Source organism: Amycolatopsis orientalis DSM 43388, from assembly GCF_000411975.1.
Lineage (GTDB): Bacteria > Actinomycetota > Actinomycetes > Mycobacteriales > Pseudonocardiaceae > Amycolatopsis > Amycolatopsis orientalis_D.
The window spans coordinates 1-55,388 of record NZ_ASXG01000026.1; the positions used below are offsets into that span (position 1 = coordinate 1).

At 71.4% G+C, this 55,388-nt stretch carries 61 protein-coding genes (1 of these 61 running past the window's edge); 34 read left to right on the top strand and 27 right to left on the bottom strand.

From position 1 onward, the window contains the following. Positions 1-275: 275 nt before the first annotated feature. On the bottom strand, positions 276-845 hold the full coding sequence (locus L942_RS04165; RefSeq protein WP_037355279.1) for a sigma-70 family RNA polymerase sigma factor: 570 nt from the start codon (positions 843-845) through the stop codon (positions 276-278). 100 nt (positions 846-945) lie between these two features. Here L942_RS04165 and L942_RS04170 point away from each other — a divergent pair, with 100 nt between their 5' ends. Beyond that, positions 946-1,683, top strand: a complete 738-nt coding sequence (locus L942_RS04170) for a zf-HC2 domain-containing protein (RefSeq protein ID WP_051165706.1) — start codon at positions 946-948, stop codon at positions 1,681-1,683. 840 nt (positions 1,684-2,523) lie between these two features. On the opposite strand, the gene L942_RS04175 is transcribed toward L942_RS04170, so the two are convergent. Both L942_RS04175 and L942_RS04180 read right to left on the bottom strand, forming a co-directional pair. Beyond that, positions 2,524-3,132 (bottom strand): DUF5134 domain-containing protein, encoded by a 609-nt coding sequence (locus L942_RS04175; protein ID WP_037355130.1) that lies wholly within the window; start codon positions 3,130-3,132, stop codon positions 2,524-2,526. After that, complete coding sequence (locus L942_RS04180; protein ID WP_051165707.1) at positions 3,129-4,781, bottom strand: PepSY-associated TM helix domain-containing protein; 1,653 nt, start codon at positions 4,779-4,781, stop codon at positions 3,129-3,131. The genes L942_RS04175 and L942_RS04180 overlap by 4 nt, the downstream gene beginning before the upstream one ends. 190 nt (positions 4,782-4,971) lie before the next feature. On the opposite strand from L942_RS04180, the gene mftA reads away from it, so the two are divergent. From mftA to mftD, 7 genes are read left to right on the top strand one after another with little or no spacing between them, the layout of a single operon-like run. Next, the gene (mftA, locus tag L942_RS04185; protein ID WP_037355132.1) at positions 4,972-5,076 is read left to right on the top strand and encodes a mycofactocin precursor MftA; all 105 of its coding nucleotides are present in this window, start codon (positions 4,972-4,974) and stop codon (positions 5,074-5,076) included. After that, positions 5,066-5,359, top strand: coding sequence for a mycofactocin biosynthesis chaperone MftB (mftB, locus tag L942_RS04190; RefSeq protein WP_037355134.1), 294 nt, complete (start codon positions 5,066-5,068; stop codon positions 5,357-5,359). The genes mftA and mftB overlap by 11 nt, the downstream gene beginning before the upstream one ends. Further along, on the top strand, positions 5,359-6,531 hold the full coding sequence (mftC, locus tag L942_RS04195; protein ID WP_037355136.1) for a mycofactocin radical SAM maturase: 1,173 nt from the start codon (positions 5,359-5,361) through the stop codon (positions 6,529-6,531). Before mftB ends, mftC begins: the two co-directional genes overlap by 1 nt. A 1-nt stretch (position 6,532) precedes the next feature. Then, entirely contained in the window at positions 6,533-7,222 is a 690-nt protein-coding gene (gene mftE / locus L942_RS04200; RefSeq protein WP_037355138.1) for a mycofactocin biosynthesis peptidyl-dipeptidase MftE, read from the top strand. After that, a complete protein-coding gene (locus L942_RS04205; protein ID WP_037355141.1) occupies positions 7,219-8,007 on the top strand; it encodes a mycofactocin-coupled SDR family oxidoreductase in 789 nt (262 codons plus the stop codon). The genes mftE and L942_RS04205 overlap by 4 nt, the downstream gene beginning before the upstream one ends. Next, complete coding sequence (mftF, locus tag L942_RS04210; RefSeq protein WP_037355143.1) at positions 8,004-9,431, top strand: mycofactocin biosynthesis glycosyltransferase MftF; 1,428 nt, start codon at positions 8,004-8,006, stop codon at positions 9,429-9,431. Before L942_RS04205 ends, mftF begins: the two co-directional genes overlap by 4 nt. Continuing rightward, positions 9,428-10,600, top strand: a complete 1,173-nt coding sequence (mftD, locus tag L942_RS04215) for a pre-mycofactocin synthase MftD (RefSeq protein ID WP_037355144.1) — start codon at positions 9,428-9,430, stop codon at positions 10,598-10,600. Before mftF ends, mftD begins: the two co-directional genes overlap by 4 nt. Positions 10,601-10,665: 65 nt before the next feature. On the opposite strand, the gene L942_RS04220 is transcribed toward mftD, so the two are convergent. After that, positions 10,666-12,120, bottom strand: coding sequence for an aldehyde dehydrogenase family protein (locus tag L942_RS04220; protein WP_037355146.1), 1,455 nt, complete (start codon positions 12,118-12,120; stop codon positions 10,666-10,668). Between the two features lie 40 nt (positions 12,121-12,160). Continuing rightward, positions 12,161-13,279 carry an NDMA-dependent alcohol dehydrogenase gene (locus L942_RS04225; RefSeq protein WP_037355147.1) on the bottom strand — a complete coding sequence of 373 codons (1,119 nt, stop codon included), beginning with the start codon at positions 13,277-13,279 and terminating at the stop codon, positions 12,161-12,163. A 76-nt stretch (positions 13,280-13,355) separates the two neighbouring features. On the opposite strand from L942_RS04225, the gene L942_RS04230 reads away from it, so the two are divergent. After that, positions 13,356-14,144 (top strand): N-acyl homoserine lactonase family protein, encoded by a 789-nt coding sequence (locus L942_RS04230; RefSeq protein WP_051165708.1) that lies wholly within the window; start codon positions 13,356-13,358, stop codon positions 14,142-14,144. On the opposite strand, the gene L942_RS04235 is transcribed toward L942_RS04230, so the two are convergent. The 6 genes from L942_RS04235 to L942_RS04260 form a co-directional block, all read right to left on the bottom strand. Beyond that, positions 14,141-14,893, bottom strand: a complete 753-nt coding sequence (locus tag L942_RS04235) for an alpha/beta fold hydrolase (RefSeq protein WP_037355149.1) — start codon at positions 14,891-14,893, stop codon at positions 14,141-14,143. The genes L942_RS04230 and L942_RS04235 overlap by 4 nt on opposite strands. A 27-nt stretch (positions 14,894-14,920) precedes the next feature. Beyond that, positions 14,921-15,670 (bottom strand): hypothetical protein, encoded by a 750-nt coding sequence (locus tag L942_RS04240; protein WP_037355152.1) that lies wholly within the window; start codon positions 15,668-15,670, stop codon positions 14,921-14,923. 68 nt (positions 15,671-15,738) lie between these two features. After that, entirely contained in the window at positions 15,739-17,073 is a 1,335-nt protein-coding gene (locus tag L942_RS04245) for a HAMP domain-containing sensor histidine kinase (protein WP_037355154.1), read from the bottom strand. Continuing rightward, positions 17,070-17,756, bottom strand: coding sequence for a response regulator transcription factor (locus tag L942_RS04250; protein ID WP_037355157.1), 687 nt, complete (start codon positions 17,754-17,756; stop codon positions 17,070-17,072). The genes L942_RS04245 and L942_RS04250 overlap by 4 nt, the downstream gene beginning before the upstream one ends. A 30-nt stretch (positions 17,757-17,786) precedes the next feature. Further along, positions 17,787-18,371, bottom strand: a complete 585-nt coding sequence (locus L942_RS04255; RefSeq protein WP_037355161.1) for a hypothetical protein — start codon at positions 18,369-18,371, stop codon at positions 17,787-17,789. A 64-nt stretch (positions 18,372-18,435) separates the two neighbouring features. Further along, positions 18,436-19,128, bottom strand: coding sequence for a helix-turn-helix transcriptional regulator (locus tag L942_RS04260; protein WP_037355164.1), 693 nt, complete (start codon positions 19,126-19,128; stop codon positions 18,436-18,438). A gap of 269 nt (positions 19,129-19,397) precedes the next feature. Between L942_RS04260 and L942_RS04265 the strand changes: the two genes are divergently transcribed. The 3 genes from L942_RS04265 to L942_RS04275 all read left to right on the top strand — a co-directional run bounded on the left by L942_RS04265 (position 19,398) and on the right by L942_RS04275 (position 21,622). Then, positions 19,398-20,225 carry a MerR family transcriptional regulator gene (locus L942_RS04265; RefSeq protein ID WP_037355166.1) on the top strand — a complete coding sequence of 276 codons (828 nt, stop codon included), beginning with the start codon at positions 19,398-19,400 and terminating at the stop codon, positions 20,223-20,225. A gap of 82 nt (positions 20,226-20,307) precedes the next feature. Further along, entirely contained in the window at positions 20,308-21,237 is a 930-nt protein-coding gene (locus tag L942_RS04270) for a hypothetical protein (RefSeq protein ID WP_037355170.1), read from the top strand. 7 nt (positions 21,238-21,244) lie between these two features. Continuing rightward, a complete protein-coding gene (locus L942_RS04275; protein WP_200862693.1) occupies positions 21,245-21,622 on the top strand; it encodes an RNA-binding S4 domain-containing protein in 378 nt (125 codons plus the stop codon). Here L942_RS04275 and ctaD read toward each other — a convergent pair whose 3' ends face one another. The 4 genes from ctaD to L942_RS04295 all read right to left on the bottom strand — a co-directional run bounded on the left by ctaD (position 21,623) and on the right by L942_RS04295 (position 24,903). After that, positions 21,623-23,329, bottom strand: coding sequence for an aa3-type cytochrome oxidase subunit I (gene ctaD, locus L942_RS04280; protein ID WP_037355173.1), 1,707 nt, complete (start codon positions 23,327-23,329; stop codon positions 21,623-21,625). A gap of 102 nt (positions 23,330-23,431) precedes the next feature. Further along, the gene (locus L942_RS04285; protein ID WP_037355175.1) at positions 23,432-23,683 is read right to left on the bottom strand and encodes a hypothetical protein; all 252 of its coding nucleotides are present in this window, start codon (positions 23,681-23,683) and stop codon (positions 23,432-23,434) included. A gap of 5 nt (positions 23,684-23,688) precedes the next feature. Further along, entirely contained in the window at positions 23,689-24,114 is a 426-nt protein-coding gene (locus L942_RS04290; protein WP_051165709.1) for an SPW repeat domain-containing protein, read from the bottom strand. Positions 24,115-24,138: 24 nt separating this feature from the next. Next, positions 24,139-24,903, bottom strand: a complete 765-nt coding sequence (locus L942_RS04295; protein ID WP_037355176.1) for an acetate uptake transporter family protein — start codon at positions 24,901-24,903, stop codon at positions 24,139-24,141. A gap of 197 nt (positions 24,904-25,100) precedes the next feature. Here L942_RS04295 and L942_RS04300 point away from each other — a divergent pair, with 197 nt between their 5' ends. From L942_RS04300 to L942_RS04310, 4 genes are all read left to right on the top strand, one after another. Further along, positions 25,101-26,195, top strand: a complete 1,095-nt coding sequence (locus tag L942_RS04300) for a calcium:proton antiporter (protein ID WP_037355178.1) — start codon at positions 25,101-25,103, stop codon at positions 26,193-26,195. A gap of 228 nt (positions 26,196-26,423) precedes the next feature. Next, on the top strand, positions 26,424-26,606 hold the full coding sequence (locus L942_RS44120; RefSeq protein WP_158684415.1) for a hypothetical protein: 183 nt from the start codon (positions 26,424-26,426) through the stop codon (positions 26,604-26,606). Then, entirely contained in the window at positions 26,603-28,045 is a 1,443-nt protein-coding gene (locus tag L942_RS04305) for an MDR family MFS transporter (RefSeq protein ID WP_037355180.1), read from the top strand. Before L942_RS44120 ends, L942_RS04305 begins: the two co-directional genes overlap by 4 nt. A 5-nt stretch (positions 28,046-28,050) precedes the next feature. Continuing rightward, entirely contained in the window at positions 28,051-28,455 is a 405-nt protein-coding gene (locus L942_RS04310) for a hypothetical protein (RefSeq protein WP_037355184.1), read from the top strand. A 490-nt stretch (positions 28,456-28,945) separates the two neighbouring features. Here the strand turns inward: L942_RS04310 and L942_RS44835 are convergent, their stop codons facing one another. From L942_RS44835 to L942_RS04325, 3 genes are all read right to left on the bottom strand, one after another. Next, a complete protein-coding gene (locus L942_RS44835) occupies positions 28,946-29,821 on the bottom strand; it encodes an FUSC family protein (protein ID WP_200862694.1) in 876 nt (291 codons plus the stop codon). Positions 29,822-29,829: 8 nt separating this feature from the next. Then, entirely contained in the window at positions 29,830-30,492 is a 663-nt protein-coding gene (locus tag L942_RS44840; protein ID WP_200862695.1) for a hypothetical protein, read from the bottom strand. Between the two features lie 711 nt (positions 30,493-31,203). Beyond that, positions 31,204-31,392 (bottom strand): hypothetical protein, encoded by a 189-nt coding sequence (locus tag L942_RS04325; RefSeq protein ID WP_037355188.1) that lies wholly within the window; start codon positions 31,390-31,392, stop codon positions 31,204-31,206. A 353-nt stretch (positions 31,393-31,745) separates the two neighbouring features. Here L942_RS04325 and L942_RS04330 point away from each other — a divergent pair, with 353 nt between their 5' ends. The 3 genes from L942_RS04330 (at position 31,746) to L942_RS04340 (ending at position 33,892) form a co-directional block, all read left to right on the top strand. Next, positions 31,746-32,705 carry a hypothetical protein gene (locus tag L942_RS04330; RefSeq protein WP_106964798.1) on the top strand — a complete coding sequence of 320 codons (960 nt, stop codon included), beginning with the start codon at positions 31,746-31,748 and terminating at the stop codon, positions 32,703-32,705. Positions 32,706-32,984: 279 nt separating this feature from the next. After that, the gene (shbA, locus tag L942_RS04335; protein WP_037355190.1) at positions 32,985-33,635 is read left to right on the top strand and encodes an RNA polymerase sigma factor ShbA; all 651 of its coding nucleotides are present in this window, start codon (positions 32,985-32,987) and stop codon (positions 33,633-33,635) included. Next, positions 33,632-33,892, top strand: a complete 261-nt coding sequence (locus tag L942_RS04340) for a hypothetical protein (protein ID WP_037355192.1) — start codon at positions 33,632-33,634, stop codon at positions 33,890-33,892. Before shbA ends, L942_RS04340 begins: the two co-directional genes overlap by 4 nt. A 115-nt stretch (positions 33,893-34,007) precedes the next feature. On the opposite strand, the gene L942_RS04345 is transcribed toward L942_RS04340, so the two are convergent. Then, positions 34,008-34,424, bottom strand: a complete 417-nt coding sequence (locus L942_RS04345) for an STAS domain-containing protein (protein ID WP_037355195.1) — start codon at positions 34,422-34,424, stop codon at positions 34,008-34,010. 260 nt (positions 34,425-34,684) lie between these two features. On the opposite strand from L942_RS04345, the gene L942_RS04350 reads away from it, so the two are divergent. Beyond that, on the top strand, positions 34,685-35,392 hold the full coding sequence (locus tag L942_RS04350; RefSeq protein WP_037355196.1) for a S1 family peptidase: 708 nt from the start codon (positions 34,685-34,687) through the stop codon (positions 35,390-35,392). Between the two features lie 48 nt (positions 35,393-35,440). Here L942_RS04350 and L942_RS45805 read toward each other — a convergent pair whose 3' ends face one another. The 3 genes from L942_RS45805 to L942_RS04360 form a co-directional block, all read right to left on the bottom strand. Beyond that, positions 35,441-35,572 carry a hypothetical protein gene (locus L942_RS45805; protein WP_268745706.1) on the bottom strand — a complete coding sequence of 44 codons (132 nt, stop codon included), beginning with the start codon at positions 35,570-35,572 and terminating at the stop codon, positions 35,441-35,443. Between the two features lie 477 nt (positions 35,573-36,049). Further along, on the bottom strand, positions 36,050-36,955 hold the full coding sequence (locus tag L942_RS04355; RefSeq protein ID WP_037355198.1) for a serine hydrolase: 906 nt from the start codon (positions 36,953-36,955) through the stop codon (positions 36,050-36,052). Beyond that, positions 36,945-37,838, bottom strand: coding sequence for a LysR family transcriptional regulator (locus tag L942_RS04360; protein ID WP_037355200.1), 894 nt, complete (start codon positions 37,836-37,838; stop codon positions 36,945-36,947). Before L942_RS04360 ends, L942_RS04355 begins: the two co-directional genes overlap by 11 nt. Before the next feature lie 112 nt (positions 37,839-37,950). Here L942_RS04360 and bla point away from each other — a divergent pair, with 112 nt between their 5' ends. The 7 genes from bla (at position 37,951) to L942_RS04395 (ending at position 42,802) form a co-directional block, all read left to right on the top strand. Next, the gene (gene bla / locus L942_RS04365) at positions 37,951-38,847 is read left to right on the top strand and encodes a class A beta-lactamase (RefSeq protein ID WP_037355202.1); all 897 of its coding nucleotides are present in this window, start codon (positions 37,951-37,953) and stop codon (positions 38,845-38,847) included. Next, complete coding sequence (locus L942_RS04370) at positions 38,844-39,365, top strand: D-alanyl-D-alanine carboxypeptidase family protein (protein ID WP_037355204.1); 522 nt, start codon at positions 38,844-38,846, stop codon at positions 39,363-39,365. Before bla ends, L942_RS04370 begins: the two co-directional genes overlap by 4 nt. 137 nt (positions 39,366-39,502) lie before the next feature. Then, a complete protein-coding gene (locus tag L942_RS04375; protein WP_037355206.1) occupies positions 39,503-40,249 on the top strand; it encodes a hypothetical protein in 747 nt (248 codons plus the stop codon). Between the two features lie 156 nt (positions 40,250-40,405). Continuing rightward, the gene (locus L942_RS04380) at positions 40,406-41,131 is read left to right on the top strand and encodes a hypothetical protein (protein WP_051165710.1); all 726 of its coding nucleotides are present in this window, start codon (positions 40,406-40,408) and stop codon (positions 41,129-41,131) included. A gap of 40 nt (positions 41,132-41,171) precedes the next feature. After that, positions 41,172-41,897 carry a maleate cis-trans isomerase family protein gene (locus L942_RS04385; protein ID WP_037355208.1) on the top strand — a complete coding sequence of 242 codons (726 nt, stop codon included), beginning with the start codon at positions 41,172-41,174 and terminating at the stop codon, positions 41,895-41,897. Between the two features lie 65 nt (positions 41,898-41,962). Further along, positions 41,963-42,325, top strand: coding sequence for a VOC family protein (locus tag L942_RS04390; protein WP_081654933.1), 363 nt, complete (start codon positions 41,963-41,965; stop codon positions 42,323-42,325). A 21-nt stretch (positions 42,326-42,346) separates the two neighbouring features. Continuing rightward, positions 42,347-42,802, top strand: coding sequence for a MarR family winged helix-turn-helix transcriptional regulator (locus L942_RS04395; protein WP_037355211.1), 456 nt, complete (start codon positions 42,347-42,349; stop codon positions 42,800-42,802). On the opposite strand, the gene L942_RS41900 is transcribed toward L942_RS04395, so the two are convergent. After that, positions 42,803-43,453, bottom strand: coding sequence for a hypothetical protein (locus tag L942_RS41900; protein WP_051165711.1), 651 nt, complete (start codon positions 43,451-43,453; stop codon positions 42,803-42,805). It lies immediately after the preceding gene. A 116-nt stretch (positions 43,454-43,569) separates the two neighbouring features. Between L942_RS41900 and lexA the strand changes: the two genes are divergently transcribed. Further along, on the top strand, positions 43,570-44,223 hold the full coding sequence (lexA, locus tag L942_RS04405) for a transcriptional repressor LexA (protein WP_037355214.1): 654 nt from the start codon (positions 43,570-43,572) through the stop codon (positions 44,221-44,223). A 53-nt stretch (positions 44,224-44,276) separates the two neighbouring features. On the opposite strand, the gene L942_RS04410 is transcribed toward lexA, so the two are convergent. Continuing rightward, positions 44,277-45,536, bottom strand: coding sequence for a Bcr/CflA family multidrug efflux MFS transporter (locus L942_RS04410; protein ID WP_037355216.1), 1,260 nt, complete (start codon positions 45,534-45,536; stop codon positions 44,277-44,279). A gap of 105 nt (positions 45,537-45,641) precedes the next feature. Beyond that, a complete protein-coding gene (locus tag L942_RS04415; RefSeq protein WP_235078893.1) occupies positions 45,642-48,788 on the bottom strand; it encodes a GH92 family glycosyl hydrolase in 3,147 nt (1,048 codons plus the stop codon). A 213-nt stretch (positions 48,789-49,001) separates the two neighbouring features. Between L942_RS04415 and L942_RS04420 the strand changes: the two genes are divergently transcribed. The 4 genes from L942_RS04420 (at position 49,002) to L942_RS04435 (ending at position 52,162) form a co-directional block, all read left to right on the top strand. Next, the gene (locus tag L942_RS04420; protein WP_037355220.1) at positions 49,002-49,310 is read left to right on the top strand and encodes a cupin domain-containing protein; all 309 of its coding nucleotides are present in this window, start codon (positions 49,002-49,004) and stop codon (positions 49,308-49,310) included. A gap of 79 nt (positions 49,311-49,389) precedes the next feature. Then, positions 49,390-50,217 (top strand): peptidoglycan-binding domain-containing protein, encoded by an 828-nt coding sequence (locus L942_RS04425; RefSeq protein ID WP_037355222.1) that lies wholly within the window; start codon positions 49,390-49,392, stop codon positions 50,215-50,217. 57 nt (positions 50,218-50,274) lie between these two features. Beyond that, the gene (locus L942_RS04430; RefSeq protein ID WP_037355224.1) at positions 50,275-51,093 is read left to right on the top strand and encodes an LLM class flavin-dependent oxidoreductase; all 819 of its coding nucleotides are present in this window, start codon (positions 50,275-50,277) and stop codon (positions 51,091-51,093) included. Positions 51,094-51,139: 46 nt separating this feature from the next. After that, positions 51,140-52,162, top strand: coding sequence for an NADPH:quinone reductase (locus L942_RS04435; protein WP_037355227.1), 1,023 nt, complete (start codon positions 51,140-51,142; stop codon positions 52,160-52,162). On the opposite strand, the gene L942_RS04440 is transcribed toward L942_RS04435, so the two are convergent. Beyond that, complete coding sequence (locus L942_RS04440) at positions 52,155-53,009, bottom strand: SDR family NAD(P)-dependent oxidoreductase (RefSeq protein WP_037355228.1); 855 nt, start codon at positions 53,007-53,009, stop codon at positions 52,155-52,157. The genes L942_RS04435 and L942_RS04440 overlap by 8 nt on opposite strands. 67 nt (positions 53,010-53,076) lie before the next feature. Here L942_RS04440 and L942_RS04445 point away from each other — a divergent pair, with 67 nt between their 5' ends. Further along, the gene (locus L942_RS04445) at positions 53,077-53,655 is read left to right on the top strand and encodes a TetR/AcrR family transcriptional regulator (protein WP_037355230.1); all 579 of its coding nucleotides are present in this window, start codon (positions 53,077-53,079) and stop codon (positions 53,653-53,655) included. A 511-nt stretch (positions 53,656-54,166) separates the two neighbouring features. Next, positions 54,167-54,595: a DoxX family protein gene (locus L942_RS04450; RefSeq protein ID WP_037355233.1), complete on the top strand. Its 429-nt coding sequence runs from the start codon at positions 54,167-54,169 to the stop codon at positions 54,593-54,595. A 12-nt stretch (positions 54,596-54,607) separates the two neighbouring features. On the opposite strand, the gene L942_RS04455 is transcribed toward L942_RS04450, so the two are convergent. Beyond that, positions 54,608-55,388, bottom strand: the 3' portion of a protein-coding gene (locus L942_RS04455) for a LacI family DNA-binding transcriptional regulator (protein WP_037355235.1). The gene runs 245 nt beyond the window's last position; only the last 781 of its 1,026 coding nucleotides appear in the window; its start codon lies off the right edge, out of view; the stop codon is at positions 54,608-54,610.

Genomic DNA, 55,388 nt, shown 5'->3' on the forward strand with positions numbered 1-55,388 from the left:
CGGCTTCGGCTTCGGCTTCGGCTTCGGCTTCGGCTTCGGCTTCGGCTTCGGCTTCGGCTTCGGAAGGGAGCAAACCACCCGACCCGGCAATCCGTCACGGCCCGCCCCAAGCGATCACCGTCGAGCGACCGGCCAGCCGCCGTCGTCCGACGATGCCACCATCCCGACCTCCCGGCGCCAACCTGACTCGAGCAGCGGCCAGCCGACCGATCCCACGACACGGAACGACCCCGAGCCAGCGGCCGAGCGCCGAGAGAACCGGAACCACCCGCGCGTCACATCGCGGTGTCGTTCTCCTCCTGTGCGCGCAGCAGATCCTCGCGGGCACGGGACACCCGGGACCGCACCGTCCCGACCGGGCAGCCGCACACCTCGGCCGCCTCCGCGTACGACAGGCCCAGGAACTGGGTGAGCACCAGGGCTTCCCGGCGGTCCTCGTCGAGGGTGTCCAGCAGCAGGCCGAGTTCGATCAGGTCCTCGAAGCCCGCCGTGCGCGTCCGGGCGGACTGTTCTTCGGCCGCGCGCTGCCAGTCGGCCGTCGTGGATTCGCGGGGGCGGACCGAGCGCGCGCGGATGCGGTCCACGACGACCCGGCGGGCGATCGACAACAGCCACGTCCTCGACGACGACCGGCCCGCGAAGCGCGGCAGCGAGCCGAACGCGCGCAGGTACGTTTCCTGGGTGAGGTCGTCCGCTTCGGCCGGGCTGGTGCGGTGGGCCAGGAACCGCCACGCGTCGGCTTGCGTCGCGCGGACCCAGGCTTCCAGTGCGATCCGGTCGCCGCGGCCGGCGGCGAGGGCCAGCGCGGTGATCCGCTCGTCGTCGTTGTCGCGGCCGGTGGACACGGACGTCACGGTAGTCCATGCCCGTCCGAGCCGGTTCCCAGACCAGCCCGGAGAAAAATCGCCGTCCCCGCCGGGAACTCGCGCGGGCAGCCGAGCGACTATGACAGACGTGAGCTGTGAAATCTTCCGCGAAGCGCTGTCCGCGCGACTCGACGGCGAAGCGGGCCCGCTGCCCGAACCGCAGGTCGACCAGCATCTCGAGACCTGCGCGTCGTGCCGGAACTGGTACGAGCGGAGCGCGACGCTGCGCCGCGCCCTGCTGGTCCGCAGCGCGCCCGAGGTGCCCGACCTCACCGACCGGATCCTCGCCGAAACCCCTCCCCCGCCGCGCGAAAAATGGGGCCTGCGAGTCGCGCTCGGGCTGGTCGGCCTGGTCCAGTGCGGACTGGCGTTCGCGCAACTGCTCGGCATGGACACCGCCCACGGCGGCGGTTTCATGGAAGGCCACCTCATCAACGAAAGCTCGGCGTGGAACCTGGCGGTCGGCGTCGGACTGCTGTGGGCCGCCCTGCGCACCCGCGCCGCGGCCGGGCAGCTGCCGATGATCACCGGGTTCGTGCTCGTCCTCGCGGTGCTCACGACCAGCGATCTGATCGGCGACCGCGTCACCGTCGCACGGGTGCTGTCGCACGTGTTCCTGGTCGTCGGACTGGCGCTGCTCTACGCCGTCCACCGACAGCACCGCCTCCGGCACCAACCGGGCCCAGACCTCGCCGACACCGCCGACGACCCGAACCACACCACTGTGGCGACCCACGGCGCACTCGCCCTGGTCCGCCCCCACCCGAAGCGCAGCCGCGATTCCCAACGCCCGACCGGACGACACCGCGCCGCCTGACGCACCCCGCTCCGGAAGCCCGGCTTGGCAAGCTCACCCAGCCGGCCCAGCGGCCGCGACCTCGTGAAAACCGGCCGCGCAGTCTGACGCACGCCCTTCGAGAGCCCAGCTCGGCAACCGCACCGAGCGGCAATGCGCATCGCCAGCCACCAGGCGGAAAACCGGCCGCGCAGCCCGGGAATCGCCCCTCACCACTACTTGCCGGGCCTGGGACGCCACGCCTTGAGTCGAAGCACGAAGGGACAGGCTCCGCCGGGGACCGAGCAAACCCGCGAAGCCTTTCCCGTTCACCGCACCGACCGGGCGAGCCACCACCCGGTCGAAGACAACCGCCCCCCCCCCAAAGCCAACCCGCGAATCGCGACCGCCCGACGAGGTGCCATACGACCTCGAGCCATTGCCCGCGATCGCGAACCCGCTACCCAGCCATCCCCGGGCTCAGGTCTCCCGCCATCGCCGGAAATCCCACCCAACCCGACACACACAACCCCACCCGACTCAAACCCACCACCGCCACCAGCCTCGGCGACCCAAGCCGACGCGACGCGACCTCGCTCGACTCGAATCACCACCACCGCGAACCTCGCGCGCAGCAACCGCCGCACAGCCCGACCCGTTTCAAGCCCTCACCACAGCGGCGAACTCCCTCCGCAACCGACCACCGCACTGCCGAGCCCGGGTTCAGATCATCGCCACGATCGCGAAACCACGCCCGCGCACCCAGCCACCGCACAACGCCGGACCTCACCACCGCGAACCCCGCGTGCGATCAGCCACCGCACAGCACCGACCATCGCCCCCAATGCCGCCCGACCGGCCGCCGCGAAGTCCAGCTCGGGCTCAGATCATCGCCACCGCCATCACCGCCATTCCCAAGCTCATCACGCCTTCCATCGCCAACCCGACCTCCCGGCGTCCCGGACGGGCGACTGCCCGGGCGTGGTCGATCGCCCGGGCCAGCCACGCGATTCCCGCTGCCAGGAAGACCGTCGCCAGCACCACCGCGACCACCACCACGTGCGCCGGTACGTGTCCGGTCATGGTCATCCCGGCGTCGCCCATGTCCATTCCGGCGTGCTCGCCGCCCAGCGCGGTCCCGGACATCGTCATTCCCGCCATCGCCGACGGCATCACGAACGCCATCCACGCCATCCCGGCCATCATCAGCGCGTGGTGCGCTCCGGGCAGCCGTCCGTGGCCGAATCCCAGCGCCGCGGTCACCGCGAACCATCCGGCGGCCGCCGCGAAGAGCACGACCTGCGGTATCCGCGCGAAAGTCATCGTCGCGGGCCAAGCCATCGTGACCATTCCCGCGCACATCGCCGCGTGCAGGGCGTCCGCCACTCGTCCGGTCAAGCCGGGACGTCGCACGCATCGGTACAGGCAGAACACCCCCGCCGCCGCGAACAGCACGGTGAGGATCCATCGCAGACCCGGTTCGGTGATCATCGCGCGGCCGCCCGGCGCAGGCCCAGCAGGCAGTCCACCGCCAGGAAACCCAGCAACGACACCCCGAACACCGGCAGGAACCATCCCACTGCCGCCACTCCGACCAGCACCGGAGCCAGCACTCGCCCGGGAATTCGCCGCCAGGCGCCCCGCACCGGCATCCGTCCGAAGCGACCCCGACCGTCCGGCGACTTTCCCGAGTCGCGCAGCCGGGCACCTTCGAGCGGCATCGGGCCAGAAGCAGCGCCGCTCGTCGACAACCGACCGGACGGCAGTCCGACGCCGCCAGCCTCGCCGCCCATCAACAAGCTCTCGGCGCGTCCCTCATCACGCACCGACCCGGTGCGCTCCGGCGACCGGCCAGACTCGCTCCGCCCCCGCAAACGCACCCATCCAGCACGCCCCGCCGACCGGCCACGCCCGCCCCGCCAACGCACCCACTCCACACTCCCCGGCAACCGGCCAGACTCAGCGCGCAACCGCCCCCGGCCGCCCGACGACCGGCCAGGACGACCTCGCAGCCACCACATCCGATACCCCCACGCGACCACACCCGTCAGCGCCACCCCGAGCACCGTCAGCACGACCTGGTTCGCCACCCCGAACAGCAGCCCCATATGGGCGTCGATCCCCCACCGGCTCAGTTTCGCGGCGAGCGGGTAGTCGGCGAACCTCAGCGTCCCGGTGATCTTCCCCGTGCCGGGATCGACCGCCATCGAGTCCTGTCGGGACGGCCAGCCCCGGCCGACCTGCTGCACGACGTATCCGCCGTCCGAGGGCGGCCGGATCTCCACCGGGTCGGACAATCCGGCGCGTGCGGTCGCGTCGCGGACCGCTTGCCAGCCGACGTCGCCGGGAGAGGGAGCACCGGCCGGGACCGACGGCGTCGTCCAGTCCAAAGAGGACCGCAGGTCGGTGATGTTCGCGCCGGCGTGCAGCGACCAGGTCAGCCCGGTGGCGGAGAGAAACAGCAAACCCGCGGCGATCCACAGGCCGGTCGAGCCGTGCCAGGAGCGCAGCCGCGCGCGGCCGGGTTTTCCGGCGGACGGCAAGAGCACGGCGCGCAACCGTCGACGGCGGCCGAGCCACAACGCCGCCCCGGCGAGAGTGATCACCCACAGCCAGCTCGCCGCCAGTTCGCTGTACAGCCGGCCGAAGTCGCCGAGATGGAGATTGCGGTGCAGGGTGTCGATCCAGCCTCGGACCGGCAACGCCTGCCCGGAACCGTAGGTTTCGAGCGCGCCGCGAACCTCCCCGTCGTGCGGGTTCACGAACACGGTGTACCGATAGCTCGGCGCGAGGCCCGGACGGTCGAAGATCACCTGGGTGGTGTCGGTCGCGGACGGCGCCGGGCGCAGGCCGATGATCTTTCCGTCCGGCACTCGACCGCGCGCGACGAGCACCTGCCGGTCGAGCGGGAGCGCGCCGGCGGCGGCCGGGACGTGCAGTTCGTGCGAGTAGACAGCCTGTTCCAGCTGCGGCGTCCACACGTACGCGATCCCGGTCAGCGCAGCGACCAGAAGGAACGGTCCGACGAACACTCCCGCGTAGAAGTGCAGCCGCAGCACCAACGGGCGAATCGCCGCCCATCCGGTCGCCGGGGCCGGTCCGGTGCGCGACTCCTCGCCGATACCGATGCCGATGGCCATCCTGCTCCCTTCGCGTGGTCCGCCTCCTGAGGAGTCGGACCGGCGGGGCAGTCGGTTCCCGGCCGCCGCGAACGCCCATTCGGGTGTCCCGCATCGACGGGGCATTGCTTCTGGCACACAGTGACAGTATTGTCCCCCTCACATTCGACACCAAGTGTCAAATATCGCCGAACGAGACAAGGGAGTCACGATGAGCGAGACGACAGCCGCTGCCGAGACGAAGGCCGAAGAGGTCGTAGCCGACGAGTTGCTCGTCGAGGAGGTCTCGATCGACGGAATGTGCGGTGTCTACTGATCGCAGGGCCGCGGCGTTCGATCTGGACGGTGCTTGGGAACTGGACAGCCGGGTCTCCATCCGGCCGGAGCGGTTCGGCGCGCTGCTGTACCACTTCGGCACCCGCCGGCTGTCCTTTCTCAAGAGCCGCACCATGCTCGCCGCGGTGCAGGCGCTGACCGACCACCCCTCCGCCCGCGCGGCATGCGCGCAGGCCGGGGTCGCGCCGGCCGAACTTCCCCGCTACCGCGCCGCCCTCGCCGCCCTCGCGGCGTCGGACATGATCCATCCGAGGAGCGTGTGATGTCGCTTGTCGACGAATTCCAGTTCGGGCTCGACGCGCCGATCTGCCTCACCTGGGAACTCACCTACGCGTGCAACCTGTCGTGCGTGCACTGCCTTTCCTCGTCCGGCCGCCGCGATCCGCGCGAGCTGAGCACCGAGGAATGCAAGGCGCTGATCGACGAATTCGAGCGCATGCAGATCTTCTACGTGAACATCGGCGGCGGCGAACCGACAGTCCGGCCCGATTTCTGGGAGCTGGTCGACTACGCGACCGAGCACCACGTGGGCGTCAAATTCTCCACCAACGGCATCAAGATCACCGAGGACGTCGCGAAACGGCTCGCCGGCAGCGATTACGTCGACGTCCAGATCTCCCTCGACGGAGCCACCGAGGAGGTCAACGACCACGTCCGCGGCCCCGGCTCCTACCGCACCGCGATCCGGGCGATGGAGAACCTCGCCGCCGCCGGGTTCGCGAACTTCAAGATTTCCGTCGTGGTGACCCGGCAGAATGCGGGGCAGCTCGACGACTTCAAAGCGATCGCCGACCGCTACGGCGCCCAGCTGCGGCTCACCCGGCTCCGCCCGTCCGGACGCGGCGCGGACGTCTGGGACGAGTTGCACCCCACCGCCGCCCAGCAACGGGAACTGTACGACTGGCTGGTCAAGCACGGCGAAAACGTGCTCACCGGCGACTCGTTCTTCCACCTCGCCGGCTACGGCGACGGCGGCCTGCCCGGGCTGAACCTGTGCGGCGCGGGCCGCGTGGTGTGCCTGATCGACCCGGTGGGCGACGTCTACGCGTGCCCGTTCGCCATCCACGACACCTTCCTCGCCGGGAACACGCGCGGCGATGGCGGATTCACCCGCGTGTGGCGGGAATCCGAGCTGTTCGCCGAACTGCGCAGCCCGCAGAGCGGCGGGGCCTGCACGTCGTGCTCGGCGTTCGACGCCTGCCGCGGCGGCTGCATGGCGGCGAAGTTCTTCACCGGGCTCCCGCTCGACGGCCCGGACCCGGAATGCGTGCGCGGCCACGGCGAACGCGCGCTGGCCGGGGGCGCCGCGGGCAGCGTGCCGAAGCCGTCGCTGGACCACTCGCACCGCAAGGTGCCGGTGACCATCGGCATGCGCCGCCCGCCGGACCGGGCCTGCGACGAGAACCCGCTCGCGGGCTTCGCCCCGGGCCGCTGAAATGCGCCTGGCCGATCTGTCGTCGCCGGACGTCGCCGAACGGGCGGCGTCCGGCGCGATCCTCGCCGTGCCGCTCGGGGCCACCGAGCAGCACGGCCCGCACCTGCCGCTGAGCACGGACACCGACATCGCGACGGCGTTGTGCGACCGGCTCGCCGCGGAGCGACCGGACGTGCTGGTCGCGCCCGCGGTTCCGTACGGATCGAGCGGCGAACACGCGGGATTCGCCGGGACGCTGTCGATCGGCCAAGCCGTCACCGAACTCCTGCTCGTCGAACTGGGCCGATCGGCCGGCGAAACCTTCCGGCGTCTGCTTTTCGTGTCCGCGCACGGCGGCAACGCGGCTTCGGTGACCCGCGCGGTCGCGACCCTGCGCGCCGAATCGCGGGACGTCTCAGTGTTCGAACCGCGCTGGCAAGGCGATCCGCACGCCGGACGGCCGGAAACCGCTCTGCAGCTGGCTCTTCACCCGGACAAAGTGCGCCTGGACCAAGCAGTTCCAGGCGACACCCGGCCGCTGGGCGAGTTGCTTCCGGTTCTGCGCCGAGGCGGGGTGCGCGCGGTGACCGGAACCGGGGTTCTCGGCGATCCCACCGGAGCGACGGCGGACGAAGGCCGGGATCTTCTCGACGACCTCACGGCGCAGCTGCGCGCGCATGTGCGCGACTGGACTTCCGCGGTGACGCCATGAAAGCGGCTCTCGTGACCGGCGCGGCCCGCGGCATCGGCGCGGCCACCGCGACAAAGCTCGCTGAACAAGGCTGGGCCGTGCTCGCGGTGGACGTCGCCGAAAACGACCCCGCCCTCCCCTACCCGATGGGCACCGCGGAAGAACTGTCCACAGTGGTCGCAAGAATCCGGGAAAGTGGCGGCATCGCGGAGGAATTCCGCGCAGACGTCCGCGATCGCTCCCAACTGTCCGCAGCGGTGACCGCCGCGGAACAACGTTGGGGCGGCCTCGACGCGGCCATCGCGGCAGCCGGAGTGATCGCGGGCGGCGTACCGCTCTGGGAAATGCCGCCGGAGCAGGAAGACGCGGTCCTCGACGTCAATCTCCGCGGCGTCCTCAACCTCGCTCACGTCGCGATCCCCGCCTTGCTGCGCCGTCCGAAACCTCGCTCCGGGCGATTCCTGGCCGTCGCGTCCGCCGCCGCCACCCGCGGATTGCCGATGCTCGCCGCGTACTGCGCGGCGAAAGCCGGAGTCGCCGGCCTGATTCGCGCGCTGGGCACGGAATTGGGCGACTCCGGCGTCACTGCCAACGCGGTCAGCCCAGGATCGACCGACACCCCGATTCTCGCCGAAAGCGCCCGCCTGTACGACCTTCCCGACGCGCAAACGTTTGCCGCGCAACAGCCCCTGCGACGCCTGCTCGATCCCGCCGAAGTCGCGTCCGTCCTGGCTTTCCTCGCCAGTCCGGAAAGCAGCGCGACGACCGGGGCCGTGCTCCCGGTGGACGGAGGGCTGGCGCTGTGACCATCCCGCTGCCCGCCGGATTCCGCCTCGCCCTGGACCCGAGCGTCAAACAACTCTCCGACGGCCTCCTCTTCGGCGGCTCCCCGGCTCGCGTGCTGCGCCTGACGAAAGCCGGGCAGACGGCGTGGGAACGCTTGGCGGACGACCCCGTGACCACCTCGGCGGAAGGCGTCCTCGCCCGGCTGCTCACCGACGCCGGATTCGCCCACCCGTTGCCCCCGGCCCAACCCGCGGACGCGACCGTGGTGATCCCGGTCCGCGACCGCGCCGAACTGCTCGGCCGCTGCCTCGCCGGACTCGACGGCCGCTACCCCGCGCTGGTGGTCGACGACGGATCCGCCGACCCCGCCGCGATCGCCGCGGCAGCCTCCGCACACGGCGCGAAACTCATCCGCCGCGACGTCAACGGCGGCCCCGGCGCGGCCCGGAACACCGCGCTGGAGCACGTTTCCACCGACCTGATCGCCTTCCTGGACAGCGATTGCGTCCCGTCGCCGGACTGGATCGACCGGCTGGCCGGGCACTTCGCCGACCCGCTCGTCGCCGCCGTCGCGCCGCGCGTCCGGCCGCTCTCCTCCGACACCTGGGCCGGCCGCTACACCCGCGCCGCCAGCAGCCTCGACCTGGGCACTTCCGCCGCCCGCGTCGCGCCCGGCACCCGACTGTCCTATGTGCCCACTGCCGCGCTGCTGGTCCGCCGGAGCGCACTGGAATCCGTCGAGCGCGACGGCGCGGTCTTCGACCCGGCAATGCGCGTCGGCGAGGACGTCGACCTCGGCTGGCGGCTCCACGACGCGGGCTTCCGGATCCGCTACGACCCGTCCGCCCACGTCGACCACCACGAACCGGCGACGTGGCGAGCGTTGCTCCGCCGCCGCGCCAGCTACGGCACTTCCGCCGCGCCGCTGGCCCTCCGGCGTCCGGCCGCGATGGCCCCGCTCGTCCTGCATCCGTGGCCGGCTCTGACCGTCGCCGCACTGCTGGCTCGCCGACCGCTCCCCGCCGCCGCCGCGTTCGCGGCCGCGGTGTTCAGCATGACGCGGGTGCTGCGCCGAAGCGACGTGCCGACAACCGGCGTCACCCAAGCGATGGCCACCGCCGCAGGACAAACGTGGCTCGGATTCGGCCGCTACAGCACGCAATTCGCCACGCCCTTGCTCGCCGCGCTCCTGGTGCCCGGCGGGCGAAAACGCTGGGGACGACGGGTCGCGCTCGCGTCGCTGCTCGCCGGACCGCCGCTCACCGCATGGCTGCGGCAACGCCCCGATCTCGATCCCCTCCGCTACACCGCCGGTGCGGTCGCCGACGATCTCGCGTACGGCGCCGGGGTGTGGGCGGGCTGCCTCAACCACCGCACCGCGGCCCCGCTGCGGCCGCGCGTCTCCTGGCGCCCTCTGCGCGTCGACCCGAAGGGAAAACGATGAGCACCACCTGGTTCGAATCCGTCGCCGAAGCACAGCGCCGGGCGAAGAAACGCCTGCCCGCCTCCGTCTACTCGGCGCTGATCGCCGGTTCGGAAAAAGGGCTGACGCTGCAGGACAATCTGGCCGCGTACGACGAACTGCGGTTCGCCCCGCGCACCGCCGGACTGCCCGGCGAACGCGACCTGAGCACCAACGTCCTCGGCCGCGACGTCGCGCTGCCGGTGCTGATTTCGCCGACCGGCGTGCAGGCCGTGCACCCCGACGGCGAGGTCGCGGTCGCTCGCGCGGCCGCCGCGCGGGGGACGTCGATGGGGCTGTCGTCGTTCGCCAGCAAGCCGATCGAGGAAGTGGTGGCGGCCAACCCGAACACGTACTTCCAGGTGTACTGGACCGGCAGCCGCGACGACATCCTGCGCCGCCTGGACCGTGCCCGGTCCGCGGGCGCGGTCGGGATCATCCTGACGCTCGACTGGTCGTTCTCGCACAGCCGCGACTGGGGCAGCCCGCACATCCCGGACAAGCTGACCCTGCGCGAGCTGATCCGGTTCGCCCCCGAGGGCATGATGCATCCGCGCTGGCTGCTCGCCTACGCCCGCACCAAGAAACTGCCCGACCTCAGCGTCCCGAACATGGCCGAACCGGGCACGCCGGTGCCGTCGTTCTTCGGCGCGTACGGCCAGTGGATGCAGACCGCGCCGCCGAGCTGGGAAGACGTGAGCTGGCTGCGGAAACAGTGGGACGGGCCGTTCCTGCTGAAGGGCGTGTACCGCGTCGACGAGGCCCGCCGCGCGGTCGACGCCGGGGTCAGCGCGATCTCGGTGTCGAATCACGGCGGCAACAACCTCGACGGCACCCCCGCCACGATCCGCGCGCTGCCCGCGGTCGCGGAGGCGGTCGGGAGCGAGGTGGAAGTGTTGCTGGACGGCGGAATCCGGCGGGGCAGCGATGTCGTGAAGGCGCTCGCACTCGGCGCCCGCGCGGTGCTGATCGGGCGGGCGTACCTGTGGGGCCTCGCCGCGGGCGGGCAGTCCGGAGTGGAGAACGTGCTGGACGTGCTGCGTAACGGCATCGATTCGACGTTGCTCGCGCTGGGCCACCGCAGCGTGCACGACCTGAGCCGCGACGACCTGATCATCCCGGAGGGATTCGAGCGGCGGATCGGCGCTTGATCAGCTGTCCGTGAGGAGAACCCTGAGGGAATCTGCTTCCCTGGGGTTCCCCTCACGGACCTTGGTCACAGCGGCCACTGCACGTGCTTCACCTCGAAGAACTCCCGGAAACCCTCTTCCCCGCCTTCCCGGCCGATCCCGCTGTACCCCGGGCCGCCCCACGGCGCGTCGGTCCGGCGGCCGCCGCCTCCGTTGATCGTGACCGTTCCGGACCGGATCCGCCGCGCCACCGCCAGCGCGTCCGGAGTGGGGCCCCAGACGTTGGCGTTGAGCGCGTACCTGGTGTCGTTCGCGACCCGGATCGCCTCGTCGACTTCGCGGTACGGCAGCACGATCCCCACCGGCGCGAACAGTTCCTCCTGCGCGATCTCGGCGGTGTTCGGCGCACCGGTGATCAGCGTCGGGGCGAAGAAGAACCCTTCGTCGAGACCGGCCGGGCGCCCGCCGCCGGTCACCACCGTCGCGCCCTCGGCCACCGCTCGCTCGACGTAGCCGGAAACGTTCCGGTGGTGTTCGCCGGTGATCAGCGGGCCCACCGCGGTCTTCGGCGAAAACGGATCGCCGACCACGAGGCTGCCGAGGAATTCGGCCGAGCGCTCGACGAACTCGTCGAAATCCTTCTCCGGCACCAAAGTCCGCGTCGTCGCACCGCACGCCTGTCCCGCGTTCCGGCAGAACCGCAGCGACGAGGGAGCGACGACCGAGGCGACGTCGGCGCCCGGAAGCAGGATGTTGGGCGACTTGCCGCCGAGTTCGAGCACGACCTTCTTCAGCCCCGGCGCGGCCAGCGCCATGACCTTGCCGCCGACCGCCGGCGATCCGGTGAAGCTCACCAGGTCGACCTCGCCGGCCCGCACGACCTGCTCGGTCACCGCGGGCGGACCGAACACGAGATTGACCGCACCGGGCGGGAATCCGGCCTCCTCGACCAGTTCCACCAGCGCCGAGTTGCACAGGATCGCCTTGGGCGAGGGCACCAGCACCGTCGTGCAGCCCGCCGCGAGCGCCGGGCCGAGCTTCCACGCGCACAGCATCAGCGGGCCGTTGTACGCGGTGATCGCCGCGACGACCCCGGCGGGCTCGCGCAGCAAGGTGCTCGCGGAGGTCAGCGGATCGTGGTGCAGCGGCAAGGGTTCTTCCCAGCCGTCGCGCGGGCCGCGCCGGGCGGCCTCGGCGAACCAGCGGAAGTACGCGATCGGCCCGTCGACGTGCAGTTCGGCGTTGCCGACCGGCGAGCCGATCTCGTGCGCGGCCAGCTCGAGCAGCCGGTCCCGGTCGCGTTCCATCAGGTCCGCGAGCCGGTACAGCAAGCCGCTGCGTTCGCGCGGCCCCAGCCTGCTCCACTCGCCGTCGTCGAACGCGTGGCGCGCCGCGGCGACGGCGGCCGCGACCTGGTCCGGGCCGGCGGACGGCGTGACTGCCAGTTCGCGGCCGGTCGACGGGCTCACCGAGCGGATCTCGGGCCCCTCGCCGGTCAGCCATTTCCCGCCGACGTGCAGGGCGGCGTGCAGGTTCGTCATGAAGTCCTCCGGATGCCGGATCGGCCGGGTTCCGCGCGGCTCACCGGTACCGCACGATGCCGCGGATGTTCTTGCCCTCGTGCAGGTCGTCGTAGCCCTGGGCGATGTCCTCGAGCGAGTAGCTGCGCGTGATCATCTCGTCGAGCTTGAGCCGGCCGTCGCGGTAGAGCTGAAGCAGGTTCAGCACGTCCCAGTTCCCGTTCGTGGCCCCGAAACACGTGCCCTGCACGCGTTTCTGGGAAAGCGTCAGCTCGAACAGGTCGAGCGGCACTTCGCTCACCTCGTGCTTGCCGACCGCGGTCGTCACGACGGTGCCCGCTTTGCGCACCGAGGACAGCGCCTGCCGCAGGTACTCCGGCCGCATCACGCCGACCGTCACGATCGTCGCGTCCGCGCCCTGGCCGTTGGTGAACTGCTTCGCCAATTCCGTGGCTTCCTCGATCGACGCGACCGCGTGCGTCGCGCCGAACACCGCGGCCTGCTCCCGTTTGAACGGCACCGGATCGACCGCGATCACCTGCGAGGCCCCCGCGTGCACCGCGCCCTGCAGGGCGCTCACGCCGATCCCGCCGATGCCCATCACGATCACCGTGTCGCCCGGCTGGACCCGCGCCGAGTGCACCGCGGAACCCCAGCCGGTGCTGACGCCGCAGCCGACCAGACATGCTTTGTCCAGCGGGATGTCCTTGCCGATCTTCACCACCGAGGCGAGCGAAACCGTCGTGGTTTCGACAAAGGTCGAGATGCCGCACATCTGGCCGACCGGAGTGCCGTCGGGCGTGTGCAGCCGGTAGGTGCCGTCGGTGAACCGAGGTCCGGCGAGGATGCCCGCGGCGAGGTCGCAGAGGCTGGCGTGCCCGGTGGCGCACCAGCGGCAGTGCCCGCACGACGGGATCGCGGAGAAGATGACGTGGTCGCCCTCCTCGATGCCCTTGCTGTTCGGGCGGACCTTGGTCACCACGCCCGCGCCTTCGTGCCCGAGCGCGAACGGATAGCCGCCGACCGGGATGTCGCCGGTGACGTGGTGGTCGTCGGAATGGCACAGGCCGGACGCGACGAGCTGGACCTGCACCTCGTCCTCGTACGGGTCGTCGACCTCGAGATCGGTCACCTCGAGCCGGCCGGGCGCCTGCCGGATGACTGCTCCCCGAGTGCGCATCGCTCGAACTCCCTCGTTCGATAGATTAAACTTAATATATAAAGCAACACCCTAACGCAGAGAGCGAGGAAGCGGAATGACCGGAATCCGCCGGGCGTGGGCGCTGGACGCGCCGACGATGACCGCCGACGAGAGTTTCGTGCTCACCGGAGGCGGCACCGCCCCGGTCGTGATGCCGCTGCCCGCGTTCCTCGTCGAGCACGACCTCGGCCTGGTGCTCTTCGACGCCGGCCTCGCCCCCGAGGCGGCGGGCGACCCGGGCGCGGTCTACGGCCCGCTGGCCGAGGCGTTCCAGGCGGTGTTCCCCGAGGAGTTCCGGCTGGACCGGCAGATCGAGAACCTGGGCTTCCGCACCGAAGACGTCCGGCACGTCGTGCTGTCCCACGCCCACTTCGACCACACCGGCGGCCTGGCGCACTTCCCGCACGCGCAAGGTTTCGCCGGCGCCGGCGAACTGCGGTACGCCCAGCAGCCGGCGGCGCATCTGGCCGGGTTCTTCCGCAAGCAGGACCTCGAAGCCGCGGCGCGGATCAGCTGGAACGAACTGCCCGCGGGCTACGACCACGACCTGTTCGACGACGGCAGCGTGACCCTGCTTTCGCTGCCCGGCCACACTCCCGGGTCGCTCGGGCTGCAGCTGCGCCAGGACGGCCGGACCCTCGTGCTCAGCGGCGACGCCGCGCACGTGCAGCAGAACATCAGCCAGACCACCGGAATCCCGGTCGACGTGGATTCGGTGCGGGCGCTCGATTCGCTGCGCAAGCTGAAGCTGCTGGCCGCGCGGCCGGACGTGACGGTGTGGGTCAACCACGACCCGGACGACTGGCGGACGCACCGCGCCGGCGGGAAGCAGATCCTCGGCTAGCGCCTTCCGGCGAGGAAAAACCGCACAGCCGCGGCAGTGAACTCCGGTGCCGCCGAAGCGTCGTAATGGTCACCAGGTACTTCGGCGAATCCCGCGTTCACCAGGTGCGCGAGCGGCTCGGCGTCGGCGTGCTCGTGGTCTTCGCTGCCGACCACGACGAGCGCCGGAATCGTAAGCGCGGGGAGATCAGGCGTCGGCACGACCGAATGAAGGACGTGCAGCAACGCGCGCGGGTCGGCGCCGAGGCGGCGGATCCAGTGCGCGGTCCCGGCGTCGGACGACTCCACTGCCCGGCCTTCGGTCAACGCCGTGAGCACCCGGTGCAGCGGACCGCCTCCGCCGCCCCTCCGCATCGCGGCGAGCCCTTGCCCGCCAAGGAGGATCCGGGTCGGCCGCGCACCGCGCACGACCATGCGGAGCGCGACCCGCGCGCCGAGCGAGTACCCGCCCAGCGCGTACCCGGTCAGGCCGAGTTGCTCGACGAGCGCGAGCCCGTCGTCGACGAGCACATCCGGCGGGTAGCGGGCCGGGTCGTCCGGCTGCGGGCTCGCCCCATGCCCGCGGAAATCCGGCAGCAGCACCCGGAATCCGCGTTCGGCGAGCTGTCCGGCCAGCCCGCCGCGCAGCCACGCCTCGCCGGACGAGGTGAACCCGTGCAGCAGCACGACCGGCGTGCCCTCGCCCAGTTCGCGGCAGGCCAGTTCCAGCCCGTCGCGAGCACGGAACCGATGGACGGGCAATGCGGTCATGGGGTCCTTCCTGGCGGGCGGACCCCACTATCGCACGCGCGGCAACGGATTCTGCTGGAACTGCCCTTGCCAGCTGGCCTGCGCGCCGGAGTCGCCGATCCGCACGATGTCGTAAACCGCGGCCCCGGCGGCCAGCACCGAAAGGACGGTCAACGTCACGGTGACCGCCTTCGACGCGGGCGCGAGGAAGGTGCGACGACGGCTCGTTCCGGCGGCACCGGTATGGCCGGCTCCGCTCGTCTGGCCGGCACCGCCGTGAGCCGCACGGGTCGCGACACTTCCCGCCGCGTCAGCACGCGCTGGCGCGTCGGCCGCGGCAGCACCCGCCGCGGCCGAGTCAGCCGAACCGGCATCAGCGGAGACCCCGCGACCAGTCGCCACCGCGGCCACGTCCGCCGTTCCGGAACTCGCCGCAGCCGAACCGGAACCGGCCGCGCCAGCACCACCGCCGGCACCAGCCTCCCGCTGCCGCCACCACAGCGCCAAAGCCAGCACCGCCACCGGGATCGCCGCCCAGATCGCCGTGTCGCCGATCTCCGTGTGCGCGCGCACGAGCGGCGTCCGCGCAACGCGTCGTTCCAGCCACTCGCCCGCGTTTGTCGTAATGGGCACGAGGACAACCACCAGCACCGACAAAATCGCGTTCGCGCCGGCCAGCCTCCGCCGCACCGGAGCGAGGCACGCGGTCAGCACCAGCAGCAGCGCCGAAAGCGGCAGAAGCACGACGATCGCGTGCACGAGCAGGATATGAGCGGGCAACCCGTTGACCGTCGTCATGCAGCCTTTCCCATCCCGAACGGAAACCAGCCCTCACTCTGGCCGAGCCCCGTGAGCCCCCGGCAAGATCAAGGTGAGAATCGGGTAAGAGCGACGGTGAACCCGACCACCGCGCCGCCCCCGTCCCGCGGCCGGGCGAATACCTCGCCGCCGTGAGAGAGCGCGACCTCCCGGACGATCGACAGCCCCAGCCCCGACCCGGGCAGCGCCCGCGCGCCGTCCGCCCGGTAAAACCGGTCGAACACCCGCCCGGCGTCCTCGGCCGCGATCCCCGGCCCCCGGTCCAGCACCTCGACCCGCCCCTCCCGCACGCACAGCTCCACCGGGCCGGAGCTGAACTTCACCGCGTTCTCCAGCAGGTTCGTCATTGCCCGCTCCAGCGCTTTCGGGCGACCGGACACCGTGGTGCCGTCGGCGTCCACGGCGACCTCGCGGCCGGACCGGCGGCGCACCCGCGCGGCCGCCCGCTCCGCCGGCTCGCTCAGCTCGACCCGCCCCACCGGCTCGTCGTCGTACTGCCCGGTGGCCAGGTCGACCAGCTCCGTGACCAGATGGGTCAGCTCCCGCGTCTCGCCGTCGACGTCCGCGAGCAGCCGGTCGCGTGCGTCCGGCGACAGCTCCCCGAACCGCCGCAGGACGCTCGCGTTGGTGCGCAGGCTGGTCAGCGGCGTGCGCAGTTCGTGCGCGGCGTCCTGGACCAGCCGCTCCTGGTCTTCGCGGGCGCGGGCGAGCCGGTCGAGCATCCCGGCGAACGAGGCGGACAGCCTGCCGACCTCGTCGCGGCCGCCGTCCGGGACGCCGAGCCCGGGCCGGCTGCCCGCGCTCACCTCCTCGGTCAGCCGGGTGAGCCGGACCAGCCGCCGGGTGATCTGGCGGGCGAGGAGCCAGCCGGCCAGCGCCGCCCCGGCCAGCACGGCGAGACTGACCCAGGTCATCCGCTCGGCGAGATCGGCGAGAACGTGCCGGGTTTCGTCCACGTCGATGCCGAGCTGCAGCGCCCCGCGGCCGGAGCCGAGCGCCACGGTGAGCACGCGGTAGTCGTCCGGCCCGACGGTGGCGTCCGCGTACCGCGTGCCGGAGGTCAGCTGCCGGTCGGCCGCGGAGACCGGCAGCGCGACCGGACGGCCGCCGACGTGCCGGACGGTCCCGTCCGGCGCGATCGACTGCGCGACCATCGGCTGCGCCTCGTCGTGGTCGTCGTCCCCCGGGCCGCGGGTGAGCGGGCTCGGCGCGAGCAGCTGCACCGCGCCCGCCGACACCTGCGACGCCGTGCTCAGCAGCGACCGGTCGAGGTCCGCGCTGATCCGCTGGGAAGCCGTGTGGTACCCCAGCACGCCCACGAGGATCGCCGCGCCGCCGCCGACCGCGGCGAAGGCGATCGCCAGTTTCCCGCGCAGATTCATGCCGGGCGCACCACGTAGCCGACGCCGCGCACGGTGTGGATCAGCTCGTCCGCGCCGGCCTTCTCCAGTTTCCGGCGCAGGTAGCCGATGTAGACCGCGAGGTTCTTCGATTCCGGGCCGAATTCGTACCCCCAGATCCGCTGGTGGATCGTGCCGCGGTCGAGCACGATCCCGGCGTTGCGCACCAGCAGCTCCAGCAGGTCGAATTCGGTTTTCGACAGCACCGCCTCGGTGTCTCGCCACCACACCCGGCGCGCTCCGGTGTCCACCGCCAGCCCGCCCAGCCGCAGCACGCGCTGGGCCTGCTCGCCCGGATCGGCGCTGCGCCGCAGCAGCGCGCGCAACCGGGCGAGCAGTTCGTCCAGCTCGAACGGTTTCGGCAGGTAGTCGTCGGCCCCCGCGTCCAGTCCGGCGACCCGGTCGGCGGTCTCGACGCGCGCGGTCAGCATCAGCACCGGGGTGCGGTCGCCGCCCGCGCGCAGCACCCGGCACACGCCGAGCCCGTCGACGCCCGGCATCATCACGTCGACGATCAGCACGTCGAATTCCTCGCTCCGCGCGAGCGCGAGCGCCTCGGCGCCGTCGCCGACTTCGCTGACGCGATAGCCCTCCAGTTCGAGCGCGCGGACCAGCGACTCCCGGATAGCCCGGTCGTCGTCCGCCAGCAGAACGCGGTTCGCCATGCCGCCATCATGCCCCTCGGGCGTCCGGGGTCACGGCAGCGGACGCGTCCCGGGCACCACCCATTCCCGGTCCACCCGGCCGCCGGCCGCGACCAGCACCGCCAGCCCGCCGCGCTCCCCGTCCGACCAGGTCCCGGCGATGGTCTGGCGCACCGGGTCCAGCGCCAGCTCGCCGTGCCACGGGTGCGCGTCCTTGGCCAGCACGCGCAATTCCTCGCGGTCCAAGCCGCCTTCGCCCGGGCCGTCCGGCAGGGCCGACCGGCCGTCCGGCGACGGGATCGTCCAGTTCCGCGAGACCTTGCCGGCAGTGAGCACGCACAGGTCGGCTCCGGTGATGACCACGCCGTCGCGCCGGGTGACGTCCCAGGTGAAGGCGAGCCGGTCGGTGCCGTCGAGGACGAGAGTGCGCGGGACGAACAAGTTTCCGACCTCGCGCTGGTACTTCGCGATGAACGCCTCGGCGTCGGCCGGGCCGACCAGCGGGTCGAGGCCGGGCTTGGTGCCGGACCATTGCCGGGCGTCGGCGGTGAGCAGCCGGTGCGCGAGCGAGGCGTCCTCGTTCCACATGCGGCACCAGAGGGCGGGGATTTCTTCCGGGTTCAGTTCGTTTGCCATGCGAAAACGATCGCGGGCGCCGGCGACACCGTCCTGTCGGTGTTTTCCCGCCGCGTGGCGCAGGTCACTCGCCGAGCGGGCGGGCGGAGATCCGGGCGAGTTCGGCGTCGAGGTCGACCTCGCGGCGCTCGACGTGGTCGCCGGTCAGCGCGAGGGCGCGGATCCGGGCCAGCAGAAAGCCGCGGACCGCTTCGCGCAGGCGGCACCAGCCGAGCACGTACCAGCCCGCCGGACCCCACAACAGGCCCAGCGGCTCGACGTCGCGTTCTGTCTCCTGGCCCTTGGCGTCCGCATACGACAGCCGGAGGACGCGCCGCGCGGCCAGCGCGGTGAGGATCAGTCCGCTGTGGACAGCCGGCGGTTCGGGCTCGCCGACCCGATGCAGCCGCGCGGCGAGGTGCTGTTCGGCGTCGCGGACGTCGGCCGGGAGCCGCGCGAGCACCTTGCGCGCCGCCGATTCCGCCGCGCCCGCGAAGGGCGAGCCGGCCGCCGAGCGCAACGCGACGGTGATCGCGATGGCTTCCTCCGGCGTGAGCGTGAGCGGCGGCAGGGTCCGTTCGCGGTCGAGCCCGTAGCCGCCGGTCCGGCCGGTCTCGGTCCAGATCGGGACGCCTGCCTCCCGCAGCGCGCCCAGATCGCGCTCGATCGTGCGCACGCTGACCTCGAACCGGGACGCGAGCCACGCCGCGGTCCGGGTGCGCGGCGCGACCGCCCGGAGCTCCTCGACAAGTGCGTACAGCCGGTCCGTGCGATTCACCCGGCCAGCCTACGGACCTGCGCCTCCTCACCCGATCGGGTGGCTTTCCCGGCGACCGCCGTCACGAAGGCCGACCCGCGCTGTTCCGTTCGCGGGAGCCGCGACCGGCGCCGGTCCGTCCTGTGGAGGGCGGCGGACCGGCGTGGTCCCCTCGTTCGTCGGGGGACGAGGGGACCGCCGGGGCGGGTCGGCGCAGGGGGCCGGCCCGTTCCCGGCCCGGCGGGGACACTTGACTCTCACACCGTGTCAGAGCGTGTGCTGGGGAGGTCATGTTCACCATCGGAGAATTCGCCCGCCACGGCCGGGTGTCGGTCCGCATGCTGCGGCATTACGACGCGCTCGGCCTGCTGCGGCCCGCTGAGGTCGACCCGCACACCGGCTACCGGCGCTACACCGCCGGGCAGCTGGCCGCGCTGAACCGGATCGTCGCGCTCAAGGAGCTCGGCTTCGGGCTCGGCGAGGTCGCCGCGCTGCTGGACGAGCAGGTCACGCCCGAGCACGTGCGCGGCATGCTGACCCTGCGCCGGGCCGAGCTGGCCGAACGCGTGGCCGCCGACCGGCTCCGGCTGGCCGAGGTCGAGGCGAGACTCCGCACCCTGGAAAGCGAGCACGCCATGCCGGACACCGAAATCGTCGTCAAGGACCTCCCCGCGACCCCCGTCGTGCGGCTCACCGCGACCGTCGACAGCTTCTCCCCCGACGCGATCAGCCCGGTCCTGCGCCCGCTGTGCGCGGAGCTCGGCCGGCGGCTGGAAGGCTCCGACGCCACCCCGGCCGGACCGCTGACCTGCTACTACGAGAAGCCCGCCGGCGAGGACGACCCGGTCGTCGTGCACGCCGCGCTCCCGGTCTCCGGAACCGTCGCCGAGCCGAACGGCCTGGAACTGGCCGAACTGCCCGCCGCCCGCGCCGCGACCCTGGTCCACCACGGCCCGGCGAGCGGTTTCCTCGCCGGATACCAGCAACTCGCCCGCTGGACCGACGAGCACGGCTTCCGCGCGGACGGCTTCCCCTGCGAGGTCTATCTGCACACTTCCGACGACGAGAACGAATGGGTCGTCGAACTGCGCGAGCCCTTCGCCGAGCAGCCGCGCTGACCGGCCAAGACCCGACCTTCGGCGGTTGCGCCGCCGCCCGTTCGAGGGGCGAATGGGTGGGGACGACCCGAGGAGGACGCAGGTGTTCTCGACAGGTCCCGGCACCCAGCCGGACCGGCTCGCCGACGCATTGGCCGACGGCCCGTTCAGCCGTGCGCTGACCCTGGCCATCGACCGCAGCGGGCTCGGCCTCGACCGGCTCCGGGACCGGCTCGCCGCGGCGGGCGCGGCGGTCAGCACCACGACGCTCAGCTACTGGCGGACCGGGCGCACCGTGCCCGCCCGCGCCCGCTCGCGCGTCGCGGTGCGGATCCTCGAAGGCGTGCTCGACCTGCCGCCGGGCTCGCTCACCGGGCTGATCGAGCGCGCTCCGGAACCGCCGCCGGTCCCGGTCGTGCGCTGGGAACGGCTGTGGGGACGCCGCAACGCCGTGCTGCGGGTGCTGAACTCGTTCGAGACCGCGTACCGGACATCGCTGGTGGTCGTGAGCCTGCACGAGGCCGTGCACGTGGGCCCGGACCGGCGGCTGCACCGGCTGGAGGTGCGCGAGGTCCTCCGCGCGACCGAGGACGACACGCACATCCGGCTGGTCACCGCGCACGGCGTCGGCCCCGGCTGCCCGCCGCGGCTCGTGCGGACCCGCTACTGCTCGCCCGGGCGCACGGAAAGCCTCGCCGAGGAGGGGTTCACGGTGGCCGAACTTGTCCTCGGCCGAGGGCTGGACCGGGGCGAAACCGCGATCGCCGAGTACGAATTCGAGTTCACCGACGACCGCCCGGACTGGTCGTACGAACGCCGGTTCCGCAACGCCGTGCACGAACACCTGCTGGAACTGCACTTCGCGCCCGGCTGCGAGCCGCGGGCCTGCCACGCCTACCGGCTCGACTCCCCCGCCGGACCGGAGACGACCGTCGCCGACCTGCCGATCACCGAAGGCCTCCCCGCGCACGTCGTGTCCGCGGCGGTCACTCCGGGGATCCTCGGCCTGCGCTGGCACTGGGACGCGCCATGATGGACGCATGGAATCGACGCGGATCGACCGCTGGCTCTGGGCGGTCCGGCTGACCAAGACGCGCGCCGACGCCGCGGCCGCCTGCCGGGGCGGGCACGTGCGGGTGAACGACCGCCCGGCGAAACCGGCGACGACGGTGGTGCCGGGAGACGAGGTTCGGGCCCGGATCGGGACGACGACGCGCGTGGTCGAGGTCGTGCAGGTGATCCAGAAACGAGTCGGCGCGGCCGTCGCGGCGACCTGTCTCATCGACCGCACCCCGAAGCCGCCGCCGGAAGCCGCGATCCCGGTCGCGCGCCGCGAGCGCGGCGCGGGCCGCCCGACGAAGCGGGAACGCCGGGTGCTGGACGAATTCCGCCGCTGGCAGGGTTCGGAAGCGCCCTGATCAGGCCTCCGACTTCTCCGTCGGCCGGCGTCCCCAGTGGACGTGCTGCTCGTCCCGCATCCGCTCCACCGCCTCCGGATAGTGCAGTTCGAAAGCAGGCCGTTCGGAACGGATCCGCGGCAGTTCGGTGAAATTATGCCGCGGCGGCGGGCACGACGTGGCCCATTCCAGGGAATTGCCGAAGCCCCACGGGTCGTCCACGTTCACCCGCTCGCCGTACCGGTAGCTCTTCACCACGTTCCAGATGAACGGCAGCACCGAGGCGCCGAGAATGAACGCGCCGATGGTGGAAATCGTGTTCAACAAGGTGAAACCGTCGCTGCGCAGGTAATCCGCGTACCGCCGCGGCATCCCTTCCGCGCCGAGCCAGTGCTGCACCAGGAACGTCGTGTGGAAGCCGATGAACGTGGTCCAGAAATGCCATTTGGCGAGCGATTCGTCGAGCATCCGGCCGGTCATCTTCGGGAACCAGAAATAGATCCCGGCGAACGTGGCGAACACGATCGTGCCGAACAGCACGTAGTGGAAGTGTGCGACGACGAAATAGGTGTCGGTGATGTGGAAGTCCAGCGCGGGCGCGGCCAGCAGCACTCCGGTCAGCCCGCCGAGCAGGAACGTGACCAGGAACCCGACCGACCACAGCATCGGCGATTCGAACGACAGCGTCCCCTTCCACATCGTGCCGATCCAGTTGAAGAACTTCAGCCCGGTCGGCACCGCGATCAGGAACGTCATGATCGAGAAGAACGGCAGCAGCACCGCGCCGGTGGCGAACATGTGGTGCGCCCACACCGTCGCGGAAAGCCCGGTGATGCCGACCGTCGCGAACACCATCAGCCGGTAGCCGTAAAGCGGTTTCCGGCTGAACACCGGAATGATCTCGGTGACGATCCCGAAATACGGCAGCGCGACGATGTACACCTCGGGATGGCCGAAGAACCAGAACAGGTGCTGCCAGAGGATCGCGCCCCCGTTGGCCGGGTCGAAAACGTGCGCGCCGAGCCTCCGGTCGGCCTCCAGCGCGAACAGCGCGGCGGTGAGGATCGGGAACGCGATCAGCACCAGAATACCGGTGAAAAGGATGTTCCAGGTGAAAAGCGGCATCCGGAACATGGTCATTCCCGGCGCGCGCAGGCACAGGATCGTGGTGGTCATGTTGACCGCGCCGAGAATGGTTCCGAGACCGGACACGATGAGACCCATGATCCACAGATCGCCGCCGGTGCCGGGGCTGTGCACCGCGTCGGACAACGGAGTGTAAGCGGTCCAGCCGAAGTCCGGGGCCCCGGCCGGGGTCAGGAACGCGCTCAGCACGATCAATCCGCCGAAAAGGTACAGCCAGTAGGAAAACGCGTTCAGCCGCGGGAAGGCCACGTCCGGCGAACCGATCTGCAGCGGCAGCACGAAGTTGGCGAATCCGAACACATTCGGCGTCGCGTAGAGCAGGAGCATGATCGTGCCGTGCATGGTGAACAGCTGGTTGTACTGCTCCTGCGACAGGAATTGCAGCCCCGGCTGAGCCAGTTCGCCGCGCATCAGCAGCGCCATCGCGCCGCCGACGAGGAAGAAGGCGAACGACGTGCCGAGGTAGAGCAGCCCGATCTGCTTGTGGTCGGTGGTGCGCAGGATGCCCAGCAGCACCGAGCCCTTTTTGCCCCGGCGAGGCGCCTCGGCGATCACCACTGGCCGCGGCTTCAGCTGCGTCATGACCGACCTCCCGCGCACCCGACTGTTGCCGGGCAGCCGACAGCCGCCCGGCCTCACCCGCGCCGGGTAACCGGCCCCCGCGCGCGGCAAACTTCGGCTTTCTCAGCCGTCCCGGCGATACGGCAGCCGCCCGTTCGCCAGCGTCGCCCCGAAGACGACGGCCGCGCCGAGCACCAGCAACACCGCGCCGGCCGCGGGTGCGGACGCCCACCACACCACGCCGGACGCGGCCACCAGCCAGGCGCCGGCGAGCGCCTCCTTGCGGGCCGGCGGGGCCGCCTTGCGCGCACGCAACCCCGCGCTGCCCAAGGCGAGCACGCCGACCGCGAGGACCGCCAGCACCGGCCAGTACATCCTCCTTACTCCCGGAATTCGCCGCGGTGCCTGCGGTAGGCGACGGTCACCGAGATCACCGAGAAAATCGCCAGCAGCACGCCGACGATCAGCGAATTCGTGCGGACCGCGTCGCGATGGCCGTCGACCGGGTAGCCGAACGCGAAGGGCGCGGCGATGAGCCAGAACCCGATCGCGACGTTGACCAGCCCCAGCCAGCGCGCCCGTTCCGGCAGGCCGAACCGGACCAGCGCGACCGCCGCCACGGCGATCCCGCACGCCAGGCTGTTCCAGAAACCGGCCGTCGCGGACAGCGTGAAGGAGTAGCTGTACGCGAACGCCGCGATCACCAGCCACGCGCCGGCCAGGAACTCGGCGGTGAGCGGCAGCCTGCTCTCCCGCAGTTTCTGGTCCCGCGGCGTCAACGCGGTGAGCGTCATGCTCATCTTCATCGGTCGGTCACCTCCTCGCCGGGGCTACTGCCCGGCCTTGATTCCCGGCTCTCCGTGGTCGAACTGGATCGCCTGGTGCAACGGCACCGTCGTGGTCCGGGCGGGCCGCGGAGCGCGCAGGCCCATCGGCAGCAGCACCCGGTGATGCGCCGCTTCGAGCACCATCGCGCTGCACGCGTACCAGGCCAGCACCGCCGAGGCGAGCAGGAAGTACGCGGCGATCGTGCGCACGACGCCGACGTCGCCGATCAGGCCGATCGCCAGCAGCGTCGCCCCGGCGGCGAGGATCGCGAGCAGCGCGCAGAGCACGAGGCTTTCCGCCAGCGCGGCGAGCGCACCGGTCCAGGTGATCGCCGCGAGCCCGATGAACCAGAAGCCGATCGCGGCCGCCGCGACCGGGCTCGCCGTCGTCGAGGGCAGCCCGCCGAGGCCGACGAACAGCTGGTACACGCCGTAGCCGAGCCAGAACGCGCCCCACGCCCCGTGCACGACCGTGGCGAGCGCGTCGCGGGCCCGGTAGGACCACATCCCGGCGAGGAACTGCGCGACGCCGCCGAAGGCGAACGCGAACGGGGCGAGCAGCAGCGGCGTCGTCGTGCTGTCCCCGAACCAGCCGGCCAGGTTCGCCGCCACCATGAACGTCGACACCGCGAACCCGGCGAGCCCGAGGATCGACGGTGCGGCCACCGGGCTCAGATTGATGTGCGTGTGCTCGCGCCAGAACGAATACTCCGCGCCGTCGCCGCCTGCCGGCATCGCGCGGTCGGCCATGTTCATTTCCCGGGTCATCTTCGGCTCCTTTCCGCGCCGACCTCCCCTGTGCGCCGCGCGTACCCCGCCGCCGACCTGCGGAACCCTGCCAGCGCTACGCCGAACGAGTGAATTTCGGCCGGGGGCGCGACCGGCAGTGTCCATTTCGGACCCGACACTCCCCCGCGCGGACGGCGTCCCCGGCGCTGGCGGGTCCGATATGCCAGGGTGTGCGCATGGCGAGCGTCCGCGGTTATCTGTTGTCCTGGACCACTTTGCTGCCGTTGATCGCCCTGGTCCTGCTGGCGCTCACCTGGGGCCGCACGCTGGGCCCGGTGCCGGTCGCGCTGGTGGCGATCGCGCTGGCGGGCACGGTGCTCGCCGCGGTGCACCACGCCGAGGTCGTCGCGCACCGGGTCGGCGAACCGTACGGGTCGCTGGTGCTGGCGGTCGCGGTGACGGTGATCGAAGTGGCGCTGATCGTCACGATGATGGCCTCCGGCGGCGAAAAGGCCGAGACGCTGGCGCGCGACACGGTGTTCGCCGCGGTGATGATCACCACGAACGGCATTGTCGGGCTGTCGCTTCTCCTGGGCGCGCGCCGCTACGGGGAAACGCGGTTCCATCCCGAAGGCAGCGGCGCGGCGCTGGCCACGGTCGGCACGCTGGCGACGCTGAGCCTCGTGCTGCCGACCTTCACCACGACCACCCCCGGCCCGGCGTTTTCCGCGCCGCAGCTGGCTTTCGCCGCCGGTGCGTCCCTGATTCTCTACGCCACTTTCGTGATGACGCAGACCGTCCGGCACCGCGATTTCTTCCTCCCGGTCGACCACGACGGCGAGACGCGCGAGGAAGAACACGCGGAACCGCCGAGCCCGCAGAAGACCTTGGTGAGCCTCGTGCTGCTGCTCATCGCCCTGGTCGCCGTCGTCGGCCTGGCGAAGGTCGAATCCCCCGCGATCGAGGCCGGCGTGCGCGCGGCCGGGCTGCCGCAGTCTTTCGTGGGCGTGGTGATCGCCCTGCTGATCCTGGCCCCGGAAACGCTCGCGGCGGTCCGCGCGGCCCGGCGCGACCGGATGCAGATCAGCCTCAACCTCGCGTACGGCTCCGCGATCGCCAGCATCGGCCTGACCATCCCGGTCATCGCGCTCGCCTCGGTGTGGCTGACCGGCCCGCTGCTGCTCGGTCTCGGGCCGACGCACATCGTGCTGCTCGCGCTCACCGTGGTGGTCAGCGTGCTGACGGTGGTGCCGGGGCGCGCGACACGGCTTCAGGGCGGCGTGCATCTGGTGTTGCTGGCGGGTTTCCTGGTGCTGGCGATGAATCCGTGAGTCCCGCGGGTGCTGAGCTGGCCCGGTAGCTCCACTGTGGAGCTGCTCGTGGGCATCCTGGTCCGCGAAACGAGATTCCTCATTCGCTTATGCCTCCGGCGAGCCGCGGGCGACCGCTGGTGGAGCTGCCTTTCCGTCGCTTCCGGCCAGCGCTGAAGCATCCTCCGTCGCGAGCTGCGCGAGGAAAACGACGCCGGTTTTGTCGGTGCTGCTCCGTATCCTGGCCCGGTGAAGATCCAGCAGTCCCCGACCCCGTCCGCAGCGGCCGGTGAAGCCGCGCACAGAGCTTTCCCGGGCAGCCATCCCTCGGCCGGCGCGCGCTTCGTTCGTGCCGACGGCCCCGTGCCCGTCGCCTTCGGGCGCGCGACCCCGGAATCCGCCCTCGTCTCCGTTGGCGAGGTGCGCACATGAGCGGCGTCTCGTCGCCCGCGCCCGAGGCCCCGGCGCGGCCGCCCGCCAAGCCCGGGCTGCTGATCGGCGTGCTCGTGCTGTCGGCGTTCGTGATGATCCTCAACGAGACCATCCTGAGCATCGCGCTGCGCGACCTCACCGTCGACCTCGCCGTCCCGACCACCACGATCCAGTGGCTCACCAGCGGCTTCCTGCTGACCATGGCGGTGGTGATCCCGACGACCGGGTTCCTGCTCGAACGGTTCACGCCGCGGCAGGTGTTCGTCTTCTCGCTCGCCTCGTTCAGCCTCGGCACGCTGCTGTGCGGCGTCGCGCCCGGCTTCGGGTTGCTGATGGCGGGCCGGGTCGTGCAGGCGTGCGGCACCGCGGTGATGATCCCGCTGCTGATGACCACTGTCATGCGGCTCGTCCCGGCCGAGCGCCGCGGCGCGACGATGGGCACGATCAGCATCGTCATCGCGGTCGCGCCCGCGATCGGCCCGACGATCGGCGGCGCGGTGCTGTCGTCGCTCGGCTGGCGGTGGATGTTCTTCATCGTGCTGCCGCTGTCGCTGGCCGCGCTGGTCACCGGAATGCTGCGGCTGCGGATCGACAGCGAAACCCGCGCGGTGCCACTCGACGTCCTCTCCGTCGTCCTGTCCGCCGTCGGTTTCGGCGGAGTGCTGTACGGCCTGTCGTCGGCGGGCGAATCCGCCGAGACGGCGCTGCTGCCGCCGTGGCCGCCCATTGTCGTGGGCGTGGTTTCGCTGGCGGTGTTCGGCTGGCGGCAGCTCCGCCTGCAGCGGCGAGACCGCGCCCTGCTGGATCTGCGGCCGTTCACCCACCGCAGTTTCGCCGTCGCGCTGGGGCTGAGCGCGGTGCTGTTCATGTGCCTGATCGGCGCGGGCGCGATCCTGCTGCCGCTGTACCTGCAGACCGTCTTGCACAAGTCCACGTTCGTCAGCGGCCTGGCCGTGCTGCCCGGCGGTCTGGTGCTGGGCCTGCTCGGCCGTCCGGTCGGCGCCCTGTTCGACCGGGTCGGCGCGCGTCCGCTGGTGCTGCCCGGCGCGCTCGCGATGACGGTCTCGCTGTGGCTGTTCTCGTTGCTGGGCCCGGATTCGCCGCTGATCGCGGTGATCGGCATCCACATCGTCCTGATGGCCGGCCTCGGCCTGATGATGACGCCGCTGATGACCGAATCGCTGGCGGCGCTGCCCGACCACCTGTACTCGCACGGCAGCGCGATCCTGTCGACGCTCCAGCAGGTCGCCGGCGCGCTGGGCACCGCGGTGTTCGTCAGTGTCGCGACCGTCAGCAGCGCCGGACACGCCGCGGTCAGCCCCGATGCGGACGGCCTGCAGACGGCGTTCGTCGTCGCCGGCTGCATCGGAGCGCTCGCCCTGGCCGGTGCCTGGTTCGTCCGGGCACCCCGCCCGATGCCAGCGGAGAAGGAGGCCTGACGCCGATGGACGCAGAGCAGCTCGACGCCGTCGCCCGCGCTTACACCGCGCCGATGACCACCATCCGCGGCCGACGCGTCCACCGGCTGGTCATGCGCGGGATGGCTGGCTACGACCACGTCCTGCCAGCCACCACCGCGGACGGTGCCCCGGCATTGCTGGCCCTGTCCGCCGACGGCCGAGCCGCCTTCTGCCGCAGCGACGGCCGCGGCCCGTCCGCGGCCCTCGTCACCTGCGGCCCGACGCCCGGCGTCGCCGTGACGTCCGAGCACGACCTGACGAAGGATTCGCTGCCGGTGCTGAGCTGGACCGTCCGGCATCCCGGGCTGCTGGACGTCGCGGGCCCGCTGACGATCACCCCCGGGGAGGCGAACCAGGACGACCTTGACGCGGCCCTGCGGCCTCGGTAGCCGGGTTGGTGCTTTCGGGGCGAGCGACCGGTGTGCGGCTCCGAGCTGCTCTCTCCGATGCTCGCCAGGCGGTTCGCGAACAGCGCCGAGCTGAGTCAGCGCCAGCCGCGAGCCACTCGGCCAGCGATCAGCCGCGCGCTCCCTGGACGATCTCGACGTGCGCCGCGGCATTCCCGGGTGCCCCGCAGGAGGAGTTCACGCCAAGATCCGGCCGGAAGAGTCCCAGGCTCACCTGCCAAACGCGCGCCCCATCGTGCTGCGACTCGACCGCGCAGGAACTCGAACATGGACCCACCATCCGGCCGCGCACACTGCCCGGGCTCCCCGGCCGAAAACTCGCGCTCAGCACGGCCCGACCGACCAAGCTCACCCGTCGAACACGCGCCAGCCCTTCCCACGATCCGACCGACCAGGCACCCCGCCGAACCTGCGCCCTCGCCACAGCCCGACCGCGCTGACACGCCAAGCTCACCTCACGCGCCGCCCCGGCTCACCGGCCAAACGCACGCTCCCAGCGTTCGACGTCCCGAATCCCGCCCTCGGGCGCGGACCAGCAGGCTTGGAGCAAGTCGTAACCGTCGTGGACGAGTGCGGCGTGGGCAGGCCACCGCTGGGCGGCCCAACCGGGTTCGTTGTGCGCCGAGTCCACCCCGGCGCGGGTCGCGCCTTCCAGTTCGAACTGGAGATCCCGGCGTGCCGCCGCCCGCGGGACCGGCGCGCTGGCCAGCACTGCCCGCGCCGCGGCGCGCACGCGGGATCCGGTCCAGTCCAACGTCTTCCGGTGCGCGCGCGGTGCCACCGTGTACTGCACCGCCACCGCCACGACGACCCCGATCGCCGTCTGTGCGAAGCGGTCCGCCACCGCGGGCCACACCGGTCCGGGCAGGCTCGCCACCCCGGCGGCCAGCAGGGCGAGCGGCGTGATGACGACTGTCGCCACCGCGTAGTTCCGCGGCACCACCAGCTCCACGCAGAACTGCAGCACGGCCAGAATCAAGATCAGCACAATCCCGGACGGCGCGACCATCATCACCAATCCGAACAGCACCAGCCCCACCGCGGTACCGGCGAACCGGTGCAGCGCACGGACATTCGCCCGCCGCCGATCCAATCCCTGCTGCAACACCACCAGCGCATTGAGCACCGCCCAATGCGGCCGGCCGAAGCCGACTGCCACCGCCAGTTCTCCAGCGACCACGCACCCGACGCCCGCGCGCAACGCCGTCAACGCGGCGTGCGAACGCAACGGAACCGCCCGGCGCAACCGGTATCCGATGTTCGGCCGCGGCAACGGCAACTTCCCTGGCGGCAGTTCGACGGACTCGCCCGGCGACGCGTCCGCGAACCGCCGGTGCGCGGCAAGCAACCTCGCGATCAGATCCGGTTGCGTACCCCGGCGCGGATGTCCCGCGTCGTGCAGCGCAGTCCACGCCGCCGAGACCGCGGCACCAGCAGCGTGCCGGGTTTCCGCTCGGCCGAGACGAACGCGTCAACCGCCCGGACGGCACGTTCGACGGCCGTCCGCTCCGGTTTGGTCCGGTCGGCCAGTACCCCGGCCATCGACACCAGCACCGACGAGCCGACACCCGCCGCGGCGCACCCCAGCACGACCCACGGCCGGGCACCCGCCTCGACCGCCGCCTGCGCGCCAGCACACACGAGCGCGAAGAACAATGGCCCCGGCGGGCCAAGCCGCAACGCGTCGACGACGTACGTCGCGAGAACCGCGACCACCGAAACCACCAGCACCGACACCGGACCCGGCGGAACCACCGTCCCTACCGAAGCACCCAACGCAGCCGCCGCGAGCAACGCGGCGCCAGCAGCAGCCACGACGCCCGCCCGCACCCGGTACGGCCGCCCCTCGCCGTACAAGACCGCGAACGTCCCGAGCGTGACGAACAACGCCGAGGCCGACGCCCCCGCCAGCACCAGCGCGATCCCCGGCACCGCCACCGCGGCGGCGGCCCGCAGCCCCGCCGACCACCTCCGCCCGACCGGCGGCAGAGCGAACATCAGCGCCCGGAACCCCGCCACGCGAGGCAACTGCTCAACCGGCTCGGGCGACGATCCCATCCACCCATCCCAACACGCCGCGACCCGCCCGGAAAGCCCGGCCACACCACGCAGAGACGGCGAGCACACTCCAAGCCAGCACGCTCCCGGCGAACCAGCCCACGCGCGTCGGAGCGCCCCGGATCTCGATGCCCTGCCCGACGAAGGCGCGGCAGTCGAATCGCTCGGTCGTCTTCAACGCGCGGCCGCTGCGACTCAACCCGGCCAGCTGCGCTTCACGAACATCCGCAGCCCGTGCCATACCCGCGACATCCCCTGATCATCCCGACCTGTCACACCGTCTTCGCCGTTGTCTGTCAGGCTCCGCCCGCCGTCTCCAGCCCGATCAGGCGCTTCATCCACAAGGAATGATGCGGGACTCCTCGGCAATCGAGGCTCCCCACTCGATCAACCACGACAGAACTGGATGCGCTCGCAAGGAAGCCCGAATTGTCTCCGGGAATCTCAGTAACGGCGCACGTCCGTCGAGGTCCCGCGTTTCCGCGGTAACCAGTACAGCAAGCGCACTCGGAGTACCGAATTCGGATAAACACGATGCCGCCAGTGCGGAATTCGGGGCGGCGTGGCCGGTCTCAACTTTGCTCAGGCCCCTTGCTGCAGTGCACCCCACCGGGCCAGCCCGAATGAGGTGCGCAGCGGTGCAGTTCCACCCCGAAGGTCGCGCGCTGTCTCTTATCGCCTCCAGCATGCCGGTCCGGCATACGTCGGGCCGTGATGTCTCGGCGCGGTCCGCACCGAGACCGGCGGCGCCACCGGCTCGGGACCGCCCGGATGGCCGAGGGCGAGACCGGACACGAGCGCCACCGCGGCGAGCCACAACGCGGCCCGCACCAGCAGGGAAACCGAACAGACGACCTTCACGACCAGCTCCTTCCGAGGATTTCCGCCCCGCTCGATCGGCGGCTTGTCCCGAGAATGCGGCGTCCGGCGGCAATCGGGGAAGGAGTTTCCCGTTTCCGCCTTAATCGCGTGAACGAGAAACCGGAGCCGGAAGCCGCGGCCGACCGGCCGCGGACTAGAACAGTCGCCCGCCGTTTCGGGAAGGCGCCATCCGAGCGAATTTCCGCAGCCGATAAACCCGCCCGCACCAACCGGATGCGGGAATGGGAAATCGTTCCGGTCACAGTCCGTGCGCCGGCCCGGACGAGACTGGACATCGGCCGCCGCGTTGGGGAACAGTGACTGCCGGGCGGGGAGACGCGAGGGAGGAACGGGTGGAACCGAACGCGGCGGACTTGGTCGCGGAATTGAAAGTCCTCCGGAAGGGGCGCGGCGTATTCACGACTCCGCTCGGGATTCGGGTCGGCCCGGTCCTGCGCGAGGTGTGCGGGATTCCGGACAACGCGGAAAACGTCGAGATCCGCGACCGGCTCGCGCACGTGCTGGAGCCGCTGGCCCACACCCTCCCGGACGACCTCCGGATCGCCGTCCTCGCCGCGTTCGCGATGCACGAGCCGGCGCGCAAGCCGTTCTACCAGGAACGGGTGCACTGGGCCGCGCGCGAGCTGGACCGCGACGACCGCACGATCCGGCGGCGCATCGACGAGGGCATCGAGCACGTCGCGCACCTCGCGCTCGCCGGACCGCGCGAGAACGGACGCCGGCCCGCGCCCGACGGCAGCTGGCACACCGAGCTGCTGCGCGTCTCCCTCGCCTTGGACCAGGAGCGGCCCGAGGTGTTCGAGTTCCGGCGGATCGTCGCCGACGCCGACGAGGTCGCCGAACTGGACCTCGCGCTCACCCTCACCACCACCTCCCCGGCCGCCGGCCCGGTGCGGGAGAGCGACCTGGACGTCGACGTCTTCCACGGCGGCACGCTGGTCCGCCGCGCGATGGAGTCGAACGACCGGGTCGGGCTGGCGCTGCGGCTGGCCGAGCCGTTGCCGCGGGGGGAAAAGCACGATCTCTCCCTCCGGTTCCGCGCGGAGTTCCGGCATCCGCACTACGTGTGCGTGCCGCGGCATCCGGTCGACCAGTTCGACCTGCACGTGCGCTTCCCGGCCGCGCCGCCGGCCGAAATCGTGCGGCTGGACCGCGTGTTCCAGGACGACGCGCGCGATCCGCGCGCCCGCGGCACGGCGGTGACCCCGGACGGCTCAGGCGAGGTGCACCTCCGCTTCGACCGCCTCGCGCCCGGGTTCGCCTACGGCGTCCGGTGGAGCCCGGCCGGCTGAACCTCGCCCGGCCGGGCCCGCGCTCAATGCGTGATCATCGCGTTTCCCCTTCCCGGCCGGGATTTCTCCGACCGCACCGGGATCGGCTCCGCCCCGAGCCGCGCTACCGGCGGACGGAACCTGTCCAAGATCTGTCCAGGTCGGCGCGGATTCCGTTGCCGGGCAACGGACAGAAGCTGGACAACACCTGCGCGGGCGCAACGTCCGCACCCGGGCGCCCGACTCCCGGATCGAGCGGGCGAGACCACCGCGGCCGCCCGTACGAAAGGAACGCCCCCTATGCCCACCGCCACCGTGCCCGAACCGGTCGAAGGCTATGTCCCGCTCGCCGCGCTGCCGCGCCCGTCGGCGCTCGCGCAGCGCTTGGAAACCGTGGTCCGCGCGGCCCGCGACGGCGTCCCCGGCGCGGCTCCGGAACTGCTGGAGCTGCTGAAACCGGTCATCGCGCGCTACTGTCGCGCCCGCATCGGCGGACGCGACCTGTCGTATCTGTCGGCCGACGACGTCGCGCAGGAAGTGTGCATCGCGGTCCTGCAGGCGGTGCCGGGCTACGAGGACCGCGGCGGATCCTTCCTGCACCTGGTGCGCGCGATCGCGGCGAACAAGGTGGCCGACGCGTTCCGCGCGGTGTCGCGCGACCGTTCGCGGCCGGTGTCCGACGTCCCGGAAAACCCCGATCTCGGCGACGGCCCCGAATCGCACACGCTGACCGCCGACCTCGGCGCCTCGCTCGGCAGGCTGCTGGCCGGAATGCCGAAGCTGCAGCAGGAAATCCTGACGCTGCGCGTCGTCGTCGGCCTGACGTCGGCCGAAACGGCGAAGGCGCTGGGGATCTCGCCGGGCAACGTCCGGGTGACGCAATGCCGCGCGCTGGCGAAACTGCGCGACTCGATCCGCGAGCAGGGACTCGCCGAAACACTGCTGGCGTGAATTCCCGCCATCGCCCGCACTGGTCCGGACCACGCCCGAAACAATCCCCGAAGTTCACCCGCGCGGGCCGCCTCGCCGAGCACGAGCAGGCCCGCGGCCGGAGCGGCTCACCCGCTTCGAGCCAACACTGCATCCAGCGCAGGAACACGATCCGATCGGTCCTTACCCGCACCGTCCGGGTGACGCAACGCCGCGCGCTGGCGAAACTGCACGACTCGATCCGCGAACTAGTACTCGCCGAAACACTGCTCGCGTGAAAACGCAACGTCCCCGCACTGGTCCGGACCACCGGCGAAGAACTTTCCGAAGTTCACCCGCTCGGGCCACCTCGGGCGCTTCGGACGGGCCGGGAACGCCGGGTCCGGGACCGGCTCAGCCCGCGTCGAGCCGCCGCTTCATCCGGCGCAGGAACGCGATCCGGTCGGTCTCCACGCGCACCGCGGTGCGGTCCGGGTAGATGTCGAACACCCCGGTCATCCCGGTTTCGGCGAGCCGGCGGCCCGCCGCGCCGGAGGGGTCCGCGAGCAGCCGCAGCACCACGCCCTCGGCGGCCGCGCGGTCCTGCGCGGCCCGCAGGACGTGCACGCCCGCGTCGGTGAGCTCGGTCAGCCCGGTCAGGTCCAGCACGAGCGCCATCGGGCGTTTGGCCAGCGCGAACGTCACCGCCCGCACCACCACCAGCGCGGTGCCGGCGTCGAGCTCCCCCGCCAGCAGCAGCGTGAGCACGTCGAGGTCGTCGTAGCGGTACGACGACTTCAGCCGTGCCGATCCCTGTGAGCCGGCTTCCATCCGCGTGCTGCACTCCCTGTCCAGGCGGGGCCCGTCGCACCCGCTCGTCCACCCGACACCATTCTGGACCTCGAGGCATGGTGACCGCGCTCACAGTCCGCGTCCGCACCGATCCGGCGCGGGCTGCACCGCTTGACCTACGACGAAAGTCGGGAACTGAGCGGGCCCAAACCTTCGGCGGGTTCCGTCATTTACCGACATTCACGACGGTGGGTCAGTACCTGACCGCTACTCCCCGTACCCACCGGAGTTGATCCCCAGTGCGAATCGCGCGTACCGCCGCAGTCCTGTCCGGCTTGGCCTTCGCCGCCGTCGCCGCGGCCTCCCCGGCCGCGGCCGCTCCCGCCCAGCCCGCCATCATCGACGGCAGCACCGCCGACTCCCTGCACGCCGCCGCCCGGATGTTCGCCGGCGGCCAGGAACTCTGTTCCGCCACGATCATCGCGCCCGACTGGATCCTGACCGCTCGGCACTGCACGCAGGGCGCCGGCGGCAAGCAGATCACCTTCCACGTCGGCAGCCTCGACCAGACCCAGGGCACCGAGGTCTCCGCGACGTCGGTGCACGACTCCCCTGACGCGGACATCTCGCTGGTGCAGATCGACCAGAAGGTCCAGACCGAGTACGCGCCGCTCGGCACCGCGGGCGACGTCAACGTCGGCGACACCGCGCAGGTCTACGGCTGGGGCGCGACCTGCACCGACCAGCCGGAGATCAACTGCCAGTCGCAGGTGCTGAAGGTGGCGAACGTCCAGGTCACCTCGGTCGACTGCCCGGACGGCGCGGCCGGCGTCTCGGTGTGCGCCAACCGCGGCGACGGCATCACCGCAGGCGGCGACTCCGGCGGCCCGATGTACGCGAACGGCAAGCAGGTCGGCGTCGCCTCCACCAGCGACCGCCAGTCCTACACCGCCTACATCAACGTCACCCGCTACCGCGACTGGATCCAGTCGGTCGCGGGCGTCTGATCCGCAGCGGCCCGGACCCGGACGGATCCCCGGGCCCGGGCCGCTGTTTCACCCCTCCGCCCGCGCGAGCACCTCCATCTGCAGCTGGTGATCACCGAGATCCGCGCCCGCTTGCCGTCCGCCGGGGTGAGCAGCACCGCCGGATCGACCGGGTCCAGCGAACAGCGAGTCGTTCGCCATTTTCCCACTGTCGTTGAGGCCTATGGCCAAAGCCCCGGCGGGCGCGAGCGCCGAAAGCGGACCACGGGGGGAACAGCACGGACATCGCCCTCGACGGAGAAATCCGCCGCCTAGACCATTCCCAGTCCAGCGGCCCGAATCCCCCCGGACTGGCCTGGGAAACCCCATCCTCCGCTAACGCAGGTCACGTCAGCGACAAGCGTTTCCTCCTCGCCGAGGAAACAGGAAACCCCTTTCCGCACTCCTTCCCGGATCGCATTCTGGGTGCACGCCGCTCGTTCCGGGCGGTTCGCCGAGAATCACGGGAAAACCCGAAAGCCACGAAATACCATTTCGCGGCTGGTTTTTTCCGTGCCTGGATCCGGAAGGGAGGTGCGGGAAATGCAGACGCACGGAATCGTTCTCATCCTCACCCTGCTGGGCCTGGCCTGACGCGGGGAAGGCCGGATTCGCCGCGAGGGCGGATCCGGCCGCCGGTCAGCCGCGTGCGCGCAGGTGGTCGCGCAGCGAGCGGGCGACCCGGGCCATCAGGATCTCCGCCTCCGGCTGAATCGCCGCCGGTACGCGGGATTCGGTGAGCGCGGCGACCGCGAACACCTGGCCGTCCGCATGCTCCACCACCCCGATCTCGTGCCGCAGATTGACCAGCGTCCCGGTTTTCGACGACCACTTCGCGGAATCCGACGCGAAATCCGGCGCCAACCGTTGGCGCAGCAGGTTTTCGCCCATCAGCTGCCGCACCCGCGCGGCGGTGTCCGGGTCTATTTTGGACGGTGTCCACAACGCGGTCAGCAAATCGGCGAAGGCGCGCGCCGACCCGGAGCTCGCCCGGGAAACGTCCAGCTGCCGCACCGGGTGTCCCCGTCCCTCGGTCACCGCGCCGATCGCCAGCGAATGCGCGAGGTGTGCTTCGGTCGCGTCGAACCGTTCGAGCGGGGTGTCGTTCAGCTCGCTCAGCGAATGCCGCACCGAGAGGCCCGTGATGCCCCACTCCCGCACCGTCCGCGTGACCTCCGCGGGCGAGGTGAGGGCGAACAACGCGTCGGCCGCCGCGCTGTCGCTGATCGCGGAGGCCAGGTACATCAGGTCGTCCAGCGCCACCCGCGCCGGATGCCGGAAGCGGGCCAGCCCGGTCGGTCCGGCGTTCCGCGCCCGGCCGGGTTCGACCTCCACCTGCCGCGCGCCGTCCAGTTCGCCGCGCCGGATCCGGTCCTGGGTCACCGCCACGAGCGGGACCTTGACCAGCGACGCGGTCGCGAACTCCAGATCGGGCTCGATCCCGATCTCGCGGCCGGACCCGAGGTCGCGGACGAGGAACGAGCCGCGCAGCCCGCCCTCGTCGAGTTCGTCCCGCAGCCGCGCCAGCAGCGCCTCAGTGTTCACGGCACCAGTCTGCCGCAACAGTCGCGCCGAGACAGCGGGCGATCGCCGCGCGCAGCGGCTCCCGCACCCGGTCCACGTCGTCGCCCAGCCCGGCCGCGACGTCGTAGCCGCGCGCGAGCCGCACTCCGCCCACCGGACGCCACGCCAGCCCCAGCTCCCGCGCCTGATCCGCCGAGCACAGCAGCAGATCCGCCGACCCGATCACGCTCGCGGCGGCCGTCGTCAGCGTCCCGGCGACCTCGACCTGCGCGGGCAGCAACCCGGCCGCGTCCCGTGCGCGGAACACCCGGTCGCGGACGTGCGGCACGTCGTCCTCCGGCTGCACCCACACCCGGCGGCGCGCCCCGGCCGCGCGTCCGGCGCGCAGCGTTTCCAGGTACACCACGGCTTCGTCCGGCTCGGCCTCGCCGGCCACTCCGAGCGGCACCTTCCACACCCCGTCCTCCGGCGGCACCGCGACGAGCGCGGCCCGCACCTCCTGCGTCCGCACCAGCTCGGCCCGCTCCGCCGGACCGGCGACGCGAAACTCCAGGAACACCTCGACCGTCCGCGCCTGCGCCTCGAGTTCGGCGAGATCGCGAGTGGTCGACGTGTCCGGGACCGCCAGCCGCAACGGCCGCCGCCGCGCGCGCCGGGCGTCGTGCTCCATCGCCTCGGCGAGCCGGACCAGGCGCTGCGCGGACGGCAGCAGGTCCCGGCCGAACGGCGTGAGCCGCGCCCGCCGCGTCGACCGGTCGAACAGCCGCTCCCCCAGGTGCTTCTCGAGCGCCGCGATCCGGCGGCTCGCCACCGGCTGCGGAATCCGCGCGGCCGCCGCGCCGCCGGTGAAACTCCCCGCTTCGGTCACGCTCACGAACGCCTTGCAGCAGCCGACCAAGTCCACGACCTGAGCTTATGCCAGATGCGCATGAAGTCGCACAAAAGTGTCTTGGACCGCATGAACCGGCCGGGGGCACGCTGCCGGAGGAGATGATCGACTTCGGAGGGAGAACCCCGTGTTCCGCAGGCTGACCCTGGCCTCTCTCGCATTGGTCACGCTAGCCTCGTGTGCCGCACCGGCACCATCGGACGCCCCGGCGAGTTCGGCGCGGTCCGCCGCGCCGGCCGCCGCGAAGACGGTCGCCCAGCCGGATTTCGCCGCGCTGGAGAAGGCTTTCGACGCCCGGCTCGGCGTCTACGCGATCGACACCGGCGACGGGCGCGAAGTCGCCTACCACGCCGACGACCGGTTTGCCTACGCTTCCACGCACAAGGTGTTCAACGCGGCAGCCATCCTGCACCGCGGGGACGATCTCGCCCGGACGGTCACGATTCGGCAAAGCGATCTCGTGCCCAATTCCCCGATTACGGAGAAGCACACCGGGGAGCAAATGTCGTTACAGAGCGTCCTCGACGCTGCGCTGCGTTACAGCGACAACACGGCGGATAACGTCATGTTCGGCGAAATCGGCGGTCCCGCCGGGCTGGCTGCGGAGCTTCGCCGGCTGGGGGATACGGTCACCCGCGTGGACCGCATCGAGCCCGCTCTCAACGAGACGAGCCCTGGTGACGTCCGGGACACGACCACCCCGCGAGTCTGGGCCAAGGACCTGCGCGCTGTCGCGCTCGACGCGGGACTCCCGGCGGACAAGCAGGCCGTGCTCACCAAGATCATGCGCGCCAACACGACCGGCGCGCACGTGATCCGCGCCGGCGTGCCCGCGGACTGGCAGGTCGCGGACAAGACCGGGACCGCCGACTACGCCACGCGCAACGACATCGCCGTGCTCTGGCCGCCGCGCCGCGCGCCGATCGTGCTCGCCGTGCTGTCCGACCGACCCCAGAAGGACGCCAAGACCGACGACAAGCTCATCGCGCAGGCCGCCGCGGCGGTCGTGAAGGCGTTGCAGTGACCGGAATCTACCGAGTGGTCACCCACGTGCTCGCGGTGCTTTTCGTGCCGGTCGCGTGGGTGGTCGCGCGGGGCCGGGCCCGGCACGTCGCGTGCCAGTGGGCGCTGGGGGCCCGCTACCCGGCCGAAAACCTCGCCGGGCTCACGCCGGGCACGTACGCCGCGTTCACCGCGGCGCGCACCGAAGCCTTGTGGCGGCACGGAATCCTGCTCGGCCTGACGTCGGGCCACCGGGACGCCGCGACGCAGGCGGATCTGTTCCGCGCCGAAGTCCGGCGGGCCGGTTCGCACGAGCTCGCCCTGCACCTCACGCTCCCGCCCGCGCAATCGCAGCACGTGCGCGGCGTCGCGCTCGACGTGCGGCCGTACGAAGGCGCGCAATGGCTCGAAGTCCACGGTGGACGGTTCGGCCTGTATCGCGTGTACGACAACGAATGGTGGCATTTCGAGTACCACCCGGACGGCCGTCCGCAGCGGCTGCCGCACCCCGGATTCGCCGCGACCCGCGCCGCCAGCTGAGGCTGATGCGTCCACTGTGGACTCGGCCGTGAGGCACGGATCCGTGACGAAACCGGACAAGCCGTAACGAACCCCGGATCCAGGCGATAACCGGATGCGCCCGGGGCCGTCCTGGGCCTGGCCCGAACGGAACTCGCATGATTCGCCCGGTCTCGAACCGTCTCCTCCTGCGTTGCGGTGCCGCGGTGGCCGCCGCCGCGCTCGCGGGCACCGCCTGCTCCGGCTCCGGCGGCGGCACCGCCCCGCCGCCCGCCAGCCCGGCCGCGACCTCGCCGTCCGCGCCGTCCGCCGCCCCGCCCGACGCCGCGACCGTCGGCGAAACGGTCAAGGCCGCGATGAAGAAGTCGACCGCGGTGCACGTCAAGGGCTCGAAGAGCGAAGACGGCAAGATGAAGGTCGACATGCAGTTCAACAAGGACAGCGTGAGCGGCTCGATCGAGAAGGACGGCGTCGAGGTGCCGGTGCGGCGCGTCGGCGACAAGGTCTGGATGAAGTTCAGCAAGTCGCTGGCCAAGGCGGCCGGCGTGCCCGCCGAGGCCGCCGCGATCGTGAGCGACAAGTGGGTGTCGCTCGACTCCCCGATGGCCCAGGGCATGGGCGAGGCGTTCAAGCTGTTCCTGGACTACGACGTCTTCGTCGGCTCGATGGCCGACGACGCCGACAAACCCGGCTACACCGCGGCCGGACCCGCCGACGTCGCGGGCGCCCCGGCGCTGAAGTACCAGAACGGCAGCCGGACGATCTTCCTCGAGGCCGCCGGCTCGCACCGCCTGCTGCGGCTCGAGTCGCCGGAGGAAGGCCTGATGGAGTTCAGCGGCTGGGACGAGCCGGTCCCGGCGCAGGCCCCGCCCGCCGCGGAGATCTACTCCGGCCCCGGCTCGTGACCGGACGGCCTCGCGTTCCCGCGCCGTTCGGGAACGCGAGGCCGCCGCGGACCGGTAATCCCCCGGTCCAGGACGGACCAGCCGTAACGGACTCCGGATCCAGCCGATAAGCGGATGCGCCCGGGGACGTCCCGGCCTCTCCTGAACGGAAACCGCATGATTCGCCCCCGTTTTCTCCTGTGCTGCGGCGCCATCGCGGTCGCCTTCGCGTGCGCCGCCTGCTCCGGCTCCGGGACCAGTCCCGCCCAGTCGCTGGCCGGCGCGCCGTCGAGTTCGCCGGGCAAGCCGTTCGACGCTCCGCCCGACGCCGCGACCGTCGGCGACACCGTCGCGAACGAGCTGAGCGTGGCGAGGGCCGTCCACGTCAAGGGCACCAACACCGACGGCATCAAGGTCGACCTGCAGCTCAACAAGGACAGTTCGAGCGGCACGCTCGAACAGGACGGCGCGGTGCTGTCGCTCGTGCGCGTCGACGACAAGATGTGGATCAAGGTCACCAACGGGTTGACCAAGATCGCCGGGGTGCCCGCCGGGACCCTGTCGAGCATGGACGGCAAGTGGCTGTCGGTGGACGCTCCGCTGCTCCACGGTCGCGGCGCGAGTTTGAAGGGCTTCCTGGACTGCGCTGCCTTCCTCAGCGCCCTGTCCGACGATCTCGACCGCCCCGGCTACGCCGCGGGCGAACCCGTCGACCTGGCGGGGACTCCGGCGGTGCGGTACCGCAACGGCAGCAAGGCGATCTACCTCGGCCGCTTCGGCACGACCTACTCCCTGGTGCGGTACGAGTCCGTGGAGCAGGGCGCGATGGAATTCGACCTGGGCGACCCCCGTCCGGCCAATGCCCCGCCCGCCGCGGAGATCTACTCCGGCCCCGGCTCCTGAAGTTCTGCCGACCGGGCGATCAAGTGCGACACTGCCCGAGATGATCGGTCTGCTGTATCCCACTCGCGATTGCGCCGAGGACGACTTCACCGCACTGGCCGGGTGCCTGGACGCCCGGCCCGGCGTGGAGTTCGCCTACGTGCCCTGGGCCCGGCGGGCGGTCGATCGGGGGAACGTCCAGACCGCCGTGCGAGAGCTCAGCGAGCCGGACCGGCTGGTGCGGACGGCCGCGACCTTCACGTCGTCCCCGCGCGTGGTCAGCTGGGCGTGCGCGAGCTGCAGCTTCATCGACGGCGTCGCGGTGGCCAAAACCCAGACCGACGCGCTGACGGACGCGCTGGGCGTCCCGGCGAGCAGCACGTCGCTGGCGTTTCTCGCCGCGGCGCACCGGCTCGGCCTCAAGCGGATCTCGCTCGCCTCGGTGTACGCGCCCGAGATCACCGACGCGTTCTCGGCGTTCCTCGCCGAGGAAGACATCGCCACCGTGCGCGCCGTGTCGGCCGACGCCGGTTCGGACCGCGACCTGGCCGCCTGGGACAGCGACCGCATCCGCGAGCTGGTCGATTCCGCGGCCTCCTCCGACGCCCAGGCCGTCCTGCTCCCGGAGACCGCCCTGCACACCGCGCCGCTGCTGGCCGAACTCGAAAAGCGCGCGGGCAAACCCGTGCTCACCGCGACGCAGGTGACGCTCTGGCACTGCCTCACCCTGCTCGGCCGGCCGGCCGCCGGACCCGGTCTCGGCACGCTGCTCGCCCACCCGCATTGACGGTCCGCTGCAGACAGACAAGGTCCCGGGCATGACCGCGGCCGATCGCGGGTAGTTCCCCGATCATGAGCAGCCACCTGATCGCCGTCGCCATCGACTGCCGAGACGCCGACGCGCTCGCCGAATTCTGGCGGGAAGCGATGGGCTATCCGCGGGCCGAGCGGTGGACGGACAGCCATGGACTCACCTACGTCGAGCTGAAGGCACCGGACCGGCCGTCTCTGCTGTTCCAGCCGGTGCCCGAGGGGAAGACGGTCAAGAACCGGCTGCACCTGGACATCGCGCCGGACACGGTGGAGCAGCGCGACGAGGTGGCCCGCCTGGTCACGCTCGGCGCGAAAGTCGTGGAAGACGCGGAAAACGACCACTGGATCGTGCTGAAAGACCCCGAAGACAACGAATTCTGCGTGCTTCCCCGGCGGTCCTGAGCCCGCGCTACGATCTGCGCCGTGCCCGACTCCCGAGCGCCCGCGCAGCCCGACCTCGGCATGCTCGCCGGGCGGCTGTTGTTCGCGGTGCAGCGGGAGCTGTTCACGGCGCTGGCCGCCGAGGGTTTCGGCGACCTGAGCCCGCGGCACGGCGCGGTGCTCGCCTACCTCGGCCCGGACGGGGCGCGCGCGACCGAGCTGTCCCGCCGGTCCGGACGGCGCAAGCAGGTCATCGGCACGATGGTCGACGAACTCGCGACGCTCGGCTACGTCGAACGCCGTCCCGACCCGGCCGACCGGCGCGCGAAACTGGTCTGCCCGACCGAACGCGGCCAGGCCATGACCGCGGCCTCGACCCGCATTCTCGCCGCGATCGAGAACCGGCACGCACAGCGGCTCGGGCGGGACGAGTACGCGGAGTTCAAACGCGTCCTCGCCGAGGTCACCGACGAGCAGCGGCGCTTCGCCGGGCAGTGATCACTGGCCCGGCCACCCCTGCTGCGGCGGGCCGGAGGCGGGCCACTGCCCCGGCATCGGCTGCTGCGGATACGGCTGCTGCTGCGGATAAGGCGGGTATTGCTGCGGCATGCCCGGCGCGCCGTACTGCGGCGGATACTGCGGCGGAACCGGACCCGGCTGCGGATACTGCTGTCCCGGGTATTGCTGTCCCATCGGAACCTGCCCCGGATACTGCGGCATCCCCGGAACCTGTGCCCCGTAAGGCATTCCGTATCCCGCGGGCGGAGGCGTCTTCGCCGACACCGCGGGCAGCCACAGCACCACCGCCAGGATCGTCATCAAGCCGAACGCGACACTCTCTTCCCAAGAACGATAAGAGATCAGCAGGACCAGCGCACACAACAGCTGCACCGGCGTGCCCCACAGCAGAATGCGCCCGACCGATTGCCGCCGCGCGAGAACCATCCCGACACCCGCGAGAACCACAATCGCCAGCAAGCCGGAAAGCACCGAGACGTACGTGTGGACGCCGACATTGCTTCCGCTTCGCACGAGGTGGATGATCGACCCGATACCCCCGTATGCCGCGTAAATCTCCAGCACTGCGAGCAACACCGCCACCGCGATGCCGATCCCCGTCACCTTCGGCCGCATCACCGGCTGAGTCATCCCGGTCCCCTCCGTCACCCTCCGGAGGGACAACTCTACCAAGCGCATCCACAGTCCACAGTGGAACAACGCCCCCGGTCCCCGCGACCGGCCCGGACGCCCTCTACGATCGGCCCGTGACCGCCTACGACGACGTCTTCGACCACCTCGACGCTTCGGCCCTGCCCGAGCGGCAGCAGCGCATCCTCGCCACCATCCGGGACTGGGTGGGCAGGCACGGGTATTCGCCGAGCACGCGCGAGATCGGCGAAGCGGTCGGGCTGCGGTCGACGTCGTCGGTGTCGAAGCATCTCGCCGCGCTGGAGGACAAGGGTTTCCTGCGCCGCAGCTCGACCATGTCGCGGCCGATCGACGTGCGCGCCTTCCTCGGCGACGTCCCCTCGCGCGACGGCGGCGACTCCGTTCCGGTGCCGGTGGTCGGCGACATCGCGGCCGGCACGCCGATCTCCGCGCAGGAGCACGTGGACGACGTCATGCAGCTGCCGCGCGGGCTCACCGGCCGCGGCACTGTGTTCGGGCTGCGCGTGCGCGGCGATTCGATGGTCGACGCGGCGATCTGCGACGGCGACATCGTGGTGGTGAAGCAGCAGTCCGAGGCGCATTCCGGCCAGATCGTCGCCGCGATGATCGACGAGGAGGCGACGGTGAAGGTCTACCGCCGCCGCGACGGGCACGTCTACCTCGAACCCCGCAACCCGGCCTACGACGTGATCGACGGCGACCGGGCCACGGTGCTCGGCGTGGTCGTCTCGGTGCTGCGCAGCATGTGATGTCGTGCGCGGCGTCGCCGGTTAGAACCGGCAACGCCGCGCACGACCCCCAGTCAGTCGACCGCTACCGGCACCCGGGCGCCGGCCAGGTCCGCTTCTTCGACGGCCCGGCCCTGCCACGGCCGCGCGATCAGCCACAGCACCAGCCCGGACACCACCAGTCCGCCGAACATCACCGTGGCCATCGCGACCGCGTTGTTGCCCAGCAGGCCGACCACCGGCGAGACCGCCGCGCCGACGCCGAACTGCACCGCGCCCAGCAGCGACGCCGCCGTCCCGGCGTTGTCGCCGTGCGCGTCGAGCGCGACCGCGGGCGCGTTCGGCAGGATCAGCCCGGCGAAGAACAGCACCGCCCACACCGGCACCGCGACGCCGAACATGCCGCCGAAGCCGGTCAGCGCGGTCGCCAGCAGCACCGCGGCCGAGGCCGCCGCCGCGACGCTCGCGAAAAGCAGCACCTGGTGCGGTTCGAACCGGTTCATCAGCCGGGCGTTGACCTGCGTCGCGGCGATCAGCCACACCGCGCTCGCCCCGAACATCAGGCCGAACTGCTGCTGGTCCAGCCCGTACTGCTGCTGGAACACGAACGACCCGCCGCTGACGAACGCGAACAGCCCGGCCATCGCGAACCCGGCCACCAGCACCAGCCCGACGAACGAGCGGTCAGTGAACAGGCTCCGGTAGGACCGCACGGTCGCCCGGAACCGGAACGGCTGCCGCCGCGCGGGCGGCAGAGTCTCCGGCAGGGCGAGCGCCGCCGCGACGCCGCTCGCCAGCCCGATCGCGGCGAGCGCCACGAACACCCCGCGCCAGTGCGTCCACGCCAGCAGCGCGCTGCCGAGCGTCGGCGCGAGCACCGGGGAAACGCCCATCACCAGGATGAGCTTGGACAGCAGCTTCGCCGCGGCGCGATCGGTGTAGAGGTCGCGCACCACGGCCAGCGCCAGCACCGCGCCCGCCGCGGCGCCCAGCCCCTGCAGCACGCGCGCCGCGCTCAGCAGCTCGACCGTCGGCGCCACCAGGCACAGCAGCGACGCGAGCACGTGGATCAAACTTCCCGCGACGAGCGGGATCCGCCGCCCCATCGCGTCCGAAAGCGGGCCGGCGACCAGCTGGCCGAGCCCGAGCCCCAGCACCGTTCCGGTGAGGGTCAGCTGGATGGTCGACTCCGTCGTCGACAGTTCGCGGGTGATGTCCGGCAGGGCCGGAAGGTACATGTCGATGGACAGCGGCCCCAGTGCCACCAGAACGCCCAGCACGAGCACCAGCTTCAGCTGGCTGCCCGCGCCGCGCGCTTCGCGTGTTTCGTTCACGCCACTCCCCTTCGTCGTGAGCACGCCAGTCACTTACGACGAAGAGGGCCGAGAAATTCCGGGAGCCCCGAACAGATCACACCCTGGGAATCCCGCTTGACAAACTCACCCGAGACCGAGAGCGAATACGTGGAGGTCCGGATCGGCCGGGAGCGTCACCGTCGCGATCTTCTTTCCGGCCGGGATTTCCAGCGGCGAGGTGGCGTATACCGAGGCGCCGATTCCCTGGCCGCCGGGCTGATTCCGGTGCGCGGTGCGGGCGACGAGCGTATTGCCGAACACTGGTTCGGCGTTTCCGCCCGGCAACACCCAGTCACCGAACGAAAGATCGGCGGTCGCCGTCGTGCCGTCGGTGAACGCCACCGTCGCGCTCCCCCGATGGTCTCCGTTCGTCGCCGAACCGACGAAAAGCAGGCGACTGGCTGAAGTTCCACTTAGATCGAGCTTCTGCCCGGACGGCGCCGCGTTGTCCGGACGGCCGGACGGCGCGGCCGGCCAGACGAACGTCGTCCCCGCCGCGTGTCCGGTCGATCCCGGAGCGAGACCGGCGTCGGCGAGAGCTTTCCGCGAATAGCTGTTCCCGGCGCCGTCGAAATTCGCCGAACCGCCGTCGCCGTCGTCGGAGATCCCGACATTGTCGAAGGCTGCGGCCAGGCTTCCCTTCGGCGCGACCAACACAATTGCCGAGGAAGAAACCGAATGTCCGGCTCCGCGCAACGCCACCGGCACTTCGTAGTAACCCGCGGGAGTGCCCGCCGCGGCCGTCACGGTCAATTCCGTTTTCCCGCCGCCGGTCTGGTCGTCGAGCCCCACCGAACGCGGACCGGACACGGTGATCCCGGCCGGTGCCGACGTCGAGATGTTCAGCGAGCGCGGGTGCCCGCCGAGCCGCTGGCCGTTCACCGCGACCGTGCCGGAGCCGCCCGGTTCGACGGTGACCTGGTTGGCCACTGAGGCGACGAAAGGCTCCTCGCCGTCTCGATAGGACGGTGGCTGCGTGTGCGCCGCCCAGTTCCGGTCCGGCCGCGCGGACAGCGCGAAGTCGAGCCGACCGCCGTCCCGTGCCAGGTTCTGCGGCAGCGACGTCCGGTCCCACCGATGCCCGTTCAGCGCCAGGCCGTGCACGTACTGCGTGGTCGTCGACGCTCCCGGCGCACGGATGTCCAGCGTGCGACCGCCGGGCAAGGTCAGCACCGCGCGTTCGAACAGCGGGCTGTGCACGGTGAGATCCGCCGTGCCCGGAGTCGCCGGATACAGCCCCAGCGCGGCCCAGACGTACCAGGACGACTGCGCGCCGAGGTCGTCGTTGCCGGGCTCGCCGTCCGGGGTCGCGCTGAACAGCGTGGTCGCGATCCGGCGCACCACCTCCTGCGTCTTCCACGGCTGGCCGACGTGGTTGTACAGCCAGGGAACGCCGAAGTCGGGTTCGTTGCCCGCCCACATGTACGGTTCGTTCGGGCCGACGTTGAGCTTCTGGAAGAACGTGTCGAGCCGCGCGGACACCGCCGCCGGACCGCCCATCGCGGTCACCAGCCCGGCCGCGTTCTGCGGAACCAGCCAGGTGTACTGCGCGGCGTTGCCCTCGTCGAACCCGTCCTGGCCGAAGGTGCCGGGCGCGGGCGGCTGGTAGGCCGGGCCGTCCGGGAACCGGCCGTCCTGGCCGCGCGGCTGGAGGTAACCGGTGGCCGGGTTGAACAGGTGCTGCCAGTTCTGGCCGCGCTTGGCGAAGTCGCGGGCGACGCCGCGGTCGCCGATCGCGCCGGCGAACTGCGCGATGGCGAAGTCGTCGATCGACCATTCCAGCGTGATCGAGGCGCCGACGCGCGCGTGGTCGCCGCGCGAGGCGTCGTTGTTGGGCAGGTAGCCGCGGGCGAGATAGTCCGCGATGCCCCGGCGCTCCTGGTACGCGCCCGGCGTCTCGTCCGCCGACGTCGCACCCTTGACCAGGTACTTCAGCGCGGTTTTGACGTCGAAGTCCCGCGCTCCGAAGGCGTAGAGGTTCGACAGCAGCGGGACCGAGCTGTCGCCGGTCATCTGCCCGGTGTAGCCGTTGGCCATCGGCCAGCGCGGCCACCAGCCGCCTTGGACCGCGTCGTTCGTCAGCGACTGCGCCATGTCGCTGGCTTCCTTCGGGAACAGCATGCCGTGCAGGGGCGCGAGCGAGCGGTAGGTGTCCCAGTCGGAGAAGTTGGCATATTGCGCGTGTCCGGCCGGGAGCGTGCGGATCTGGTTGTCGAAGCCGAGGTAGCGGCCGTCTGCGTCGTTGAACGTGTTGGGGTGCATCAGGCTGTGGTAGAGCGCGGTGTAGAACGTCTTGAGCTGCGCGGAGTCCTTGCCCGCCACGCGGATCCGCCCCAGTGCGTCGCGCCAGGCGTCCCGTGTCTTCTGGCGCACCGCCCCGAAGTCCCAGCCCGGCGCCTCGGCGGCCATGTTCTTCTTCGCGCCCTGAACGTCCACATAGGACATCGATACCTTCGCGCGCACCACGCCGGCGTCGCCGAACGTCAGGTACGCCCCGGCTTTCGGCGCGTCGGCCTGGTCGCTGCCCGGCTGGACGGTTTTGCCGTCCCAGGTTCCGTGCGCGGTGAACGGACGGTCGAAGATGATGTCGTAATAGACGGTGTAGTTGTTCGGCTTCCCGCAGAAGCGGCCGGTGGTCGCCTGCCCGCTGACCTCGCGGTCGCCGGTGATCCGCAGCCCGGCCGCGGAGTTGCCCGCCAGGCTCGCGCCGCCCTTCACCAGGACCTGCGCGTTCTGTCCGGTGGGGAAGGTGAACGCGGCGAGGCCGGTGCGCGTCGTCGCCGTCAGCTCGGTACGCACGCCGGAATCGGGAAACGTGACGGCGTAATAGCCCGGCTCGGCCTGCTCGCCGTCGTGCGTGAAGCGTTCGACGCGGTCCCACGGTTTCGCCCCGACGTCGCCGGTGACCGGCAGAATCGGGACGTCGCCGAACGCGTTGCAGCCGACCGACGCGTGGTCGAGGCTGAAGCCGCGGATCTTGTCGCTGTGGTACTGGTAGCCCGCGTAGGATCCGTCGGTGTCCGGCGAGAACTGCATCATCCCGAACGGCGCGGCCGGGCCGGGAAAGTTGTTGATCTCGCCGACCGAGGCGCCGCCCCGACCGGTGCCGATGAGCGGATCCGCGTATGCCGCCGGATCGCCGACCAGGCCAGCCTGCGGCGCGGCTGCCGCCACGGTCCCCGCTCCGACGACCGCCGCCGTCGCCAACGCTGCCACGACTGAGTACCGCACGCTGCCTCCCAGACCTCGTGTTGTCCGACCTTTCCGGCTCGCGGGCGGCGAGGTCAACCGAATGACAGAGATCTGGCCGGTTCCGACCGGACAGACATCCGACCGGCGGCACGGGCGGCGCTCGCCGCGCCGAGGCAGGCGAGGGACTTCGCTTCCGAGCGGATTCCGCCGAAGGGCCTCCGCATCGCGTCCGGCGGGCTAACGTTGGCGGACATGACAGCACCCGCCACCCGGGACGTCGAGGGCTACGAGGTCGGCTCCAGCGTCTCCGTCATCCGCGAATACACCACCGAGCCCGGCACCGGCCCCCGGCTGCACCGGCATCCCTACCCCGAAACCTTCGTCGTCCAGCGCGGGCGCGCGCTGTTCACCATCGGAAGCGAGCAGCGCGAAGGCGTCGCCGGGGACGTCCTCGTCGCGCCCGCGAACGTGCCGCACAAGTTCGTCGCGCTCGGCCCAGAACCGTACGAGGCCGTGCACATCCACGAGAACGACCGGTTCGTCACCGAGTGGCTGGAGTGAGGTCGAGCCGCATTTGTACGTCCCGTGTATCCCGCTCGGCGATCCTCGACCGGGACCGATCAGGACCGGGAGGACACGGATGCTCAGGAAACTCGCAGTGCTCACCGCCGGGGCCGCGGCGGCGGCCACGGTCGCCGTCGCCGCTCCGGGCGCAGCCGCCGCGCTGCCGGCGGCGAACATGGAGGCCGTGCTGCTGGCGGCCCAGATCGACCCGCAGCGCGCCGACAGCACGCAGACGCCGGGCGCGCACGACAGCGTCCTGCTGGTGGAGAAGGCGCTGCAGGCGAAGGGGTTGCTGGACGCCAAGTACGTCGACGGCTACTTCGGCACCACCACCATCGACGCCTACTCGAAGTACCAGAAGTCCCTCGGCTACACCGGGCTCGACGCGTCCGGCCTGCCCGGCAAGACGTCGCTGGAGAAGCTCGGCGCCGGCAGGTACACCGTGTCGAACGTGGTGTCCGCGGGCAGCCACGTGACCTATCACGGCGTCACGCTGAACACGCGCACCAAGGCGATGCTGCAGGCGGCGGAGAAGCTGTTCGGCAAGGAGGTCGGCCTCACCCAGGGTTCGTACAACCCGGGCGGCGTCGGCGCGTCGGCCGGAACGCACGACGGCGGCGGCGCTTTCGACGTTTCGGTGGCGAACATGTCGTCGGCGACCCGCACCGAATTCGCCAAGGACCTCCGGAAGGTCGGGTTCGCGGCCTGGGTGCGCACGCCGGCGCAGGGCGACTGGGGCTACCACATCCACGCGATCGCGGTCAACGACCCCGATCTGTCCTCGGGCGCGCAGCACCAGGTCGGTGCCTACTACCTCGGGCAGAACGGCCTCGCCAACCACGGCAAGGACGACGGTCCCGCGGTGAACCCGAAGCTGACCTGGGAGCAGTACCAGCGCGGCTGACTCGCCCGGCTGCCGCAGTTGCTGGCGCGAGTGCGGCAGCCGTGGTTTCGTGGGGCCATGGCGGGAAAAACATTTCGGTTCGGGGTCGTCGCGGCGGCGCAGGAGGGCAGCGCGAAATGGCGGGAAACCGCCCGCCGCGCCGAGGACCTGGGGTACTCGACACTGTTGTCGCCGGACAATCTCCATCTGCCGACGCCGACCGCGGCGCTGGCCGTCGCGGCGGCGGTGACGACCGAACTGCGGGTCGGCACGTTCGTGTTCGCCAGCCCGCTGCGGACGCCGCGCGCGGCCGCGTGGGAGGCGCACAGCCTCAGCGAGCTCACCGACCGCCGGTTCGAGATGGGGATCGGCACCGGGATCCCCGCGATGCGCGAGGCGGCCGCCGAGATCGGCCTGCCGTACGGCACCGGCCCGGAGCGGCTGGCCCAGGTGTCGGACACGATCTCGCACCTGCGCCGGCTCGACGGCGACGCGCACACGCCGGTGATGGTCGCTGCGGGCGGGCCGAAAATCCGCCGGCTGGCCGGGGAACGCGCGGACATCGTCGCCCTTGCCCAGAACGTCCTCGCCAGCCGGGCGGAGACCGCCGAAGCCGCGGCGGAGGTCCGGGCCGCGGCCGGGGGCCGGGACGTCGAGCTGACGATGAACATTTTCGTCGTCGGCGAGCAGATCCCGCCGTGGATCCGCGGTTTTGTCGGGCACGACATCGAAACCCTCGTCGAACACGACTCCCTGACCCTGCTGCGCGGCGGTCCGGCCGCGATGGCCGAAGAGCTGCAGCGCCGCCGCGAGGAACTCGGCGTGTCGTATTTCAGCGTGAACGGCGCGTTCCTCGAGGACTTCGCCCCGGTCGTCGCGCGGCTCAGCGGACGCTGACCCGGCCGGCGGGAATAGCCGCGCCCGCCGGTGGATTGCACCGAGGGTGAAAGCTGTGACCTACCGCCAGTTCGGCGGCCCGGAAGTGCTGACGTTGTCCGAACTCGCCGTGCCGGAACCGGGGCCGGGCGAGGTGCGCGTGCGGATCGTCGTGTCCGCGGTGAACCCGACCGACTGGAAAGCCCGCTCCGGTTCGCGTTTCGCCGCCGAGGCGGAGTTGTCCGTGCCGAATCAGGACGGCGCCGGCGTCGTGGACGCGGTCGGCACCGGCGTGGACGGACTTGCCGTGGGCGACCGGGTGTGGCTGCTGCTGGCCGCCGCGCATTCGCCGACGTCCGGGACCGCGCAGGAGTACACCGTGCTCCCGGCCGACCGGCTCGTCCCGCTCCCCGCCGAGGTCGGGTTCGACGAGGGCGCGGCTTTCGCGATCCCGGCGCTCACCGCGCACCGCGCGCTCACCGTCGCCGAGGACGGGCCGAAGCGGCTCGCCCCGAACGCGTTGGCCGGGCAGACGATTCTGGTCAGCGGCGGGGCGGGCGCGGTCGGCAACGCGGCGATCCAGCTGGCGCGCTGGGCCGGAGCGACCGTGATCGCCACGGTCAGCACGGAGGACAAGGCCGCGCTCGCGCGCGCCGCCGGTGCACAGCATGTCGTCCGGTACCCCGAAGGCGACACCGCCGCGGCGATCCGGGAAATCGCGCCGGACGGGGTCGACGTGATCGTGGAAGTGGCCGTCGGCGTGAACGCTCCCCTGCACGCCAAGGTGCTCCGCCCGCGCGGGGTCGTCGCGGCCTACGGCGACGACCGCGGCACCGGGAAGGTGACCGTCGACTTCGGACAGAACGTCTGGCTCAACAGCCGCTACCAGTTCCTGGTGCTCTACACGGTCGGATTCGACCTCCTGCGCGCCGGCGCGGAAGACCTCAACGCGGCCCTGCGCGACGGCGGGCTCCGGCTCGGCCCGGACCACGGGCTGCCGGTGCACCGGTTCCCGCTGGCGGAAACCGCTCGTGCGCACGAAGCGTCGGAGAAGGGCGTCACCGGGAAGGTGCTGATCGACGTCAGCTGAACCCCGGCTCGACCCCGGTCAGTTCCACGCTCGCCGCCCACAACCGGGCAGCCGCCTCGGGATCCGCGTACGGCCCGCGCACCGGTTCCGGCCTGGGCGCTCCCTTGAGGCCGAACATGCGCGGGCCCCAGATCTGCCCGCTGTGGACATCCGGGCCGACCGCCGCCCGCACCGCTGGCCGCGCGCCGTCGTCCTTGCCCTGCAAGGCAATCCGCGCGAGGCTCAGTTTTCTGTTCCGCACGTGCAGCGGCGGCCGGTCCGGAGTCAGGCTGTCCAACGCCCCGCCGGGGTGGGCGACGACGCTCAGCCTGCTGCTGCCCGCCGCCCGCAGCCGCCGATCCAGCTCGAGCGCGAACAGCGTCTGCGCGAGCTTCGACCGCTCGTACGCGGTTTTCGGCCGATAATCGCGCTTGCTTTGCAGATCCTCGAAATCGAGCTTCGCTGATTTCGCCGCGAAACTGCCCATCGTCACGATTCTCGCCTCCGGTTTCAACCGGTCCCCCAGCGCGGCCGTCAGCGCGAAATGCCCGAGGTGGTTGACCCCGAACGTCATCTCGTGCCCGTCCTTGGTCTCGCGCCGCTCCGGCCCGTCGAGGTACACCCCCGCGTTCAGCACGACCGCGTCGAGTTCCCCGACCTCGATCCCCTTCACCGACGCGAGGTCGGCAAGGTCCAGCCGCGCCCACGACACCCGCGCGTCCGGCACCCGCTCGCGGAGCACCCGGACGGCGACCTCCGCCTTCGCCGCGTCCCGGCTGCCGAGCACTACCTCCGCTCCCGCCTCGGCCAGCTGCTCCGCGACGAAGTAGCCGATCCCGGCGTTGCCCCCGGTCACCAGCACTGTCATGACACCCTCCTAAACCTGAAGTGATTCTGACTTTAGACCCACTTCAGATTTAGGTAGACTGGGGGCCGTGGTCAACACCGGACGACGCGAACGCCGCAAACTCGAAACCCGGCGCCGGCTGGACGAGGTCGCGCTGCGGCTGTTCCTGAAGCACGGCTACGATCGCGTGACCGTCGCGCAGATCGCCGAAGAGGCCGACATCTCCGTGGCGACCCTCTTCGCGCACGTCCCGGACGGCAAAGAGGCCCTGATCTTCGACGACGGATCCGAACGCCGAGCCGGAATCGTCGCCGCGGTCCGAGACCGCGCCCCCGGCGAACCGGTTCTCGCCGCCCTGCACCGCTTCTTCGCCGCCCGCGGCCCGTACTCGAGCGAACTGCCGCCGGAGCACGCCCCGAAACGGGATCTGATCGTGCAGACGCCCGCTTTGCGCGAATACGCGCGCCGGCTGTGGCATTCCTGCGAACCCGACTTGGCCGAGGCACTGGCCGAGGAAAGCGGGCTGCCCCCGGACGACGCGGCGGTCCGAGCGTTAGCGCGGTTCGTGCTGGAGATCCCGGATCTGACCGGTACCGCAGCGGATCCCCGGGCGGCGTTGGCGTCGGTGTTCGGATTGCTGGAATCCGGGTGGCCGCCTCGGTCTTGACCACGTCCGTGCCCTCGAACTGCTCGCCGGAAGGTATTCGGTTCCCGGAAACGCCCCGTTCGATCGCCGGCAGGCGAACGAAGACAGTTGCTTCGCCCCTGGCCGAGGACGAGCACGCGTCGCACCCCGAGCGCAAGAGGCGGCCTGTCAAGGCCATCCATGAGCAATGCCGTCGAACGGGAGCGGTTGCGGACCGGAAACAAGGTGTTGCCCACGAGCCCGGGAACGCGAACAGTTTCAGCTGCGGCGAAATACGCGGCCGGGCTTTCCGGGGCAACCCCCTCCAGCAGACGCCGGAACCCCCCTGCCCTCCAACGGACCCCTCCCCGCACCCAGCCGATACCACGTCCGGCGGATCGCGCGGAACCTGACTTTCGCAGGTATCGCGAGACTCGCGGCACCGGTATACCTGGACACCGGTCCAGGAAAGGTCTGGACCACTCTGCGGACCGGTCCGGTGTCCGAACGGACGTCCCGCCCGTCCGCCCGAGTCGTCCGATGGGGAGGCATCATGCACCGGCTGGACGCGGCACAGGATTACGCGCTCGGTTTGTTCCGCATCGTCGTCGGGTTCCTTTTCGCCTGCCACGGCGCGAAATCGCTGTTCGGGGTGCTCGGCGCGCACGGCGCCGCGCCGGCGGGCTCCTGGCCGGGCTGGTGGGCCGCGCTCATCCAGCTCGTCGCGGGCGGGCTCGTCCTGCTCGGCGCCGCCACCCGGGTCGCGGCGCTGATCGGGTCCGGTTCGATGGCCTACGCCTACTTCTCCGTCCATGCGCCGCAAGGGCTTTTCCCCATCGAGAACGGCGGCGAGGCGGCCGCGATGTTCTGCTGGGCGCTGCTGCTGCTCGCGTTCGCCGGCCCCGGCCGGTTCGCGCTGAGCGGCGCGCTCTCGGCCCGGCGGCCGCGGGGCTCGCGCATCGGAGCGGTTCCGCACGCCTGACGAACCACCCGCCTACCCCCGGGTCGACCCGCGGACGATCAGTTCGTACTCCGCCGGCCCGGGGACTGGCGGCTCGATCCCTTCGACGCGGTCGACCAGCACCGCGACCGCGGTCCGGGCCAGCTGCACCGGCCGCAGATCGACCGCGGTGATCGGCGGGACGCACGCCCTGGTGTGTTCGGAATCGGAATCCGCGCCGCACGCGATGCGCACGTCTCCGGGCACCGCCAACCCCCGTCCCAAGGCGGCGGCGAGCACTCCGGCCGCGTGCCGCCCGGTCTGGCAGTACACCGCGTCCGGCGGCGAAGCCAGCCCGAACAGCTCCTCGCCCGCGTCGCGTCCGCCCGGCTCCCCCGCGACCTCCGCTCGGCGCACCGCCAGCGGTTCCTGCCCGCGAGCGCGAACCCAGTCCAGGTAAGCCTTTTCGGCGTCCAGGTTCCACTCGTTGCGATCGGTGCCCAGCACCGCCGCGACCCGCGTCCCGCCCGTCGCGGCCAGGTGGTCGAGCACCTCGGCGACGATCCGCCCGGTGCCGAGGTCGAGGTAGTCCGGCGACGCGGGCCGCGCCGGATCCCGCCCGACGCCCAGGAACGGCACGCATTCCCGGTCCAGCATCGTGATCAGCGGATCGTTCTCGACCGGTTCGGTGATCAGGAACCCGTCGCAGGCGAGGCCGACCGCGGGCGCGTCGGCGCGCGTGGGGTCCGGCACCAGCATCAGGCCGTACCCGCGTTCGACCGCGGCCAGCGCGGCCGATCCGGCGAACCGCAGGAAGTAGTCGACGCCCTCCAGG

What these genes read in the sequence shown, in the direction of transcription:
- L942_RS04205 (WP_037355141.1), top strand. Translation starts at nt 7,219, where the DNA reads ATGAAAGCGGCTCTCGTGACCGGCGCGGCCCGCGGCATCGGCGCGGCC.
- shbA (WP_037355190.1), top strand. Translation starts at nt 32,985, where the DNA reads ATGCCCACCGCCACCGTGCCCGAACCGGTCGAAGGCTATGTCCCGCTC.
- L942_RS04235 (WP_037355149.1), bottom strand. Translation starts at nt 14,893, where the DNA reads ATGACCGCATTGCCCGTCCATCGGTTCCGTGCTCGCGACGGGCTGGAA.
- L942_RS04295 (WP_037355176.1), bottom strand. Translation starts at nt 24,903, where the DNA reads ATGACCCGGGAAATGAACATGGCCGACCGCGCGATGCCGGCAGGCGGC.
- L942_RS04310 (WP_037355184.1), top strand. Translation starts at nt 28,051, where the DNA reads ATGGACGCAGAGCAGCTCGACGCCGTCGCCCGCGCTTACACCGCGCCG.
- L942_RS04255 (WP_037355161.1), bottom strand. Translation starts at nt 18,371, where the DNA reads ATGGCAAACGAACTGAACCCGGAAGAAATCCCCGCCCTCTGGTGCCGC.
- L942_RS04420 (WP_037355220.1), top strand. Translation starts at nt 49,002, where the DNA reads ATGACAGCACCCGCCACCCGGGACGTCGAGGGCTACGAGGTCGGCTCC.
- L942_RS04275 (WP_200862693.1), top strand. Translation starts at nt 21,245, where the DNA reads ATGGAATCGACGCGGATCGACCGCTGGCTCTGGGCGGTCCGGCTGACC.
- L942_RS04225 (WP_037355147.1), bottom strand. Translation starts at nt 13,279, where the DNA reads ATGCGCACTCGGGGAGCAGTCATCCGGCAGGCGCCCGGCCGGCTCGAG.
- L942_RS04380 (WP_051165710.1), top strand. Translation starts at nt 40,406, where the DNA reads ATGATTCGCCCCCGTTTTCTCCTGTGCTGCGGCGCCATCGCGGTCGCC.
- mftE (WP_037355138.1), top strand. Translation starts at nt 6,533, where the DNA reads ATGCGCCTGGCCGATCTGTCGTCGCCGGACGTCGCCGAACGGGCGGCG.
- L942_RS04285 (WP_037355175.1), bottom strand. Translation starts at nt 23,683, where the DNA reads ATGTACTGGCCGGTGCTGGCGGTCCTCGCGGTCGGCGTGCTCGCCTTG.
- L942_RS04170 (WP_051165706.1), top strand. Translation starts at nt 946, where the DNA reads ATGACAGACGTGAGCTGTGAAATCTTCCGCGAAGCGCTGTCCGCGCGA.
- L942_RS04425 (WP_037355222.1), top strand. Translation starts at nt 49,390, where the DNA reads ATGCTCAGGAAACTCGCAGTGCTCACCGCCGGGGCCGCGGCGGCGGCC.
- L942_RS45805 (WP_268745706.1), bottom strand. Translation starts at nt 35,572, where the DNA reads ATGGCGAACGACTCGCTGTTCGCTGGACCCGGTCGATCCGGCGGTGCT.
- L942_RS04265 (WP_037355166.1), top strand. Translation starts at nt 19,398, where the DNA reads ATGTTCACCATCGGAGAATTCGCCCGCCACGGCCGGGTGTCGGTCCGC.
- L942_RS04305 (WP_037355180.1), top strand. Translation starts at nt 26,603, where the DNA reads ATGAGCGGCGTCTCGTCGCCCGCGCCCGAGGCCCCGGCGCGGCCGCCC.
- L942_RS41900 (WP_051165711.1), bottom strand. Translation starts at nt 43,453, where the DNA reads ATGACTCAGCCGGTGATGCGGCCGAAGGTGACGGGGATCGGCATCGCG.
- L942_RS04290 (WP_051165709.1), bottom strand. Translation starts at nt 24,114, where the DNA reads ATGAAGATGAGCATGACGCTCACCGCGTTGACGCCGCGGGACCAGAAA.
- L942_RS04250 (WP_037355157.1), bottom strand. Translation starts at nt 17,756, where the DNA reads ATGGCGAACCGCGTTCTGCTGGCGGACGACGACCGGGCTATCCGGGAG.
- L942_RS04375 (WP_037355206.1), top strand. Translation starts at nt 39,503, where the DNA reads ATGATTCGCCCGGTCTCGAACCGTCTCCTCCTGCGTTGCGGTGCCGCG.
- mftC (WP_037355136.1), top strand. Translation starts at nt 5,359, where the DNA reads ATGTCGCTTGTCGACGAATTCCAGTTCGGGCTCGACGCGCCGATCTGC.
- L942_RS04440 (WP_037355228.1), bottom strand. Translation starts at nt 53,009, where the DNA reads ATGACAGTGCTGGTGACCGGGGGCAACGCCGGGATCGGCTACTTCGTC.
- L942_RS04385 (WP_037355208.1), top strand. Translation starts at nt 41,172, where the DNA reads ATGATCGGTCTGCTGTATCCCACTCGCGATTGCGCCGAGGACGACTTC.
- L942_RS04220 (WP_037355146.1), bottom strand. Translation starts at nt 12,120, where the DNA reads ATGACGAACCTGCACGCCGCCCTGCACGTCGGCGGGAAATGGCTGACC.
- L942_RS04300 (WP_037355178.1), top strand. Translation starts at nt 25,101, where the DNA reads ATGGCGAGCGTCCGCGGTTATCTGTTGTCCTGGACCACTTTGCTGCCG.
- L942_RS04345 (WP_037355195.1), bottom strand. Translation starts at nt 34,424, where the DNA reads ATGGAAGCCGGCTCACAGGGATCGGCACGGCTGAAGTCGTCGTACCGC.
- L942_RS04240 (WP_037355152.1), bottom strand. Translation starts at nt 15,670, where the DNA reads ATGACGACGGTCAACGGGTTGCCCGCTCATATCCTGCTCGTGCACGCG.
- L942_RS04230 (WP_051165708.1), top strand. Translation starts at nt 13,356, where the DNA reads ATGACCGGAATCCGCCGGGCGTGGGCGCTGGACGCGCCGACGATGACC.
- mftD (WP_037355144.1), top strand. Translation starts at nt 9,428, where the DNA reads ATGAGCACCACCTGGTTCGAATCCGTCGCCGAAGCACAGCGCCGGGCG.
- ctaD (WP_037355173.1), bottom strand. Translation starts at nt 23,329, where the DNA reads ATGACGCAGCTGAAGCCGCGGCCAGTGGTGATCGCCGAGGCGCCTCGC.
- L942_RS04180 (WP_051165707.1), bottom strand. Translation starts at nt 4,781, where the DNA reads ATGGCCATCGGCATCGGTATCGGCGAGGAGTCGCGCACCGGACCGGCC.
- mftA (WP_037355132.1), top strand. Translation starts at nt 4,972, where the DNA reads ATGAGCGAGACGACAGCCGCTGCCGAGACGAAGGCCGAAGAGGTCGTA.
- L942_RS04390 (WP_081654933.1), top strand. Translation starts at nt 41,963, where the DNA reads ATGAGCAGCCACCTGATCGCCGTCGCCATCGACTGCCGAGACGCCGAC.
- L942_RS04430 (WP_037355224.1), top strand. Translation starts at nt 50,275, where the DNA reads ATGGCGGGAAAAACATTTCGGTTCGGGGTCGTCGCGGCGGCGCAGGAG.
- L942_RS04175 (WP_037355130.1), bottom strand. Translation starts at nt 3,132, where the DNA reads ATGATCACCGAACCGGGTCTGCGATGGATCCTCACCGTGCTGTTCGCG.
- L942_RS04245 (WP_037355154.1), bottom strand. Translation starts at nt 17,073, where the DNA reads ATGAATCTGCGCGGGAAACTGGCGATCGCCTTCGCCGCGGTCGGCGGC.
- L942_RS04450 (WP_037355233.1), top strand. Translation starts at nt 54,167, where the DNA reads ATGCACCGGCTGGACGCGGCACAGGATTACGCGCTCGGTTTGTTCCGC.